This is a genomic window from Wenyingzhuangia sp. IMCC45574, from assembly GCF_054182685.1.
Window position 1 is genome coordinate 804871 of sequence record NZ_CM135169.1, and the last position, 57671, is coordinate 862541.

A 57671-nucleotide genomic window follows, 5' to 3' on the forward strand; every position below is an offset into this window, starting at 1 on the left:
CCTGTTTAACATATGATTTGTTATAATAAACTCTTGTAAGATTCACAAAAAGTTGCCCCATATACAGTCTTATCATCTCGTGAAAATTAATGGTTCGGTTAGAATATTCTGAATGAATTTTCTTGAAAATTTTAACCACATTGTTTAATTCATCATAATTAAGCAAAACATGAGGTTCTGCAAACGTCATTTTAAAAAAAGGATAAGCTTCAAATTTCTGATGATCAAAACCTAACAAAAAATATTTCTTTGTAAAAAAGAGCACATAACCATCTGTATCATCTGATAATTCCCATCTGTGTATCTGCCCTGGAGGAATGATAAAAAATGCACCAGTTCTAACATCATACTCTTTGGCATCAATATAATGTTTTCCTTGTCCGGAGGTAATAATTAATATTAAATAAAAGTCATGCGAATGAGGTTTTTCTAAAAAACAATTCTCACAAAGATGATCCTTAAATTGTCGAATATAAAAATTGGCCTCAAAGTCTTGAATACAGTTTTTATAGTCTATAAAATTTGAAATTTTAAAAACAGGTAACGATACATTATTCATAATATACTGAGAGTTTTATTATTTTTTAAATTTCCATTTCATACCGCTTTAAAATTACACATCATAGTAAGTTAAAAACATCATTAAACCCCGAATTTAAACTGCTTTATATCAGTTATTAAGCAACACATTACAAAGGCTAAAAAGTACAGCAAGATGTTAAAAAAGTGTAACGATTAAATCAGTTTAGTATTGTACTATTGCCATCCACTTTTAAAACAACTAGCCTTATGAATAAAAAGCACCCTTTACCACCATTTACTGAGGAAACTGCAAAAATTAAGATTCAAAAAGCAGAAGATGCTTGGAACAGCAAAAACCCCGAGGTTGTTTCTATGGCATATACTCCAGACAGTGAATGGAGAAATAGAAACCTATTTATTAATGGAAGAGAAGAAATTGTTACGTTTCTAAAGAACAAATGGAGTACAGAAATAAATTATAAATTAAAAAAAGAGTACTGGGCACATACAGCTAACAGAATAGCGGTTCGTTTTGAGTATGAATATCAGAATAACGAAGGTAAATGGTATAGAGCCTACGGTAATGAAAACTGGGAGTTTGATGACAATGGATTGATGAAGAAAAGATATGCGAGTATTAATGATTTAGAAATTACAGAAAATCAAAGAAAAATTTTCTAGTAGCAAGCTCAACCAAATACAATAGCTAATACCTACACAAAACTCATTGTTATAATTGTGTAGGTATTTGTCTTTTTTGTGCACCCCCTAAAACTAAAGTGCCAACTAATATTGCAGTATACAACCTAAAACGACTACTGCATATATGAACCTAAGACTAAAATCAACCCTATTATCTCTTATTTTGTTTCTTTTTTTTACCACCATTGGAGAATTAAGTACAGGAGATGGTAGTAGGAACAAAAAAAATCTGACCGAATACGAAAAGTTAATGGGACTTGGAGAACCACAAGCACATGTTCCTGGTCCAATAGAAGTCTTTAAACATGCTTTTAAAGAACTTAGAAATCCTTTTTATGACAATGGACCTAACGATAAAGGAATTGGAATTCAAATCTTTTATTCAGTCTCTAGAGTTGCTGTTGGTTTTTTTATTGCAATGCTATTTGGAATCCCTCTTGGTTTTTTAATAGGAATGTCTCCTGTGCTCTACAAAGCACTGGACCCTTTTATACAAATACTAAAACCTGTTTCTCCATTGGCATGGATGCCTTTGGCATTATTTGTTATAAAAGACTCAATTCTATCTTCCATTTTTGTCATTTTCATCTGTTCTGTATGGCCTATGTTAATCAACACCGCTTTTGGTGTGTTATCTGTAAAAAAAGACTGGATAAACGTTGGTAAAACTCTAGAAATGAACCCAGTTATATCTGCTTTTAAAATTATTTTACCCGCTGCCCTACCCACAATTTTTACTGGAATGAGAATTTCCATGGGAATCTCTTGGCTAGTAATTGTTGCTGCAGAAATGCTGGTAGGAGGTACTGGAATAGGATATTATGTTTGGAACGAATGGAACAACTTAAACTTAACGAGTGTAATTTTTTCTATCCTAATGATTGGAGCTTTTGGAATGTTTCTAGACAATCTAATTTCTTTTATATCTAAATACTTTAACTATAAAGAATAACAAGCTTATGAGTTTTCTATCAGTAAAAAATTTAAGTAAAACCTTTTCTATTAATAAAGGAAAAGAAGAGTTAACCGTTTTTGAGAATATTAACTTCACCATAAACAGAGGTGAATACATTAGTATTATTGGTCATTCTGGTTGTGGAAAATCTACTGTTTTAAACGCTTTGGCTGGTTTAGATATTGATTTTGGAGGCGAAATCGTAATGCGGGGTAGTCCTGTTTTAGGTCCTAGTTTGCAACGTGGAGTTATTTTTCAAAACCACAGCTTGCTACCATGGCTTACCGCGCTAGATAATATTAAAATGGCTATTAAATGTAAATACAGAGACCTAACTGATAAAGAAGTAAAAAACCGTGCCTTGCATTTTTTAGATATGGTAGGATTAAAAGATGCAAAAGATAAAAAACCGAGTGAACTCTCTGGAGGAATGAAACAACGCGTTGGTATTGCAAGAGCTTTTTCTATAGAACCTGCTTTACTATTAATGGACGAGCCGTTTGGAGCTTTGGACGCTTTAACCAGAGGAAAACTTCAAGATCAACTAGTAGATATATGCGAACGAACCAAACAAACCACTTTTATGATTACGCATGACATTGATGAAGCAATACTTCTTTCTGATAAAATTTTACTAATGTCCGACGGTCCTTCTGCAAGAGTTGCTGAATGTATTCTGGTTGACATTCCTAAACCTAGAAATAGAGCCACCATAGTACAAGATCCCAATTATTATAAAATAAGAAACTACTTAGTTGATTTTCTTGTTAAAAAATCGGAACAAATCAAACATCAAATTCAACAAGGAATTCTATCCGACAAAGAATTTCCTGTAGAAATAAACCCTGAAAACCTTTAACCTTTTAAAAAACACTATTCATTATGATGTCAAAAGAAACCATGTCTAGTTTAATACTAGATGCAAAATCAACAAAAGGAACTACCTGGGAATTACTTTCAGAACTTACAAAACTGGACCCTGTTTGTATTGCCGCAGCATGCTTAGGAAATGCTACATTAAGCAAAGAAGAAGCAGATATTGTTACAGAAACACTGGAGCTTAACGAAGAAGTAAGGGATGCGTTAATGGTATTTCCTACTAAAGGTCCTGGACAAGTAATCCCAAGCGATCCTTTAATTTATAGATTTTACGAAATAGCTTATGTATATGGTACGAGTATTAAAGAAGTGGTTCATGAAAAATTTGGAGATGGAATTATGAGTGCTATTGATTTTACACTAAACGTAGATAAAATAGAAGACCCTAAAGGAGATAGAGTTCAAGTTACCATGACTGGAAAATTCTTACCCTATAAAAAATGGTAACAAAATTAAAACTAACACTTAAAACTAAAAGTTATGTCTGTAAATAGTTTAGATAATCCATATAGCGATAAGTCAGACTTATCACATGGAGCTAGCTGTAGTTGTAAATCTTGCAGCAGCGAAAACAAAGTAGAAAGCTCTTCTTTACCACAAACAGAGGAAGCAATGGTCAATCGATTTGTAGAAACATCCATTGTAAAATCTATGTTTGGTGGAAACGACTTAAAAAGAAGACAGTTTATTAAAATTGTTGGAGAAAACACTTTTAAAGCCGCATTACTCTCTGCATTACCGATGGGATTAATACAAGCCTGTGCAAATGACAAAAAGAAAGAAGTTACCAATGGAGGAGGTTCAGCCAAGTCTGCTTCCAAATTAGAAAAAAGTACACTAAACATAGGATTTGTTCCTATTACTTGTGCAACTCCTATTATTATGTCTAAACCTATGGGGTTTTACGAAAAATATGGATTGGACGTAAATGTGGTAAAAACTGCTGGATGGGCTGTTGCTAGAGATAAAAGTCTTAACAAAGAGTACGATGCTTCTCACATGCTTACTCCTATGCCTTTAGCCATGACCTTGGGTGCTGGGTCTGTACAGTCTCCATATATAATGCCAGCAGTAGAAAACATTAATGGACAAGCAATCTGTTTGCATTTAAAGCACAAAGACAAAAGAGATCCTAAAATGTGGAAAGGTTTTAAATTTGGAGTTCCTTTTGAATATTCTATGCATAATTTCTTATTAAGGTATTATGTTGCAGAACATGGATTGGATCCTGATAAAGACATTCAAATTAGAGTGGTACCACCACCAGAGATGGTCGCAAATTTAAAAGCCGGAAATTTAGATGGTTACTTATCTCCAGATCCATTTAACCAAAGAGCCGTTTACGAAAATGTAGGTTTCTTACACATGTTAACCAAAGACATATGGCAGGGTCATCCTTGTTGTGCATTTGCGTGTAGCGAAGAATTTGCTACCAAACACCCAAACACCTATTCAGCATTATTTAGTGCCATCATTGATGCTACAAACTACTCATCTAAATTAGAAAACAGAGATGCCATATCCGAAGCAATCTCGCCTAAAAATTACCTTAACCAACCGCCGTCAGTTGTTAAACAAGTCCTAACTGGAACCTATGCCGATGGTTTAGGAAATGTCCTAAAAGTACCCGATAGAATTGACTTTGATCCATTCCCTTGGCACTCTATGGGAGTTTGGATTCTAACACAAATGAAACGTTGGGGTTATGTAAAAAAAGACATCGATTACAAAAAAATTGCAGAGCAAGTTTACTTAGCTACAGATTGTGCTAGTAAATTAAAAGAACACGGTTTTGAAGCTCCTGGAACTACTTATAAAAAGCATTATATAATGGGGAAAGAATTTGACCCTAGCAAACCAGAAGAGTACGTTAACAGCTTTAGTATCAAAAGATAAGATCTAACAATAAAAAAGGAATCTAAATAATTTAGATTCCTTTTTTATATACTTTAAAAAAACAAAAACTACTCTTTAATTCTTTCTTGGTAAGTACCTTTTGCAGTTTCTATCTTAATTTTATCTCCTTCGTTAATAAACAATGGAACGTTTACAGAAGCACCTGTCTCTACAGTTGCAGGCTTAGTAGCGTTGGTTGCTGTGTTTCCTTTAACTCCTGGCTCTGTGTAAGTAACTTCTAAAATTACAGATTGAGGCATTTCTACAGCCAAAGGCAATTCATCTTCTGCACGTACAATTACAGTAACCACTTCTCCTTCTTTTAACAAGTCTGGAGCATCTAAAGTTTCTTTCTCTAAAGTAATTTGATTGTAGTCAACTGTATTCATAAAGTTAAAAGTATCTCCTTCTGCATATAAATACTGATACTTTCTAGTCTCTACTCTTACCTCTTCTATTTTGTGTCCTGCAGAAAAAGTGTTATCAATAACTTTCCCCGAAGTTAAACTCTTTAATTTAGTTCTTACAAAAGCAGGTCCTTTACCTGGTTTTACATGTTGGAACTCTATAACTTTATAAGTATCACTGTTATAAACAATACACAATCCATTTCTAATATCCGATGTAGTTGCCATCTATAATTTTCTTTTTAGTTGTTAAAATATCCTTTCATAATCCCTCTTTGAGAACTCTGTATAAATCTAATGATATCGTCTCTCTCTTTAGTAGCCTCCATTTCAGCTTCAATAATTCTAATTGCTTGGCTATTGTTATGCTTGCTTTGGAATAAGATTCTGTATATGTTTTGAATTTCATGAATTTTTTCAGCTTCAAAACCTCTTCTTCTTAATCCAACTGAATTTACTCCAACATAAGATAAAGGCTCTCTTGCAGCCTTTACGAATGGAGGAACATCCTTTCTTACCAAAGAACCTCCAGTTACAAACGCATGATCTCCCACAGAACAAAACTGGTGGATTGCAGTCATCCCTGCTAAAATCACACTGTTCCCAATATTTGTATGCCCAGCTAAGGTACTTCCGTTAGAAAAAATACAATTGTCTCCCACAATACAGTCATGAGCAATATGACAATAAGCCATAATTAAACAATTATTACCTACTACTGTTTTCATTCGGTCTGTTGTCCCTCTGTTAATGGTAACACACTCCCTTATTGTTACATTATCACCAATAATAGTTGCAGTATCCTCTCCGTTATATTTTAAATCTTGCGGCATAGCAGAAATTACTGCTCCAGGGAAAATTTTACAGTTTTCTCCAATTACAGCACCTTCCATAATAGTCACATTAGATCCAATCCATGTACCAGAACCAATGGTTACATTGTTGTGAATGGTTGTAAATGGCTCTATAACTACATTACGAGCAATTTTAGCCCCTGGATGGATATATGCTAATGGTTGATTCATATTTGTTTATTTTTTCTTGGCTATTTGTGCCATTAGTTCAGCTTCTACTACTACTCTTCCGTTGGCATATCCAACAGATTTCATATGACAGATTCCTCTACGGATTGGGGTAATTAATTCCGCTTTAAATATAAGGGTATCTCCTGGTAACACTTTTTGTTTAAACTTAACATTATCCATTTTCATGAAATATGTTAAATAATTATCTGGATCTGGAACAGTGCTTAAAACCAAAACACCTCCACACTGAGCCATTGCTTCAATTTGTAAAACTCCAGGCATTACTGGTGCATCTGGGAAATGTCCTACAAAAAAAGGTTCGTTCATAGATACATTTTTCATCCCAACCACATGTGAATCCGACAATTCCAAAATTCTATCAATCAATAAAAATGGAGGTCTGTGTGGCAACAACTTCATAATGGCATGAATATCCATTAATGGTGGTTGATTCAAATCGTAATTAGGAACGCTGTTGCGTTTCTCTTGTTTTATAATATTAGCCAAACGTTTACCAAACAAAGTATTTACTTTGTGACCTGGTTTGTTTGCTATTACTTTTCCTCTAATTCTTGTTCCTACCAATGCTAAATCACCAATAACATCTAACAACTTATGTCTTGCAGCTTCATTAGCCCAACGCAACTCTAAATTATCTAAAATACCATTTGGAGTTGCTTTTATGTCGTCTTTTCCAAAAGCTTCTTTTAATTTAGACAATGTTGATTCGGAAATTTCTTTATCTACATAAACAATCGCATTATTTAAATCACCTCCTTTAATTAGGTTGTGCTCTAATAACATTTCTAATTCATGTAAAAAACTAAACGTTCTAGCGGCAGAAATCTCTTCTTTAAAATCAGAAATATTATCTAGTGTTGCATTTTGAGTACCTAAAATCTGAGTCCCAAAATCAACCATTGTAGTAATTTCATACTTATCAGAAGGCATTAAAATAATTTCACTTCCTGTCTCTTCGTCTTTAAATGATACTACATCTTTTACAATGTATTCATCTACTTCTGCTTCTTGCTCAACAATTCCTGCAGACTCTAATGCTTCTATAAAATATTTAGAAGAACCATCCATAATTGGTGGCTCAGAAGCATTAATTTCTATTACTAAGTTATCTATTTGTAAACCAACAGCTGCTGCTAAAACATGCTCCGAAGTATTGATACTCACACCCATTTTTTCTAGGTTAGTACCTCTTTCTGTAGTTGTAACATATTCTACCTTAGCTTCAATGCTTGGCTTTCCTTCTAAATCTACACGAACAAATGTATATCCATTATTCTCTGGAGCTGGTTTAAACACCATCGTTACATCCTGACCTGTATGTAAACCTACACCTGTTAATGTAACCTCGTTTTGGATTGTTTTTTGTTTTAGCATTACTTATACTTTTTAAAGCTTATTTATTCTCTAACTCTTTTATAATTGTTGGCAACTTTTTAAAATAAACATACGATTTATTATACTCTGCATAGTCCATAGCAGGAATACCTCTTAATACAGCTCCATCTTTGGTATTCTTAGCGACTCCGGTTTTAGCAGAAATCTTTACATTATTTCCTATTTTAATATGTCCTGAAACCCCAACTTGTCCAGCTATCTGACAATTTTCACCTACTGAACTAGAACCAGCTATCCCCGACTGTGAAGCCATTACTGTATTTTTTCCTACAGTAACATTGTGGGCTATCTGATTTAAATTATCAATCTTAACTCCTCTTTCAATAACAGTAGATCCCATTGTAGCTCTATCTATAGTTGAATTGGCTCCTATGTCTACGTTATCTTTTATAATAACATTTCCTATTTGAGGTATGGTCTTGTACTCTCCTGTTTCGGTTGGAGCAAACCCAAATCCATCAGATCCAATTACTGCACCTGCATGAATTTTACAATTGTACCCTATTTCGCAGTCTGCATATATCTTTACTCCTGCATATAAAGTTGTATTGTCTTTAATTGTTACATTGTCTCCAACATAACAGTTAGGGTATATTTTTACATTGTTTCCAATAGTAACATTTGCACCAAGATATGCAAAAGCTCCTATATATGGATCTTCTCCTATTGTAGCAGTATCAGCAATACTTACAGGAGATTCTATTCCCGATTTTTGATTTTTGTACTCGTTGTAAAACTCTAAAACTTGAGTAAAAGCTTGATAAGCATCGTTTACTTTTATAAGAGTTGCGCTTATTTCTTTAGCAGGTTCAAAATCTTTATTTACAATTACAATAGATGCATTGGTCGTATATATAAAGTTTGTGTACTTTGGATTTGACAAAAAAGTCATTGATCCTTTTTCCCCTTCTTCAATTTTTGATAAAGTAGATACCGTTGCAGCTTCATCTCCTACGATTTCACCTCCTAAGATTTCTGCTATCTGAGTTGCTTTAAATTCCATCACTGGCAAAAGTAAAAAATTATATTCTATTTAAGAGTTTTTGACACCTTTTGGATAACAAACAAAGTATTTTATTACTGGTTTTGTCAACGCTTGGATATTTAATTGATCTGAAGCAGTTACTATATCTACAATATCTCCATTCTTATAATACAAATAAATCTTCTTTTCCTCGTCGCTATATGCTTGATTTTGAACAGAGTCCTGAATATAAAAGTAGTCCATATCTTCTTTTGTCCATCCGTTCGATGTCATTTTTTCTTTTATTGCTAAAACTTCAGTATCAGAAAAAGGTTTATTTCCCATTTTTACTTTTAGCAACTTTCTATTGATAATCATCTCTGATAATCGTGATAATATCTCATCTTCGTGACTGATCCAGTCTTTTATGGCCGATAACATGTCATAATCGTCTAATCTAGAAAATGTTTTTAGTGTTTCTAAATCAAAATTTTCATCTATATCTCTGTACAAAAAGAATTTTAATGCTTTACTAGATGGCAACTCTACTCCTTTACTGGCTAAGTGCTTTGCTCTTGCTAGTAAATTTACCAACACTTTTTCTGCAACCACACTGGTTTTGTGCAAATATACCTGCCAGTACATAAGTCTTCTACCCACAATAAATTTCTCTACAGAATAAATTCCTTTTTCCTCAACAACTAATATATCATCTACTACGTTTAACATATCAATTAAACGTTCGGAACTAATATTACCTTCTGCAACTCCAGAATAAAAACTATCTCTTTTTAAATAGTCCATTCTATCAATATCCAATTGACTTGAAACCAACTGATTTAAAAATTTACGAGAATATTTTCCTTCAAAAATAGAAATAGCTAAATCTAACTGCCCCTTAAACTCTTTGTTTAGCTCTTTCATAAATAACAACGATATCGTCTCATGACTTACACCGTCTACAATACTATGCTCTAAAGCATGTGAATAAGGTCCATGTCCAATATCATGCAATAAAATAGCAATACAAACAGCATTGTTTTCTTGTTCGCTAATTTCTACCCCCTTATTTTTTAAAACTCGCAACGCTTTTTGCATTAAATGCATACACCCTACCGCATGATGAAAACGTGTATGGTGCGCTCCTGGATACACCAAGTGCGACAAGCCCATTTGGGTAATCCTTCTTAAACGCTGAAAGTAAGGATGTTCCATTAAATCAAAAATTAATTTATTTGGAATTGTAATAAACCCGTATATTGGATCGTTTATAATTTTAACTTTATTGCTTGGGCTTTTCAATTTTTATATTTTTAAGGTAACACAAATATAAAAATCTAATTGCTTAATATACAGTAATTGCTAGATTCTTACACTTTATGAAACATATAGAAATTCTTTGGGTTGACGACGAAATTAACCTGCTTAAACCACACATAATTTTCCTTGAAAAAAAGAACTATAAAGTAACTCCTTGCAGCAACGGTGCAGATGCTATAGACTTGGTACAGGAACACAATTTTGATGTGATCTTTTTAGACGAAAATATGCCAGGGCTTAGTGGTTTGGAAACTCTAACAGAGATTAAAAACTTAGTTTCTAATGTTCCTATTATTATGATTACCAAAAGTGAAGAGGAATATTTAATGGAAGAAGCCATTGGTTCTAAAATTGCAGATTATCTAATTAAGCCTGTAAACCCAAATCAAATATTATTGAGTTTAAAAAAGAATTTAGATCACAGTCGTTTGGTTAACGAGAGAGCAACTATAAACTACCAACAAGAATTTAGAAACATCTCTATGGAGTTAGCCTCTGTAAATTCTTACGAAGAATGGATAGATATCTACAAAAAACTAATCCGCTGGGAGTTAGAGTTAGAAAACATAGACAACTCTGGACTTTTAGAAATCCTAAAAAGCCAAAAACAAGAGGCCAATCAAATTTTCTTTAAGTTCATTAAAAAGAATTATCAAGACTGGTTTTACGACAAAGAAGCTCCAATCTTATCACATCAATTATTTAAAGAAGTTATTTTACCTGAAGTAGAAAACAACGACAAAACATTGGTTATAGTCGTTGACAACTTAAGGTACGATCAATATTACATGATAGAAAAGAACATTAATAACTACTATAAAAAAGAAACCGAAACTCCATTTTACAGTATTTTACCTACCGCTACGCATTATGCAAGAAATGCTATTTTTTCTGGAATGACTCCTTTAGAAATGTCTCAAAAACACAAAGATATTTGGAAAAATGAAAATGATGAAGGTGGTAAAAACATGCACGAAGAGGAGTTTTTAAAAAGACAATTACAAAAACTTAGAAAAGACCTTCCTTTCTCTTACCATAAAATTGGGAATCAGAAAGCGGGTAAAGAGTTGTTGCAAAACTACAAGCAGATAAAAGACAATAAATTTAACGTGGTAGTTTATAATTTTATAGACATTTTATCCCATGCCAAAACAGACACCAAAGTAATAAAAGAGTTAGCTTCTAACGATAAATCTTACAGAGATTTAACAGAGACTTGGTTCTTAAATTCTACCATGTTAGAGTTGATTAAAAAGGCACAGAGAGACAATATTAAATTAATTATAACTACAGACCACGGTACTACTAACTGTACTAAATACACACAAGTAATAGGAACCAAAGCAATGGCTTCTAACTTAAGATACAAAACAGGTAGAAGTATTACCTATCAAGAAAAAGATGTGTATGCAGAACACGATCCAAAGAGTATTTTTTTACCACAGGAGAATATTAACAGCTCTTTTATCTTTGCAAAAGACAACCTCTTCTTTGTGTACCCTAACAATCAAAACCATTATACGCATTACTACAAAGACACCTACCAACACGGTGGAGTTTCTTTAGAAGAAATGATTATTCCTTGTGTAACTTTTAGCCCAAAAAACTAAGATGGAAAAACCTAAAATTTTAACAAGCAGCACCAAAATAAGATTTCAGGATTGCGATCCTTTTAACCATTTAAACAACGGTCGTTATATCGATTATTTCATCAATCAACGTGAGGACCAAGTACTAAATGCTTACGGAATTGATATTTTTAAAATGATTCGTGAAGAAAAAATTGGTTGGGTGGTTTCTAGTACGCAAATTGCCTATATCCTCCCTGTTTTTACCATGGAAGAAATTGCTTTTGAGTCTCAGACTATTGAATTCTCTAAAAAGCATTTAAAAGTAGAAATGCGCATGTTTAACAAGCAAAAGAACCAACTAAAATCTATTGCTTGGATGACTTTTGTACATGTAGACATTAAAAAAGGCACAACCATTCAACACAGCCCAGACTTAATGAAGCTATTTAATGAAATTGTTTTACCCCTAGATGAAAAATCGTTTGATGAACGTGAGTTAAAAATTAGAACACTTAAGAAAACTTCTTAAGGTTTTTATCTTTTAACATAGGAACAAAGGCACACTCTTCTATAATCTGCTTATCAAACTCTTTGGCAGATTTACGTGTAATAAGTGTCATCATTTGCTGTTCGTTCCCCACAGGAATTACCATTCTACCTCCTACTTTTAACTGAGCTAATAATGCTCTTGGAATTTCAGGTGCTCCACAAGTAACAATAATCTTATCAAAAGGGGCAAATTCTGGCAGTCCTTTGTAACCATCACCAAAATAAGCGTACTTAGGCCTATAACCTAACAGCGGTAATAACTTAGACGTTTTTTTATACAGTTCCTGCTGTCTCTCTATAGTATAGACTTGAGCCCCTAAGTATACCAATACACTTGTCTGATATCCGGAACCTGTACCTATTTCCAATACCTTTTCTCCTTTTTGAATCTCTAATAACTGAGACTGAAATCCTACCGTATAAGGTTGAGAGATGGTTTGCTCAGCAGCAATAGGAAACGCTACATCCTGGTATGCATACTCCTCAAAACTAGCATCCATGTACAAATGTCTTGGAATTTCTTTTATAGCGTTCAATACATTGGCATCTGTTACTCCTTTTGTTTCTAAATGGGCTGCCAAATGCTTTCTAAGTCCTTGATGTTTAAATGTGTCTTTCATAATGCGATTCCTCACAAATATAAAAAACAAAAAGCCCCAGAAAACTTATTTTCTAGGGCTCCTATTAAAATTTATAAACAATTACTTCTGACGTTTTCTCAATTCAGCTGTAATGTCTTTTAAAGTAAATCCTTTTGCCTGTAATAACATTAAGTAATGGAACAACAAATCTCCTGCTTCGTATAAAAACAACTCGTCGTTATTATCCATAGCTTCAATAACCGTTTCTACAGCCTCTTCTCCTACTTTCTGCGCTACTTTGTTAATTCCTTTTGCAAACAAACTAGCTACATACGATTTTTGAACATCTTTGTTTTTTACTCGTTCTGCAATTACATTTTCTAACGTAGTTAAAAAACCAAAATTCTCTGTATTCTCCTCTGCCCAACATGTACCAGTACCTTTATGACAAGTAGGTCCCATAGGCTTTGTTTGGATTAACAAAGTATCTTTATCACAATCATTTTTAATAGACACCAACTCTAAAAAGTTTCCACTCTCTTCACCTTTTGTCCACAAACGCTGCTTAGAACGACTAAAAAAGGTAACCTTATTAACCGCCAATGTTTTATCAAAAGCTTCTTGATTCATATATCCTAGCATTAACACATTCTTTGTCTCTGCATCTTGTATAATTGCTGGTACTAAACCATTCTCATCAAATTTTATTTCCATTTTTTTAGTATTGAGTACTGAGTATCTAGTATTAAGTAATTTTGCTTTGTCCTTAGTACTTTCTACTAGCTACTATTAAAATTATATCCTAACGGGAATTCCTTCCTTTTTTAATTCTTGCTTTAAATCTGGTATCTCAATTTCTTGAAAGTGAAATACACTTGCTGCTAAAGCTGCATCAGATTTTCCATGCTTAAAGGTATCTATAAAATGCTGCACATTTCCTGCACCACCACTCGCAATAATTGGAATATTTAACTCTTCGGACAATCTAGCCAAAGCCTCATTCGCAAATCCATCTTTAGTTCCATCGTTGTTCATAGAGGTAAATAAGATCTCTCCCGCTCCACGTTGCTCTACTTCTTTTGCCCAATCGAATAAATTTAACTCCGTTGGCACTTTACCTCCTACTAAGTGTACAATCCATTCACCATCTATCTTTTTAGCATCTATAGCGACTACCACACACTGGCTTCCAAATTTCTGAGCCAATTCGTTTACCAACTCTGGTCTTTTTACTGCAGATGAGTTTATAGAAACTTTATCTGCTCCATTTTGCAATAAAATATCCACATCAGAAACAGATGATATTCCTCCTCCTACAGTAAATGGAATATTTACCTGAGCAGCTACATCGCGAACCAAGTTTACCAAAGTTCTTCTACGTTCTTCTGTTGCAGAAATGTCTAAAAACACCAATTCGTCTGCTCCTGTATTCGCATATTTCTTTGCCAACTCTACAGGATCTCCTGCATCTCGTAAATCTACAAAGTTGACTCCTTTTACTGTTCTTCCATTTTTAATGTCCAAACAAGGAACGATTCTTTTAGTAAGCATTTCATGCTAGTATTTAGTATTCAGTACTGAGTACAAAGTTAAACTTTGACTACAGACATCGTACAATTAATAATTTTCTTTACTTAATACTTTGTACTTATTACTAACTACTCTGTATTATATACTCTTCTAATTGTTTTAAGCTAATCTTGTTCTCGTAGATTGCTTTTCCAACAATGGTACCTTCACATCCTAGTGCTGCTAATTTAGGCAACTCTTCAAACGTAGAAATACCGCCACTTGCAATTAATTTTACATTAGAACACTCTTTTAAAATCTTTTCGTACAAATCAAAAGAAGGACCTTGCAACATTCCGTCTTTGGCAATATCCGTACAAATTACATACTGTACACCTTCTGTTTGATATCCTTGTATAAAAGGGATTAAATCTTCATCCGATTCTTCTAACCACCCACTAACTGCAATTTTCTCGTTGTTAGCATCGGCTCCTAGAATAATTTTATCTGCTCCAAATTTACCAATCCAACTTTTAAAAGTAGTAGCATCTTTAACAGCAATACTTCCTCCTGTAATTTGGTTGGCACCAGATTCAAATGCAATTCTTAAATCATCATCTGTTTTTAAACCTCCTCCAAAATCAATTTTTAAAGATGTTTTGGTTGCAATCTCTTCTAAAACCTTATGGTTTACAATATGTTTAGATTTTGCACCATCTAAATCTACCAAGTGTAAATGTTCAATTCCGTGTGCCTCAAACTGCTTGGCAATCTCTAACGGATTTTCGTTGTATACTTTCTTAGTATCGTAATCTCCTTTTGATAATCGAACACATTGTCCGTCTATAATATCTATGGCTGGTATAATTCTCATTTTATTAAATAGTATTAAGTACTGAGTACAAAGTATTAAGTCTTCTCTTCAGCACACTTTGAATTAGAGAACTGAACGGAGTATTAAGTTTTAGCTTAAACTCTTCTGAAGTGCATAATTCATCTTCTTTATTTCAGCACACAAATTTAAAATTTCTTCTACTTCTTTTCCTTTTATAAATCCTAATCTAATGGTTAACAAAATTTGAGTTTCTAATTCACTAGTAGATCCGTTAGCAATACTCAAAAAATGTATAAATTCTTTCTTAGAATTTCTCCCTGCTCCCTCTGATATATTTGAAGGAATGGAAACACTACACCTTTTAATTTGAGCAATAAGTCCAAATTTTTCATTATCTGGCAATAACTTCATCAGTAGATATACTTTTTCTAATAACTCCATTGATTTATTCCAAATTTTTAAATTTTGATACTTATTCATAAACTCAGTACTTTATACTTTGTACTAACTACTCTAAAATTACATATTGAGAAAGTTATTCAAAATCTTTTCCCCATCCTTACTACTCTTCTCTGGGTGGAACTGCAATCCGTAAAAATTATCTTTTTGCAAAGCAGTAGAATATTGTACTCCGTATTCTGTAGTTGCAATCGTTTCTTTTACTAGTGGAGCATAGTAACTGTGTACTAAATACATATAGGCTCCTTCTTGTACATCGTTAAAGATTTTAGATCCCAATCCTGTAATTTGATTCCATCCTATTTGCGGCACTTTTACAATGTTCTCAAAACGAATCACATCTACATTAAAAATCCCTAATCCTTGGGTATTTCCTTCTTCGGTAGATTTACACATTAATTGCATTCCCAAACAAATTCCTAGTACAGGTTGTGTTAAGGTCGGAATTAAGGCATCCAATCCAGTATCGCGTAACATTTTCATGGCACTACTAGCCTCTCCCACTCCTGGAAAAATTACTTTATCTGCCGTTTTTATGGTTTCTACGTCGTTGGTTAATAACGCTTCGTACCCCAATCGCTCTATGGCAAATCGGATAGACTGTATATTTCCGGCTCCGTAGTTTATAATTGCTATTTTCATCTTAAATTGCTTTAGGCTCTAAGCTTTAGGCAATAGGCTAGCATAAAGCCTACAGCATGTAGCTTATAGCAGTCTGCTAAAGCAGACCTTTTGTACTTGGTAAAAACATTTTATTTGCATCACGCTTTACAGCCATTTTCATAGCTTTTGCAAAGGCTTTAAAAATTCCTTCTATCTTATGATGCTCGTTATCTCCTTCTGCTTTTATGTTTAAATTACATTTTGCTCCGTCTGTAAACGACTTAAATAAATGTAAAAACATTTCAGTTGGCATGTCTCCAATCATTTCACGTTTAAAATCTGCTTCCCAAACCAACCAAGGTCTTCCTCCAAAGTCAACAGCTGCTTGTGCCAAGCAATCGTCCATTGGCAAACAGAATCCGTAACGTTCTATTCCTAATTTATTACCTAATGCTTTGTGGAACAACTCCCCTAAAGCAATCATGGTATCTTCTATGGTATGATGCTCATCTACTTCTAAATCTCCATCTACCTTTACTGTTAAATCCATTGCTCCATGACGACCAATTTGATCTAACATGTGGTCAAAGAATTTAACTCCTGTATCTATATTATTTTTACCAGAACCGTCTAAGTTTAATTGAATGTAAATCTTAGTTTCGTTGGTGTTTCTCGTAATTTCAGACACTCTATCTTCTAACCTTAAAAACTCATAAATAGCTTTCCAGTCTGTAGAAGTTAACGCAATACAATCGTGAATGGCTTTTTGGTCAGCTTCTGTTTCATCTGCTCCTAATGTAGGATCTTCTGACAAAAAGATTCCTTTGGCTCCAAGATTTTTAGCCAACTCCATATCGGTAATTCTATCACCTAATACAAAAGAGTTTTCTAAATCGTACTTTTCCTTGTCAAAATACTCCGTTAACAAGCCTGTTCTAGGTTTTCTTGTTGGAGCATTTTCATGTGGAAAAGTTTTATCTATATGAACTGCTGCAAATTCAACACCTTCATTTTTAAAAGCTTCGATTACTTTGTTCTGAGCAGGCCAAAACGTATCCTCTGGAAAAGAATCTGTTCCTAACCCATCTTGGTTGGTTACCATCACCAACTCATAATCTAACTCCTCCGCTATTCTTGATAAATAACGGAATACCTTAGGATAAAACTCTAACTTTTCTAAGCTATCTAATTGATAATCTACAGGAGGTTCTATACATAACGTTCCGTCTCTGTCTATAAATAGTACTTTCTTCATATTCTATTTGCTTTAGGCTGTAGGCTTTAAGCTTTAGGCCTTTCTATAACATATTATTTAAAGCATATTGCCTATGGCATATAGCTTACAGCGAAAGCATAGCTTTTACTAACGCTTTATTCTCCGCTCTTGTTCCTACTGTCAATCGCAATGTGTTTTCGCACAACAACTGGGTAGTTCTATTTCTAATTACAATTCCTTTCTCTATCAATTGATCGTAACGCTTGTTCGCATTATCTACCTTTACCAATAAAAAATTCGCATCGCTTGGATAGATTTTTTCTACATAAGAAACTTGTTGCAAATGCTCCTCTAACGCATCTCTTTCTTCTAAAATTGCTTCAATCTCCTCTTGCACATCATCGTAAGCCAATAAACGTTCTAAAGCTTTTTGTTGCGTTAATTCGTTTACATTGTATGGAGGCTTAATTTTATTTAACACAGCAATCAACTCTTTAGATGCATAACACACTCCTAAACGAATTCCTGCCATTCCATATGCCTTAGACAAAGTCTGACTTACCATTAAATTTGGATATTTTTCCAAACGAGTTACCCAACTAGGCTCCGAAGCAAAATCGATATAAGCCTCGTCTATCAATACCAAACCATTAAAACTCTCTACCAATGTTTTAACATGAGCATAGTCGAATAAGTTTCCTGATGGGTTGTTAGGAGAACATAAAAACAAAATTTTAGTATGCTCGTCAACCGCTTCTAAAATAGCCGGTACATTGGGCTGAAAGTTAGTTGTTAATGGCACTTCTACAATTTCTACATTGTTTAAATCTGCAGAAACCTTATACATTCCATACGAAGGTGGCAATGTGATAATTTTATCTTGTTTAGGCTCACAAAAAGCTCTAAAAATCAAATCAATCACCTCATCAGAACCATTCCCCAATAATATATTTTCTTGTGCAACACCTTTGATTTTAGCCAATTCTGATTTGACTGTTTTTTGCAAAGGATCTGGATAACGATTTACTCCATTCTCAAACGGATTCTCGTTCGCATCTAAGAAAACCATATCATCTGTAGCTCCTGTAAACTCATCTCTTGCAGAAGAGTAAGCTTTCATTTTAGCTACATTTTCTCTTATTATATTGTTTAAATCAAAACTCATTTCTTTTACCGTATGGGTATCTGGTATTAAGTATCAGGTATTGTTACATAAGGTTTTAATACTTGCTACCTACTACTAGACACTATATTATATAAATATAACAGCTGTTGTTATTACCCCTAAAACGAAGGCTACGGCATTTGGTATCAACAAGAAATAATCTTTACGACCATATCCATACAATACCCAAATAAATCCGTTTAACGCTGTAAACAAAGGCTGTATTACTATTTTACTCTCACCTTTTAGGTTAGAAATTAGTACTTCTATTAATGAAACAAACATGATGATTGCTAAAGGTGTACCTATATAACCTAATGTTTTCTGATGTTCCTCTAAATAAACCTGTATCTTGTTTGACATTATATTTTAGTATTGAGTAGTTAGTACTGTGTATTAAGTTAGCACCACTACTTTATCTCATTCTAATATTTCCTAATATAAAGCACTAAGTTAGCACTGTTACGTTCATCTCTGTACTTAATACTAATTACTCTATGCTCTTAAGACTTTCCAATCTCAACGTTACTGCATTTTTATGTGCATCTAAGCCTTCTGCTGCTGCCATTAACTCTATTGCAGGTCCAATGCTTTGGATTCCCTCTGCAGATATTTTCTGATAGGTAATTTTCTTGGTGAACGCATCTAAATTTACCCCACTGTACATTCTTGCATATCCATTGGTTGGTAAGGTATGATTGGTTCCCGAAGCATAATCTCCGGCACTTTCTGGAGTTAAAGGTCCAATAAATACAGATCCTGCGTTGATGATATTGTCTATATAAATAGCCTCATCCACTACATTTAAAATTAAATGCTCTGGTGCATATTCATTAATCAACTCGTTCTGAGCTGCAATTTCTTCTATTAAAATAGCACTTGAATTTTCAATCGCTTCAATAGCAATATCTCTTCTTGGCAGCTCGTCTAATTGCTTTTCTAATTCTACTTGTACCTCGTCAATTAATTTTTGTGATTCTGTCACCAAAATTACCTGACTGTCTGCTCCGTGCTCTGCTTGCGATAATAAATCAGCTACCACAAAACTTGCATCTGCATGCTTGTCTGCCACTACCATTACCTCGCTTGGTCCGGCAGGCATATCAATTGCCAACCCTTGACTTAATGCGTATTGCTTGGCCGCAGTTACATACTGGTTTCCTGGTCCAAAAATCTTGTACACATTGGGTACTGTTTCGGTTCCGTAGGTCATTGCAGCAATGGCCTGAATTCCTCCTAATTTGTATATTTCTGTAACACCAACCAACTGAGCGGCAAATAAAATTGCGGGATGAATACTTCCATCTTTAGCAGGTGGTGTACACAGTACAATTTTAGAAGACCCTGCAATTTTTGCGGGTACTCCTAACATTAAAATGGTAGAAAACAAAGGTGCAGACCCACCCGGAATATACAAACCAACTCTTTCAATCGGTTTCATTTCTTGCCAACAGTCTACTCCATTCATGGTAGAAATTACTTTCTTCTCTATTTTTTGAGAAGCGTGAAATTTTTCTACATTTTCCTTTGCTAATACAATTGCCTCCTTTAAATCTTCATCTACCAAAGAAATTGCTTTTTCTATTTCTCCTTCAGAAACTTTTAAATCAGACAAAACTACTCCATCAAACTTTTCTGTAAATGCCTTTAAAGCCTGATCTTTCTTTTCTTTAACTTCATCAAAAACACCTTTAACAGTAGCCCCTAAAGTATCTGCTTCTTTAGCAGGTCTTTTGGTAATTTCTGCCCAAGTGCTCTTTGCTGGATTTATGTATGTTTTCATTTTTTTGGCTTTAAGCTATACGCTATATGCATTAGGCACGCTTATGGCCTATTGCTTATGGCTTACAGCAATATTAAAGAACCATCTTCTCTATCTCGGTTGTTAAGATTCCTTCTGCTCCTAACGCTTTTAATTCATCAATAATATCCCAAAATTTGTTTTTAGGAATTACGGTATGTATAGAACTCCATCCTTCTTGTGCCAATGGTAAAACCGTTGGAGATTTCATTCCCGGAATTACTTTAATAATATCCGCTACTTTATCATTCGGTGCGTTTAACAACACATATCTGTTGGCACGTCCTTTTAAAATAGACTGAATTCTAAACTGTAAGGTATCTAACAAAGATTGCTTGTCTGCATCTAATGATGGAGAGCTTGTTAACACCGCTTCTGACCAAAACATTACTTCTGCCTCTTTTAATCCGTTGGCAAACAAAGTACCACCAGAACTTACAATGTCACAAATACCGTCTGCCAATCCAATGTTTGGAGCTATTTCTACAGATCCTGCAATTTTATGATACGATGCTTTAATACCTTTTTCTGTTAAATACTTTTCTAAAGTATTTGTGTAAGTAGTTGCAATACGCTTTCCCTGAAAATATTCAATCCCAGTATATTCCACTCCTTTAGGCACTGCTAAAGAAACCTTACACTTAGAAAACCCTAAACGCTCTACAATTGGTAAATCCTCTCCTTTTTCTATTAAAGTGTTTTCACCTAAAATAGCTATATCTACCACTCCATCGCGTAAATACTGAGGAATATCGCCATTTCTTAAATAAAAAACCTCCAAAGGAAAGTTTCTTGCTGTTGCTTTTAACTGTGCGTTACGATGATCAATAGCAATTCCACATTCTTTTAATAATTTTAAAGAATCCTCGTTTAATCTTCCAGATTTTTGAATGGCAATTTTTAATGTGCTCATTGTGTATTTAGTTTGATAAATTTTAAAATAAAAAACCCGCTTGAGATAGCTCAAACGGGTTTGAAATATATGTTTTACATTACAACATAATCCTTCCAACTCGCTTAAGCGCAGTACTGGATATGGTGATGATGTAATTTTATTGTGTTCATACTTCAAATTTCCTTGCGCAAATATAAGAATTCAATACGATTAAAAAAGCATTTGAAATAAAGAAAATTTCAGTAGTTAAAAATTAATCTTTTTCTAACATTGATATTCTTAAAAATCGTAAAATTGAAGATAAAATATTACACAAAATGGAATCATTAAAAATCGCAGGAAACAAAGAATGGTGTCAGTTTAAACAATTAGGAATACCTGCTATTAGAGCCAGAGTAGATTCTGGTGCCAAAACCTCGTCTATACAAGCTAACAATATAAGTACCTACAAAAAAAACAAAGAAAACTGGGTTCGTTTTGAAGTACAGCCACTAAACGAAAACCGAAGCATTTCTATTGAATGTGAAGCTAAAATTATTGGAACTAGAATTATTAAAAGTTCTACCGGAGTACCAGAAAAACGCTATGTAATTTCTTCTTCTGTTACCATGGATGGAGAAACTTGGGATATTGAATTGACCTTGGCGGATAGAAATTCTATGGAATTTAAAATGCTACTGGGTAGAGAGGCCATGGAAAACCGTATGTTGGTAAACCCAGCCAAGGAATTTTTGTTTGGAGCCATTTCTGACGAAGAAATTGAAACCAAATACGAGCCTTTTATCTTAAAAAAATCTGGATTAAAAATTGCGGTACTCGCAAGCAATCCAGAATTATACTCTAACAAACGTTTGATGGAAGCAGGTCGTTTAAGAGGACACGAAATGGTCTTTTTAAATGTACAGCAATGCTACATGAAACTAGATACAGAGACTCCAGAAATTCGTTACCGTGGAGGAAATGTGCTGAATGATTTTGATGCGGTAATTCCTAGAATTAAGACCAGCATGACCTTTTACGGTTGTGCCCTGCTAAGAACTTTTAAATCTTTAAATGTTTTTTGTTTAAACGAAGCAGAGTCTATTAGTTCTTCTAGAGACAAACTATATTCTTCTCAATTGTTTTCTAAAAACGGCATACAAATTCCTACTACAGGTTTTGCAAAATCGCCATTAGACACCAAAGATTTAATTAATATGGTTGGCGGAGCTCCTTTAATTATTAAGCTTTTAGAGAGTACACAAGGAAAAGGAGTGGTTTTGGCAGAGACTAGCAAAGCAGCCGAGTCTGTTATTAATGCTTTTAAGAGTTTAAATGCCAATATTTTGGTACAAGAGTTTATTAGAGAGGCCAACGGAAAAGACTTGCGTTGTTTTGTGGTAGACGGAAAAGTAGTAGCTGCGATTGAAAGAACGGCTGCCAAAGGAGAGTTTAGATCTAACCTACACCAAGGAGGTTCTGCTTCTATTGTTAAAATTACTCCAGAGGAGAAAAAACTAGCCATAAAATCTGCTAAAATATTAAACCTACCTGTAGCCGGAGTAGATCTAATCCGTTCTAACAAAGGACCTTTGCTGCTAGAAGTTAACTCTTCTCCGGGATTAGAAGGAATTGAAACAGCCACTGGTAAAGATGTGGCTGGTAGTATTATTATGGCTATAGAGAAACGTTTAAAATACAGTAGCTCTAATTGATAAAAATCAATATATTTATATTCCAATAACCATAACTAAAAGTCGCGGTTATCACCACGATTAAGGGGGATAACCACAGGTTTTTAGCAGATATAACAAGTTGTGTGTAATTTATTAAGCAACCTAACTAAAAACAAACTGAATGGGAATATTTGAGAATCTATTTGGAAGTAAAAAACTAAAAACGACTGACTCTGATTTTGGAGAAATTGAGAGTTTTAGTACGAGAGGAAATGATGTTGGTTGGCAAGTGAATAAAAGATTTTTGAATTGTGATATTGAAATTTTAATCGCAGGAAATAAAGATGGAATATCTGAAAACCAAAAGCGGATTTTACTCAATGCGCTGAATAACGAAACGGAAATACAATCTGAATCGGAAAAAGCACTTAAAGAACAATTTGAAAATGCAGAAATGGAATTCATGTCGATTGAAAAACACTTTGAACTGAAAGGAATATCAGTACGTGATGAAGGATTTGAAATGGCGTTCCAAGAAAAAGAAGGACAAAACTACTTTTTCAATGTTCATTTTGAGAATAATAAACAAGTTGGTGTTTCAATAGATGGGTAATTTGGACGTAAAACATTATTTAGGAATTTATACAATCCGAATGCAAATGCAAGACGAAGGAATTACCAATCCTTCTGACGACATAAAATTATTAACTAAAACTATCGTGGAGAAATTATCTCAATTACCTCTTACCGAAAAAATTGAATTAGAGAATGGGAAAATGACCGATTCAAAAGGGAACGTAATTGTTATTTTTCCAAGAAATTGAACGAATAAAAACTACACACAACAATGGTAACCGTTGCACAAGTCCCAAAAAACAAGAAAACAACTACACTATAGAGCCCTTTTAAGGGCTTTGTGTTTTTTAACTAGTTACTAAAAACTAATTTCTACAAGGCCTTAGGCAAACTAAAAACAAGTTTGGAGACAACATAAATGTAAAAAAAGAAGCTGCCAAGGCTTTGGCTTTACTTTGGGCTCTTTTTTCTATAAATTTCAGGTATTTCTTTACACTATAAGCCCCCATTAATTCAACCTCGTACTCTCACGAAACTTCGGGAGAGCACCAGAAAAGAGATCAATTTTGGGCTTTGTTTTAACATTCAGTTCACTACCTTTAAACTAGGTTGGTCACGGCTGCTAAAATTCAAACTTATTAAACCCATTGCACTTAATACTCACTAAATGAATAACCCCAAAAAAAATCATAAGACAGTAACATATAACAATCAATCTGATATTGACTTAAAACTAAAAAAGAACAATCCTACTAAAAAATTATATAGAAGTACTAATGACAGTATTTTCGGAGGAGTTTGCTCTGGTTTAGCTGATTATTTTGGTAAATCTGTAATTATTATTCGTTTTGTTTTTTTCATCTTTTCCTTATTTCTCTTAATTGGATTAATTATGTATGTGGGACTATGGATTGGAATGTCAAATAAAAAAAAAATGAACTCTGAATTAAATATTGATTCTAATCCGAATAAATTCAATTCTATTTTGAAATTTTTTAAAAACCTTCTTTTGCTAATCATATTTATAACCCTAGGTTTTTCCATTGGTTTTGCTGCAGGAGGGTTATTAGGTTCAATAGGCAATGGAGGAGCTTCTAATTTTAGTGGTGCTGTAATAGGAACGATTCTTGGAGTTATTATTTGGATAAATATTGTTAGTAAAAAAAAGAACTAGTATAACACCTACAACCATTGTACAAGTCCGCCAAAAGCACAAAAACAACTATACCATAGCCCATTTTTAAGGGCTTTGTTCCCAACATTAAGTTCACTACATTTAAACTAAGTTGGTCACGGCCGATAGTTTCGCTGCTACTCTACCAAAAATCCAATTTATTAAACACGTTGGCTGTAATTACAAACCTAAATTCTAAATGAAATTATTTGATCTAAAAAAAATATTTAATAAATCTAAATTCAATGAAATGGATGATTTATCAAAAGAAGAAGGTCGAGTAGTTTTTAAAAAAATAATTTCTGAAATACATAAAGAATTAAAGCAGTATGGTTTTAAAAAACAAAGTCCGAACACAAGTTATAGAATTGTAAATAATGTTTATCAATCATTTTATTTCCAAAAAAGTCAATATGGTAATTCGTTTACAATAAATACATGTATCAGACCAATATCTTGGCATAGACCTGAAAGCTATTATTTATTATCATCGCGAAGAGTTGGTGACCATGAGTCTAACCGAGATAAATGGTATAAAATAAACTCAAATTATATTGAAAACTGTATAACTATAGCTGAAACAATAAAAGAAAAAGTCATACCTGTATTTGAAAAATTAAATTCAACTCTACAAATAACTGAAAATGAAGATTTCATTAAGAATAACAAAATTTATGATTTGAGTGTTGAGTTAAGTAGCGTAATCGAGGAAAATCTAACTGAAAGAAGTTTAAAGTTACTCAATGTGAAAATTCAAGAACTAAACGAAATCAAATCTATTGAATGGGCGAAAAAGGATTTAGCATATTTTGAAAAAATTAGAAACTTGATTTTGTCTAAAGAATGGAAAAGTGTGAACGAAATTTTAGAGAAAAATAAGTTAGATTTTTTTGAAATAAATAAGAAAGTAAAAACTACAGCCAATAAATAATAAGTTCGATTATCGGCTTTGTTCCTAACATTCAGTTCACTACTTTTAAACTAAATTGGTCATGGCCGATAGTTTCGCTGCTACTCTACCAAAAATCCAATTTATTAAACACGTTGGGGTTAATTAAAATCATGAGATATAAATTTATCACTTTAGGACTTTCTATACTATTTTGGACTCATTTAACAGCTCAAAAAAATGAATCATTTAATACTAATATTCATGATAGTTACAATATAATATTTGGAGTCCCTTTAAAAATCACTAAAAATTATACTTTTTACAACAAGAATAATACTGAGTATCAAAAATCAATTATTACTTATTCTAAAAAATTAGATACAATTTCTGAAAAGAGATATAAAAATGGTGAATTTAACGCGGAGTTAGTATTCATTTATAATAAAAACAGAAATTTAATTTACAGGTCTTTTAAAAATAAAAACTCAATATCTGGATGGAGATATAAATCTACAAAGTATAAATATGATAATACTGGAAGAATTGAGACCAGAACCATGGACCAAAACAGGAATTTAATTGATTTAGAAATTATCGAAAATGACTCATTAAAGAACAAAACTTTATCAAAATTATATAACTCTAAAAATCAGCTTGTAGGCTATGAAACTACAGACTACTTTTATACCGAAAACAAGAAAGTTTGGAAAGTTTACAATGGAACTGGCAAAATGATAAATCAATCAACTACCCAAATAATAAAAAACAAAATTTCCGAAAAATCTATTACTAATAAATATAATGACTTTGGAGATTGCATACTTTATCCCAGAAATTGGAATGAAAATGATAACGTTTTCTATCAAGTAGAATATAAATATGATAAATTAGGAAATTGGGTAGAAAAAAAGACCTTCACATTGAACAAAATAAACGGAGAATTAAAAAACAGAAAAATCTATAAAAAGTTCAAAAGAAAGATAAAATATAGGAAATAAACTAACCCCACCACAGGTGCCTGTTGCACAAGGTTTTAATTTGTAAAGTTAAATATGAAGTTTTATCTTTATATATGCAAGGCCATAAGACATATCATATAAAAAAGAACAGAGTGAACGAAAACTATAAGAATTAATGAAAAAAAGAATATTAATTTCAGCAGTGTGTTTTTGCTTTATAAATGTTTTTAGCCAAAATCAGAAAGATCAGGTTACCAATAAAGAGACTATTCTCGATAGTCAGAAAACAACTAGTTACTTTGTAGGTTACGGATTAGGTGAAATGGCATTTAATAAATTCCAAAACTTTAGCGGAGAAATTGGAATAAGGTTTAAAAACCAACATATACTAAGATTCGTTTATAATAATATAAAAGCCACAGAAGAACATTTATCCAGTAACTTTGCTAACGCAGTTGATGGAAATAATGTACGTGGTTTGATTAAAAGCTATGACTTGATTTACAACATTCCCATTGTAAAGGGATTTAGTTTAGGTGCTCTTGGAGGTTATGCAAATGATTATTACGAACACACAAGACTAAACGAATCCGTTGAAAATTTTTCACCTACTCTTGGTTTTAGTCTTGGCTATAGAGCAACTACTCTCTTTAAAATAAAAGGGCTTTACTCTTATTTTGAAATTCCATTTAGATTCTACCTTAATCCGCTAGAAGAAACTAAACTAGGCAACGCTACTGTTACCCGACATTTTTTTGTAAATAATATTTGGTTCTTTATAGGTATTGAATTCTAATGGAACAAAATATATCTGGTACTGTGGCTTTGAAAGTTTTACATTCCTAGTTTTCACGCAGATTAAAATCATATCGGTTTGATGGTGAAACACCCTAAAATCTCTCCCATACCCCTTTACCTACACGACCCCTAACCAAAAACATCGTTTTTTACCAAAATTCACTTTTTTCTTACCAAAACAAAGGCTCTCTTTCGGTATACCTTTACACTATAATTAAAACCGAAAAAAAACAGAAAAAATGGAAAATAATAATTCACTTACACAAGCAAGAGCACTTACGTTACCATCACGTAAAGAAATGTTACAAAGACACCCATCTGTTACAAAATTCTGGAACGATAACAGAAAGTTATTAGAAGAAGCATGGGCAGAATGGGAAATAGAAAACAAGGATACTTTACTAGTTCCAGACGAAACTTTATTAGATCCTCGTTTAAGACAAGCCATTAACGATGCATGGGAAAACCCAGAGAAAGAAAATGCTGTAGCAGATTTATGGAAAGAAGTAATCCCAGGTGTTTATACCATACAGTTTTTTGATGTTGAGCGTTTGGCAGATTTCCGTAATTATTTAGAAGCAGTAGCGAATTCACAAATTCCTGCACGTCCTCCATATGGAATCCAATTAAACCGTCATGGTTTTATGATTGACGAACGCTCAGAAGGGTATTTAGCAGCTCCTAATTTTCAGGCATTCTATAACGACATCATGAATCGTTACATGAGACCAATTGCTCGTTTGTTATTAGGAACGTACGGATACGACAACCAGACATTTGGTTTTTCTATTCAGTACAACCCAGATAAAGACAAAGATTTAAAACCACATACAGATGCTTCTGCTGCTACCTTAAACATCAACATCAATTTACCCGATGAGAAATTTACAGGTTCTCAGGTAGATTTTTATGACAAAGACTCAGGAAAAACGGTACAGACTGTTTTTGAACCAGGTAAAGCAATGATTCATAGTGGTACGGTTCCACACGCTACACACCCTATTACTAGCGGTCAACGTAGCAATTTAGTTGTTTGGTTGTACGGAGATCGTATGCAAGTACCTAGAGGAGGAAATAGTAGCTATGGTAATTTTGGTGGTTCAGCATCTACCGAGGATGCTCCAGAAACAATTACAGCTCGTCAACGTTGGAGTTTGCCAGAGGGAGCTAAAGATGAGTTTGCTCCGTTCTAAAAATAATTTTATACACCAATCCTAACCTGTTTTTGTAAATAATTCCAGACTTACAAAAACAGGTTGTTTTTTTATTAGTACTTCCTTTTCTTTAACATTAAAACACTCATCCGTTTACGCTTTTTTCTTTTCATAGACTTTCCTATTTTTATAGAAAACCCGTTTGCTACTAAATGAAAAATAAACTACTAAAATTTATCTTTATACTCCTAATTTGTACACAAATAGTCTCACTTATTGTATTGGCCTTGGATGAAAGTCATCAATTAACAGAAAACATAGCATACCGATTTCAATATTTGGTAATAGCTTATTTTTTGATTCCAGCATTTATAGTTTCTGGAATCATTGAGTTTACCATAGTTTATTCATTACTAAAAAAAGCTCCAACCTTCCTCTTTCTGAAAATCATTATTGTAGTTGGCTTAAGTATTTTAGTTTCCAAAGATGGAACAATTGATGAGCAAAATCTTAGTATTTATATCATATGCTTTGAATCTTTTTCAATTATAATCCTATTATATATATTTTTCAGGGTGCTTAATCCGATAAAAATAAAAACATTCACTTTTGCCACATCACTAGTACTCATGATAAATAGCTGTGGAATACCACCTAGTGAGGGTTCTATTGAATATATGAATGAACCATTTTTAACCATATTCGAACAATCCGCATACACACCTACTAATGATATTATCTATCAATTCTATCATGAATATGGTTTTACAGATAAAGTAATTCACCTAAACACGATTATACAACACGATTCTATCATTAAACTAAAACATTCTCTTCCTTTTCAAAAAACTATACTTAGACAATTTTCAAAAATAGATGATGAGAAATATTTAAATGACACCCCTATAAATCTAGAGTGGATATACACTCCCTTTTCAGACATCTCTATTTGTGCTAAAAGCTATAAAAAAGAAAACTCGGACTTTATAGTGAATCACGTTAAAGGTAGTTATGAAATTGAGAAAAAAAATAACTTTACAATACTCAAAGTTTTTGATAATGAAACAAAACGAGAGTTTATAGAAGCTATTCAGACGTATTAGTACTTTATCCAACTAAAACCCCCTTGATAAAATGTTTCAACAAATAACACGAATTCTTACAATATTCATTTGCTTTATGTCTATAGCTCAAACCAGTCCTCTTAAGGTGAATCCGCAAACAAATTCAGCACCAAAAACAAACAATAACCAAACAGAAAATCAGTTAGTTGGTAAATGGTATTATGCTTCTAGAGACAGTGATAAAAAATCGAAAACTCAAAATCTAGTAGAAGGAAAATTTCTACAATTAGAAGCTAATCATCATTTTAACTCAGATGCTTTTACCCACCTAAAAGATGGTAACTGGAGTTTTAACCTAAAAACACAAATACTTTCTCTTAAGACTCAAAAGCATAGTTCTAATTGGTTGGTAAAAAAAGTAAATGAATTTGGTATGATATTAATTCATGCTGAATCCAATGAGAAATGGACTTTTTTTGCTGCTGATGAATAAATTCCCAGATTGTAAACGTTAAAATCTCAAAAAAATGACCAAAGAAATAGAAACACTACTACAAGCTCTTAACGAAACACCAAGAATTCTAAAAGAACTTATTTCAGAAATTGAACCAGAGCTTTATAAAAAAGAAATCGTAAAAGGAAAATGGTCTATACACGAAAACGCAACTCATGTAGCTGTTGGAGATATCTATGGTTTTCAAAAGCGTTTACACGATTTTAAAGAACTGGAACAACCTGTTTTTAAACCTTTATCCGGAGAAAGTTTTCCTAAAACGTTTTTTATAGATCTTGACTTAGAAAAAACTATAGCAGACTTCTTTACTATCAGACAACAAACCATAGAACTAGCAAAGGAATTCAACCCAAAAGATTGGCATAAAAAAGCCATTCACCCAGAATACAAAACCTACACTCCCTACATTATGCTAAGGCATTTACTAATGCACGATCACAGTCACTTGTACAAAATAGAAGACATGGGCTTTGGAATTGGGCATGTAAAATAAGTTAAGAAGAAGCGTATTTTTTTTCCACCATTAACCATCCTTTCTAAACCCGCTTATTAATAAAAATCATGAATTTAGACAAACGAAAAATTTTAACGCCTAACAGTGGTTACGAGAGACAAGTAGAATTGTTACGTTTTTTTGAAGGTAACATAGCACTAACACAAGAAGAACGTGACATCTTAAATAAATGCCCAACCGAATCTTATGAAGAGATAGGCCTAATTGGTTGTATTCTAAAAGAAAACTCTTTTATTAACTATGCTAGGCTGCTAATTGCAAGTTTGCATCAATATAATTTTGACCTGGTTGATCGCGCAACAGCCATATTAAACCGTTCGGATAAAGAAATTAAACTTTTAACGGAACAGCTATCTGTAAGGTTTCTGCAAAAATCTAAAGAGCTCTCAGCATACGAAAACAAAGTTTATTCTATCCTTTTTGAGATGTTGTAAGACCTAGAAAAAAAAGAACCTTTTTACATTCTTACAAATTAACACCTACTCTTTTTTATTGTTTTTATCAGATCTATTATTGTGGTTTCACAATAGTTATGCACTATACTAAAATAGCTAAAGTTACTTCCCTCCTTACCTCTTTCTTGATGTTTTATGTATATTTACTATGTGTTACACCTTTTTTAATATCGTATTTTCGTAACCAATTAACAATCAAACTGGAGTAAAAAAATAGTTACTTCACCCTAAAAAAAATGATTCCAGAACAAGACCAAAAATTTAAGGAAGTACTTTCTAAAATAGAGGGACCAATTAACGAACAACTATTTTTTAATAAGTTTATAGAACTGTTTCCTGAAGCTTGGAAAAAGCATAAAATAACCTATTCTAAATTTAAGAGAAGTAAACAATTTGGTCAAACAATTCCCCTCCCTAAACCCGAAGTTTCGTTACGAAAGGAAATTAGAATTTGGTTACACAAACAATAAAAACCAAAATAGTTAACTTTTTAACCTTCATACAGAAATCCCTCCTTCTGAATCATCTATTTTACTCCATTTCATGAACCCAATAGAATTTCTTATACAGCAAATCAATCACAACGATTTATGGGAAAAAGAGCTAACTCTGGAAAGAAACGAATATTTAAAAGTTCAAGGAACTGTAGACACCAATTTATACTGGATAGTTAATGGAAGTTTACGAATTTTTGTAATTGACGAATTTGAAGAACACACCATTCGTTTTGGTTACAAAAACAACCTTGTAGCTGCGTTAGATTCTTTCTTAAACGAAGAGCCATCAGACTTTTACATTCAAGCTCTAAAAAAAACGACTGTTAAAACCATTTCTAAAGAAAGCTACACTCGGTTAATTCAGGCTACAGACGAAATTAAAAAAGTTTGGCTGCAATTATTAGAGAGCTTTGTTTTACAACAAATGGAACGAGAACGAGACATCCTTACTTCTTCTCCACTAGAAAGATACAAACGTGTTTTAAAGAGAAGTCCACAATTGTTTCAGGAAATTCCGGACAAGTACATTGCCTCTTATTTACGAATGACTCCAGAAACACTTTCTAGAATTAAAAAATCTTAATTTCAATCAATTTTTATAATTCTTAAATAACTGAAATTTGTAAAAAAATATACGATGGCAATAATTACAGCAGATTTTATTCAGGAATTATTAGAATTAACCAAAGAAAACATCAATACAGCAGAAAATTTTAGACATCTTTCTACAACGACATTAAACTGGAAAGAGAACCCTAATAGTTGGAGTGTTCTAGAATGTATCGCACATTTAAATCGCTATGGAGATTTCTACATTCCAGAGATTACAAGTAAAATTAAAACAGCAAAACATCCCAATACAAAGGAGTTTAAAAGTAATTGGTTAGGGGCTTATTTTAGCAAATCGGTATCTTACAACGAACCGCTAAACAAAATGAAAACTTTTAAGGCAATGGATCCTGCTAACTCTGCATTAGATACAGACACCATAGCTATTTTTATAAACCACCAACATCAAATAATAGACTTGTTAAACAAAGCCCAACATATAAGTTTAGACAAAACCAAAACAGCTATTTCTATTTCTAAATGGATAAAATTACGTTTGGGAGATACCTTTAGAGTCGTTATTTACCATAATGAGAGACATATAAAACAAGCTGAAAAAGTACTTTCTTACATTAACAATTAGTTAAACTAAAATATTAGAATTTCCTTACTGCAAATAGTAATTTAGTTGTTCTCACTGTTAAGAATCGACTCTACTATGTATTCTTAACTGTTACTTTAATTGCTATCTATGAAAGAAATATTATCCCACAAAAAAAGATTTAGTAGAAAACAAAAAAACAGCTTTTTGCTATTAATTGAAGCTAAGTTACAAGAGTTAGGTTACCAAACAGAAACACACAAGTTTAAAGGTTTTCCTACATCTATTAATTTAGAAACAAAACATAGTAATCCAGAATATATTTTCATTGCACACTATGACACTGGAACAATTATTCCTTTTTGGATGCATTGGTTAATGAAATTGTTTGGGATTAATAGGCAACTTCTTATGTTATTAGCACTTATAGTATTACCTCTTTTTTCAGGTCTTTTCTCCGTAGGGTATCAAAAAACAGCAGATATAATATCTACTTTTTTTTTAGTTACAATGGCTTCTATATTCTTTCCTAATAAAAATAATTTTGACGACAATACGAGTGGAGTATTATCAATATTAAAAACTGCAGAACTACTTAAAAACAGAGGAGTTAATAATGTGAAATTTATTTTTGTAGATAACGAGGAACTTGGACTTATAGGTTCTAGTGCCCATAAAAAACATTTAAGTAAAAATGGCTTAATCCCCAAGAATTGTAAAATAATCTCTGTAGACTGTGTGGGTGGCAGCGGAACTATTCCACTAATAATACAAAATGGAAAGTCTAATTATGCATCATTATTTGAAAATGCTATTAAAGAAGAGTTTGGTACCTGTAAAGTATCCAAGATGTTACTCCCTGCATCGGATAACTTTCCATTTAGAAAGTATGGAGCTATTAATATTAGTTTTGTAGAAGAAACAATTATCCCAAATGGATTTTACATAAAAAACATACACTCTGCCAAGGATAATGAAATTGATATTAATAAAATCAACAAACTCAGCTATGTTCTTAGTCAAGTAGTTCAATAGATATATCATGAAACACATATACTACATAAGTGGCTTAGGAGCAGATGAGAGAGTTTTTAAATTCCTTTCCTTAAAAAACGTAACAGAAAAACATATCTTTTGGATTCCTCCTTTACAAAACGAATCTATTCATAATTACGCACTCCGTCTAAGCAGGCAAATTGACACAAGTAAGCCGATAATTCTTATAGGTGTTTCTTTTGGAGGTGTAATAGCACAAGAAATTGCCCAACACATTGTCACAGAAAAAGTTATTATTATTTCTAGCGTAAAGTCTTACAAAGAGCTTCCTTTTTCTTTAAAGTTTGTTAGAGCCACACAATTACACAAGTGTTTACCATTAAAACTATTACAATGGTTAAACTTAAAAACTGCAAATTATTACTTTGGAATTGAAACCAAACAAGAAGCTATACTTTTAAAAGCGATTATTAAAGACAGTGACGATACATTTACTTTATGGGCCACCGATGCAATAATAAATTGGCAAGGAAATTATAGCACGCCTAATCTTACCCATATTCACGGAACTAAGGATAAAATTTTTCCCAAAAGAAAAATATCCAATGTTGAATGGGTAAAAAATGGCGGGCATTTTATGATTGTAAACAAAGCAAACGAAATAACTAACAAGATAAATTTGGTTCTTTAGTATGATAAAAGCCAATTGCTTTCTTATTAAATTTACCTAATTACAGGTAACGCTTAACAACTAAAATAAATCAAATGGAAAATCAAATTGCTGAAGAAGAAAAAATTAACAACGAAATTTACGACTATGCTGCCAACCTTATGATTCAGGTTGAAAAAAATAGTTCTGAAGTAATTGCCTCTTTAATTGATGTTAAAGGGTTAGATGAACAAAGTGCTTCTAAAGTAGTGCTAGACTTGGAGCAACACATTAAAATAGCAAAAAAAGAAGCGGCTAATAAAGACATGCTATATGGTGCATTGTGGTGTATAGGAGGAACTATTGCAACCATGGCAGACATCGGTTTTATATTTTGGGGAGCAATTGTATTTGGAGGAATTCAGTTTTTTAAAGGACTTGTTAACTCTGTAATAAAATAGTAAAATCATGATTCAGAAAGAACGATTAGATGTTTGCTTAATTTGTCAGAATAGAAAGGTAAACTTTGACATTGGACTCACTTGTGGTATTACAAACACAAGCCTGAATTTGAAAACAATTGCGATGACTTTTTAAAAGACGAAGAAGAAGCACAAAGAAAATTACAACAAAAGTTAGATGCAGCAGGTAATGCACGATCTCAGAACGGTTCTTTAAACCCCAAAAGCAATATTAGAGGAGGAATTACACTAACTGTTATTGGAGTTCCACTCTTTTTATTTGTATCTATTTGGATTGGAGGCCTGTCCATTATCACTGGAATTTCTTTTATATACAGAGGAAACGAACAGAAAAAGATTTTAAAAGAGAACGAAAAACTTAAAAATAAAGTGTCTAATATGAATTCTTAAAAAAAGCACCTTCTTAACCTAGAAGGTGCTTTTTTATAGCTTGGTAAACTACTAAACCTTAAGACGTATACGTTTGCCTAACAAATTGGTAGCCAACGTTACAAAAACTACAATTGTAATAGAGCTCAAAGGCATTAGAATAGCTGCTATTAATGGAGTTAATTGTCCCGAAATAGCAAAGTAAAGTCCAATTATATTGTACAGAATAGATAACACAAAACTAATCTTTACCACTCCCAAACTTTGTTTGCACAATTTGATAAACTTAGGAAGTAATGCTAGTTTTTTTGCATCTATTATGGCATCACTTGCCGGAGAAAAAACATTTACATCTTCTGCAACCGCAATACCAACTTCTGCTTGTAACAAAGCCCCAGCATCGTTTAAACCATCGCCTACCATTAATACAGACTTTCCATGCTCTTGGGTTCGTTTTATAGTATCTAATTTATCGTGAGGAGATTGATTAAAATAAAATTGTGTCGCTTTAGGCAAATTTTCTTGCAATAAAAACAACTCTGCATCATTATCTCCAGACAAAACATTTATAGCATGATTTTCTCCTAGCTGATGTAGCATTTTAAAAATATTAGTTCTATAACTATTGCTAAATTTAAAATAGCCCTTTATGGTATTATTTATAGCAACATACACCCTACTCTCAGTTTCATTATTTTTAGCTCCAATATATACTGCCGATCCAAGTTTGATTGTATCTCCTTTGTAAATAGCTTGCAAACCTTTTCCTTCTATTTCTTTAAATGACTCTAAAGCGAACCTATCCCCTTTTAATTCTTGATATAAAGTTCTGCTTAAAGGGTGGTTTGAATTTTTCACCAATGATCTCACCAACGCTTCTTCTTTAGGAATTAGTGCTTGTCCCACAAAGGCAAACTCCTGTTTTTCTCTTGTAGTTAAAGTTCCTGTTTTATCAAAAAACAAACTTTCTACTTGTGCCAATCTTTCTATTACAGTACTGTCTTTTAAATAAAAACGTTGTTTTCCTAATACTCTCAATACATTTCCTAGCGCAAAAGGAGCAGATAATGCCAAAGCACAAGGACATGCAACTATTAAAATAGACGAAACTACATTTATAATCTGAGTACGGTCTACCACCAACCAACCTATGGCAGCAACCAATGTAACTATCAATAATCCTATGGTAAAGTACTGACTAATAGTATCTGTAACATGAGTTAGTTTGGATGTTTTTGTATAAGAATTCTGACTCCACAACTTGGTTAAATAACTCTGATCTACTGTTTTGGTGACTTCCATAGTAATTCCCTCTCCTTGTTGCTTTCCCCCTGCAAATATCTTGTCACCAGAGTCTTTAGAAATCAACCTAGACTCTCCGGTTACAAAACTATAGTCTAATACTGGTTTTCCTTTTAAAACAATTCCATCCGTAGGTACAATTTCCTGATTCCTAACAAACAAAACGTCTCCTACCTTTAATTCATTTACAGGAACTACTATTTCTTCATCATTTTTAATAGTAGTCACCGCTATTGGAAAATAGGATTTAAAATCACGTTCAAAAGACAAGAAATCATAGGTTTTTTTCTGAAAAAACTTCCCTAGTAATAAAAAGAAAATCAGTCCTGTTAAACTATCAAAATACCCCTGACCTGTAGCTGTAAAATATTCATAACAACTTCTTACAAAAAGTACCACAATCCCTATGCTAATAGGGACATCAATATTTAAGATTTTCTTTTTTAAACCTTTGTACGCAGAAATTAAATACTCATTCCCTGCATAACATACAATTGGAATAGAGAACAAAAACATTAATAAAGAAAAAACAGGCTTGTATTGCTCTAACCAAATATCTGGCTTTCCAAAATACTCTGGAAACGACAAAAACATGGTATTTCCAAAGGCAAAACCAGCAATGGCTAATTTATAAATGGCCTTTTTACTCTTTTTTTGTGTTTTCTCCCCGTCTTCTAAACTAATGTAAGGATCGTAACCAATCATGACTAACAGCTCTACAATCTGTTGTAAAGTTGATGTGTCTTTATAGGTAATCTGAACGGTTTTCTTGGAAAAATGCACTCGTGAATTTACAATAGCACTATTTAACTTTTGCAAGTTTTCTAACACCCAAACACAAGAACTACAATGAATAATAGGAATATACAGAGTTACAATCTCTATGTCTTCTTCTTTAAAGTCTAATAATTTTTCTACCACCTTAGGGTTCGATAAGAAATTATACTTTCCTTCAATCCTATTGGGGGTAGCTCCAGGAGTATCTTCTAACGAATAAAAATCCGTTAAATCGTTCTCGCTAAATATTTGATAAACTGTTTTACATCCATTACAGCAAAACTCCTTATCATCAAATAACACGATTTCTTCAGCAGCCTCGTCTCCACAGTGGTAACATGTAGCCATTTATAGTAGTTAGTAGTTGTTGTTAGTACAAATTTCTATAAAAAAAAAGGAGGATTCTATGACGATTATCATACTCCCTACGTGGTCTTTTTTTTGTAATTTTGATATCGGTTGAATCCCCAAAAAAATTAAAAGCCATAACTATGGAGACTAGATGTGAACAATGCCTTGTTAAACAATTTAATAATCTAAATGCTTTAACAAAAGACGAGTTAATGTGTATCTCGGACTCAAAAGATGTTCATGTTTTCAAAAAAGGGGAAATTATTTTTCAAGAAGGAAAATTTACCTCTGGAGTTTATTGTATTAAAGACGGTGTCTGTAAGCTCTCTCAGTTAAACGCAAACGGTAAAGAACAAATTGTAAAATTCTCTAAAAAAGGAGATTTAATTGGGTACCATTCTGCTATAACTAGTGAATCTAATCCTATTACTGTGACTGCATTAAACGATGTTTCTGCTTGTTTTATTCCACAAGAATTGATTAAAAAGCCTCTAGAAGAAAACCCTAAGTTTTCTAACGAAATGTTTAAAACAGTTTGTAAAGATTTAAAAGAAGCCAATAATACACTTACCAATATTTCTACCAATACGGTACACCAACGTATGGCCGATTTAATTCTTTTCTTAAAAGAAACCTATGGGGTAACAGAAACCAATACCATTAAAATTCAGTTAAGTAGAAAAGAAATTGCAAGCTCTGTTGGTACTGCCACAGAATCTGCAATTCGTATTCTATCTACCTTTAAAAAAGATGGTCTTATAGACTTAGTTGGTAAGTCTATTACCATTTTAGACGAAGTAGAATTGCAAAGAAGAGCTACAGGATTTTAGTAAAAGGTAAATTCTACCGCTCAGTTCCATAATTTGTGTATTTTTGCCACGCTAAAGAAATACACAAAAATGAGTATCCAAAACCATTTAGAAATTGCTGTTAAAAAGGCATGTAACGAAATTTTTAATATTGAAATCCCTTCTGTAGAATTCCAAGCCACTCGCAAGGAGTTTGAAGGAGATATTACTGTAGTGGTTTTTGCCCTACTAAAATTTGTAAAAGGGAACCCTGTACAAATTGGAACTCAAATTGGAGAATACTTAACAGAAAATGTAGACCTAGTTACCAATTTTAACATGGTAAAAGGTTTCTTAAACATCTCTATCAACCCTAACTTTTTTGTAGACAGTTTTTACAACATCTATGAAACTGAAAACTATGGAATTGTTAGTCCTAAAGAAGGAGACAAAGCCGTAATGGTAGAATACTCTTCTCCAAACACCAACAAACCTTTACACTTAGGGCACGTTCGTAACAACTTATTAGGTTTTTCTGTTGCCGAAATTATTGCTGGAGCAGGAAAAAAAGTATACAAAACCCAAATTATTAACGACCGTGGTATTCATATTTGTAAAAGTATGTTGGCATGGCAAAAGTTTGGAAATGGAGAAACTCCTGAGTCTACCAATTTAAAAGGTGACAAATTAGTAGGTAACTACTATGTTGCTTTTGACAAAGCTTACAAAGAAGAAATCAACACTTTAATTGCCCAAGGTAAAACAGAAGAAGAAGCTAAGAAACAAGCTCCTATTTTATTAGAAGCTCAAGATATGTTACGCAAGTGGGAAGCTGGTGACGAAGAAGTAGTAAACCTTTGGAAAACAATGAACCAGTGGGTGTATGATGGATTTGCAATATCGTACAAAAACTTAGGGGTTGATTTTCACAAAAATTACTACGAAAGCGAAACTTATTTATTAGGTAAAGACTGTGTAAAAGAAGGATTAGAAAAAGGGATTTTCTACCAAAAAGAAGATGGTTCTGTTTGGATTGACTTAACAGATGAAGGTCTAGATGAAAAATTGGTATTAAGAGGTGATGGAACATCTGTATACATTACTCAGGATATAGGTACAGCCATTCAACGTTTTCAAGAATTTGACATTAACGGATTAACGTACACAGTAGGTAACGAACAAGATTATCATTTTAAAGTGTTGTTCTTAATTCTAAAAAAATTAGGATACGCTTGGGCAGCTAATATGTATCACTTGTCTTATGGAATGGTAGATTTACCATCTGGTAAAATGAAATCTAGAGAAGGTACAGTTGTAGATGCAGATGATTTGATGAAGGAAATGGTAGATACTGCCAGAGAAATTTCTCAAGAATTAGGAAAGTTAGAAGGATATTCTGACGAACAAAAAGAGGAGTTGTACAAAATAATAGGAATGGGGGCCTTAAAATACTACATTTTAAAAGTCGACCCTAAAAAACGTATTTTATTCGACCCTAAAGAATCTATTGATTTTAACGGAAATACAGGACCTTTTATTCAATACACCTATGCTCGTATTCAGTCTATCTTAAGAAAAGCTGATTTTGACTTCTCTGAGAAGCAAAGCATTGAAATTTCGGAAAAGGAATTGGCTGTAATTAAGACTTTACAACAATACGCAGACACAGTGCAACAAGCTGCAAAAAACCATAGCCCTGCTTTGGTAGCTAACTATACATACGATTTGGTAAAAGAGTACAATTCTTTTTACCAAAGCTCTTATATATTAGGTTGCGAAGATGAAGCTGTTAAAATATTTAGAACGCAATTGTCTAAACAAGTTGGAGAAACTATTAAATCTGCTTTTAACTTATTAGGTATAGACGTTCCTGAAAGAATGTAACAGCAACTGTCTACTTCCTATTGATTATTAACAAATCTTTGAATCTTTCAATTATTTAATACTTGAATAAAACAATCTACATATCACTCCTAAAAGCAATACTTAAAATTTGTATTGCTGGAGTGTTTATTGGCTTATTACATCAATACGATTGGATTGTTGCACTTATATTATTTGCCAAAGTAATACACTCTATGTATAGCCTTGGGTTTAAAGGTGGAAACAAATATTGGATTGTTCCTATTGGAATGTTTTTTACAGGAATCCTAGGTATTGCAGCAGAATACTGGGGTACCGAAAATGCCTACTGGGAATATCATGATGTAAATACTAATTTACCATTATGGTTACCATTTGCTTGGATGTTGGCTTTTAGTTACATCTATAAATTAGAAAAAGAGCTTTTTTCTGCTTTACCAAATCCTACCTTAGGCTCTAAAGCAATTATTACATTTCTATTGGCATTGGTTTTTCCAGCCTTTGGAGAAGTTATTACTATTAACCTAGGAGTTTGGACTTACTCTTGGCCTTATCAATTTTTAGGAGTGCCTCTGTACGCTCTAATCTGCCTAGTAGTACTACATATGTTTGTAAATGGTGTAATTTATCTACTTGCTAAACGTTTTAAATTTAACGACCCCGTATTTAATTCCTAATAGAGAGTCTCTTCAATATAGACAATCTTAACAGAATTCTCTTATCACAAATAGTATCTCTATTTTAACCAAACCTTATACATTTACAGAGGTTTGACCCTTATTTTCACCCATACAACAACCCTTATTTTAAGCCATCTGTTCGTTAATTTGTAATTATAATTAAATTGGGGTTGTACCCAAAAAACGAACGCTGTACTTAAATGAAAACAAACGTAATTGCTCTAATCCTAGGAACTCTTTTTAGTTTAAACACTTTTGCTCAACAAAAGAAACCAAACGTATTACTAATCTATACAGATGACCATAGATATTCTGGAATACATGCTTTAGCTGGTGAAGGCGTAAAAACACCTAATATTGACAAACTAGCAAACGAAGGATATATATTCGACAACACCTATTTAATGGGTGCTTATACGGGTGCTACTTGTATGCCTAGTAGGGCTCAATTATTAACCGGGAGAAATCTTTTTCAATTAAACGGTTTAGGACATACCATTCCTAAAGAGCATGTAGCTATTGGAGAAGCTTTTCAAAACGCAGGGTACCATTCTCATATTGTAGGAAAATGGCATCAAGACAATCAATCTTTAGGACGAATTTTTAACAGTGGTGGTTCTATGATGAGTAGAGGAATCTATTTAACAGATCATTACAGAATGCCTTTGTGGAAGTGGAGAAAAGATGGAAACTATAAAAAGAAAGATGCTTTTATTTATACTTACGATGAAAAAGGAAATAGAACTACAAGAAAAGTTGCTAAAGGAGAAAAAAGAGGACCTTTAAAAACTGAAAAAGATGGTCCACACACTTCTGAGATTTTTGGGGATGAAGCAGTAGATTTTGTTTTAAAACAAGAAGGAAACAAACCCTTTTTTATGTATTTGGCTTTTCACGCACCTCACGATCCTAGGCAAGCACCTAAGAAATACAAAAAAATGTATCCAGAGAAAAAGATAAAGCTAACTCCCTCTTACCTTCCTCAACATCCTTTTGACAATGGACATTTATACTTAAGAGATGAACAGCTGGCTCCTTGGCCAAGAACAGAAGCAGTAGCAAAAAAAGAACTATCGGACTACTATGCCATTATTAGTCATGTAGACAGTCAAATAGGTAGAGTTATTGCGTCTTTAAAGAAAACAGGTCAATACGAAAACACTATTATTGTTTTATCTGGTGATAGTGGTTTAGCAGTTGGAAATCATGGATTAATGGGGAAACAAAATGTATATGATGAAGATGGAATTCATGTACCTTTAATTATTTCTGGAAAAGTAAAAGGAAATGGAAAACGATTTAACGCTTTAAGTTACATACACGATATCTACCCTACTATTTGTGACATGGCAAATATTAAAAAGCCGACTTCTGTTACAGGTAAGAGTTTAAAGCCTGTAATTGATGGTAAAAAACAACAAGTTAGAGAATATACATACCATGCTTACAGACAGCATCAAAGGGCTTATAGAAAGGGAGATTACAAATTAATAGAATTTGTACAAGCTCCTGATTATGATAGAAAAAACAAAATTTCAATTACTTCGGGTAGTAAAGTAACCCTATTATTTAACTATAAAAAAGATCCATGGGAAACCACTAACCTAGCCTTTTTACCAGAATATAAAGAGGTCCTTGCGCAAATGAAAAAGGAAATGCGTAAAAAAGCAATAGAACTCAACGATTATAAAGAACATAATGGCTATACAGAAGATTTTTGGGATTATTATTAAATGATACTAATAAAAAAATCTATCATGCTTAAAGCTTTTTAATTATGAATAAAATAATTACTTCCTTTTTATACGCCATCATATCTCTAGTAACTTTAAGTACACTGGGGCAAACCTACTATGGAAAATACAAAGAACTTCCTCTAAACCAAACTAAGCCCTCTGGCTGGCTAAAACAAGTTTTAGTGAAACAAGCCCAGGGTTTAGGAGGAAACCCTACCGTATCTGGCTATCCTTTTAACACTCGCATGTGGACTACAGACATTCAAATTCCAGAAGGTCATGCAGGTAGTGAGGATTGGCCTTACGAACAAACAGCATATTTTTTAGACGGAACTTATAGATGTGGTCTATTAATTAACAATAAGAAACTAATAGACTTTGCAAACAAAGACTTTAATTACACTTTAAACAAAGTCCCTGCAACAGGGATATTAGGACAAGTTATGTGTAACGACTGGAGTCGTGTAGTCTATTTTAGAGGATTAATGGCCAGGTATGAGATTACCAAAGACAACTCTATTCTTCAGAAATTAACAAACCACTTTTTAAAAACTCCCCGTTTATTTAATAGTGGTAGAGCTTTATTTAGCATTGAATCTATTTTATGGTTGTATGATAAAACTGGGGACAAGAGATTGTTACATTTAGCTATCAACAGTTTTCATAATAGTAAAAACACAACCGAAGGAGGTGAGTATAGTAAAACGAGTCTAAACAAGAACTTACCATCTAAACTGCTAGATCAAATGTTATCGGATAAAATCCCACATGGTCATGGAGTTAGCAATATGGAACAAGTAAAAATTCCAGCACTACTCTATATGTACACTGGTAAGGAGAGGTATTTAAAAGCATCTATCCATCAATTTAATAAAATTGTAAAGCATCATATGTTGGTAGACGGTTGCCCAAGTTCTGTAGAGCATTTAGAAGGTAAAGCAGTAGATTTAGCTCACGAAACTTGTGACATCGTCGATTTATCTTGGAGTGCTGGTTATTTATTAATGGCAACCAATAATGGACACTGGGGAGACCTACTAGAACGCTGTATATTTAATGCTGGTTTTGGAGCTATGGATAAAGAATTTAAAGCACATCAGTATTACTCTGCTCCTAACCAACCTGTAGCAGCTGAAGAAACAAGCCAGTTTAACGCTAAATTAAATTGGGGAAGTATGGCTTTAGGTCGTATGTGTTACCGCACAGGACATGATACTGAGTGTTCTACAGGTAATATCCAAAGAATGTTTCCTGTTTACGCAAGTAGGATGTGGCTAAAAAAAGCTGATGACTCAGGAATTATCGCGGCATTGTATGGAAGTTCTGATTTTAATTTTACCAGTAAAGGAAATTCAATAAAGGTTCATCAAAAAACCCAATACCCTTTTAATGAAAAAATAAAATTTCATTTTGAAATGGATAAAACAAATCGTTTTTCTTTTACCATGCGTATACCTAAATGGTGTAGCAACCCTAAAGTATACATCAATAACAAAAAAGTTAAAGACATTAAAATCCACAAAGGCATGCTAACTTTAGAGCGTAAATTCAAAAACAAAGACGCTATAAAACTGGTATTGCCTATGGAAAATAAAATTACTTCATGGGGAGAAAACAATACCGGATTTGCTATTGAAAGAGGTCCTTTGGTGTATGCATTACCCGTTAAAAACAAAACCATTACATTTCCTTATATAGGAGATCCAAAACTAAGAGATTTCCCAAATAGGCTTATGTACCCTACATCTACTTGGAATTACGCTCTAGATATTAAAAACAATAGCGAAATTCAGTTTACTTCTAACAATAGTAAAACCAATTATCCGTGGAGTGTAAAAAATAGTCCTGTTAAAATGAAAGTACCAGTTAAGCAAGTATTAAACTGGCATCTTAACGGAACCAAGCATCTAAAAATATTTCCAAAAAAACTAGAATTAAGTAACAAACGTGAATTTATAGAATTGATACCACTTGGTAGTACTTACCTAAGAATGACTTTATTTCCTATAGCAAATTAAAAATGAATAAAATATTCTTAAAACTATGTATATTGTCTACACTAACAAGTCTATTATCATTAGCTCAAAACAAACAGCCTAACATCTTATTCGTAATTGCAGATGACATGTCTCATACTAGTATTTATGGACATAAATTTGTAAACACTCCTAATTTTGATAAAATAGGGCAACAAGGACTGGTATTTAACAACATGTTTACTCCTAGTAGTAAATGTGCTCCTTCTAGAGCTGTAATCCTAACAGGTCGTAATCCTTGGCAATTAGAAGCTGCAGCCAACCACCAACCTATTTGGCCTGAAAAATTTAAGAGCTTTATTGAGGTACTTACAGATAATGGATATTTTTCGGGATTCACTGGAAAAGGTTGGAATCCTGGAATTCATCCTGCAGGAAGGAATTTAACTGGTAAAGAGTACAACAAAAAAAAGATTGACAAAAAGCCTTTAAAAGGTGTAGCATTATACGATTACACCGAGAATTTTAAAGACTTCATTAAAGATAGACCTAAAAATAAACCTTTCTTTTTCTGGTACGGATGTAAAGAACCCCACAGAGGTTATGAGTACAAAAGTGGTGTCCGATTAGGGAAAAAAATAGAAGACTTAAAGTTTCAACCTTCATTTTGGCCAGCAAACGAACGTGTTAAAAACGACATTTTAGATTATGCTGTAGAAGTTGAATATTTTGATCAGCATTTAGGGAATATTCTAAAGCATTTAGAAAAAGTAGGGGAATTAGAAAACACTATTATTATTGCTACTTCGGATAATTCTATGCCTTTTCCTAGGTACAAAGGACATCCGCATGAATTTTCTACCAGAATTCCATTTGTAGTAAGTTGGTCAGGAAAAATTAAAAACCCTGGAAGAAGTTGTTCTGAATTTGCTAGCTTTATTGACATTGCTCCTACTCTTTTGGAGGTTTCTGGTCTTGAGCAAATCAATTCTGGAATGCCCCAAATTCAAGGTAAAAGTTTAACCGATTTCTTTAACAATAATGTAAAAGGTAGAAATACAGTTCTTACAGGTAGGGAAAGAAACGATATGGTTAGACCTAATGGCTGGGGTTACCCTGTTAGAAGTTATCATAAAGGAGATTATGTGTATATGCATAATTTTGAACCTAATAGATGGCCCTGTGGAGAAGAAAAAACAGGTTACAGAGATACTGACTATAGTCCTACCAAAGCTGAAATCATGGAACTAGACAAAAGTAACTTGTTCCATCAATTAAATTTTGGAAAAAGACCTAAAGAAGAACTTTACAATATTAAAAAAGATCCTTTTTGCATGAACAATTTGGCAGCAGATGAAAAACTATCGAAACTAAGGAAGAAAATGAAAACTGCTCTCTTTAAGGAGTTAAAAAAACAAGGAGATCCTAGAATGTTTGGCAAGGGAGCTATATTTAATAAAGCTAGACCTAAAAGAATTGCTCAATACAACGAATTGGTAGCTAAAACGGAAGCTAGAAAGTTAAAAAAGAAGAAAAAATAAATCATTTATGAAATTTACAATTTACACATTATTGCTACTATTCTTTATAACTAGCAATTCTAATGCTCAGTCCAATAAAATCACCCCTATAACAGCAACAAAAGGGAAACTTCTTTTTTCTGATGATTTTAACAGAAAAGAAATAGGTAATCAATGGGAAATAAAGGAAAAATTCAATGGAGCTTTTACTATTGAAAAGGGAACTTTGGTTAGCAAAGAATTAAAGCATGCTGGGCATGGTTCTGTTACACGAGCTCATTTTAATTTTTCAGATGTAATTATAGAATTCGACTTTAAATTTAAAGGAGGCAAACGTTTTAATATGGTAATGGACGATAGCAAATGTAAAACGGTTTGGGCAGGTCATATTTCTAGAGTTTCATTCACCAAAAACAGTTTTTATGTTCAAGATGACAAAACTGGAACCATGAACTTAGAGGTTAGAAAAAAAAGAAAACAAAATCCTAATAGTAATAAACTCAAAAAACTAATTAATAGTAAAAAATCTATTGTTAAACATGCTTTTAAAGATGGTGAATGGTATCATGTTAAAATCATTAAAAAAGGGGACATTTTACAATGTAACGTTAACAATTATATAGCTCAAATACAATCAGAAGGTATCTCCCACCCTAAGCTTAATAAGTTTGGCCCAACCATAACTGGAGCTGCTATTCTTTTTGATAATTTTAAAATATGGGAGACACATTAAATATAGAGTTCCATATTATCAATTATTCAAAACAGGGTGCAATAGCATCCTGTTTTTTATAAAAATCTCTTAACAATATCCATCTTTTTGTTAAATTAAAAAATTACAGTTATCTCACCACAGAAGCATACTTTATTACAAAATAAATAAAATAGCAGCTATAAAATTAACATATCACCACAAAAACAACCTATAAAAAACAAAAACATCAAAAAAACACATTACCAAATGGTTACTAAACACCTAGAATAAGCCCACGAGCTCTATGGATTTTAGTTTTGAATTCATACATTTGTAAGCATTGGAATTTATTTTACTATAAAAAAAATATACACATGAAATACGACGTTATTGTTATAGGAAGTGGACCTGGAGGATATGTTACTGCTATTAGAGCTTCACAATTAGGATTTAAAACCGCTGTTGTTGAAAAAGAATCTTTAGGAGGTATCTGTTTAAACTGGGGTTGTATTCCTACAAAAGCTTTATTAAAAAGTGCTCAGGTATACGACTACTTAAAGCATGTAGATGACTATGGTTTAAAAGCTGAAGCTATCGATAAAGATTTTGAAGCAGTAATTAAACGTTCTCGTGGAGTTGCAGAAGGAATGAGCAAAGGTGTTCAATTCTTAATGAAAAAGAACAAGATTGATGTTATCATGGGTACTGGTAAAATTAAGCCAGGAAAAAAAGTAGACGTTACCGATGCTGATGGTAAAGTTACTGAATATGATGCTGATCACATTATTATTGCAACAGGTGCTCGTTCTAGAGAATTGCCTAATTTACCACAAGACGGTAAAAAAGTAATTGGATACAGACAAGCAATGACATTACCAGAACAACCAAAGAAAATGATTGTTGTTGGTTCTGGAGCTATTGGAGTTGAGTTTGCTCACTTTTATAACTCTATGGGTACAGAGGTTACAATTGTAGAATTTATGCCTAATGTAGTTCCTGTAGAAGACGAAGATGTTTCTAAAGCTTTTGGAAACTCTTTAAAGAAGTCTGGGATTAAGGTAATGTTAAACTCTGCTGTAGAATCTGTAGATACTTCAGGAGACGGAGTTGTTGCAACTGTTAAGACTAAAAAAGGAGAAGAAAAATTAGAAGCAGACATTCTTTTATCTGCTGTAGGTATTAAAACAAACATTGAAAACATTGGATTAGAAGATGTTGGAATTGTTGTAGATAGAGATAAGATTATTGTAAACGATTACTACCAAACTAACATTCCTGGTTATTACGCTATTGGAGATGTTGTTCCTGGACAAGCTTTAGCACACGTTGCTTCCGCAGAAGGAATTACTTGTGTAGAAAAAATCGCAGGATTACATACAGAAACAATAGACTATGGAAACATTCCTGGATGTACTTATGCATCTCCAGAAATTGCTTCTGTTGGTTTAACTGAAAAAGCTGCAAAAGAGGCTGGATACGAAATTAAAGTAGGAAAATTCCCTTTCTCTGCTTCTGGTAAAGCTTCTGCTGCAGGAAACAAAGAAGGATTCGTGAAAGTAATTTTTGACGCTAAATACGGAGAGTGGTTAGGATGTCATATGATTGGTGCTGGTGTTACTGATATGATTGCTGAAGCTGTATTAGGTAGAAAATTAGAAACTACTGGTCATGAAGTTTTAAAAACTGTTCACCCACACCCTACAATGTCTGAAGCGGTAATGGAAGCAGTTGCTGCTGCATACGATGAAGTGATTCACCTATAAGAGAATCTATATAAAATACATAAAAAAAGAGGAAACTTTAAAGTTTCCTCTTTTTTTATGCCTATAATCAAACTTTAGCACAATTTTTGAGTCTAACTTTGGCACTAACTACTACAACTATTATGAAAAAAAAGCCATTATTTCTTTCGATTTTAGCAATGACTCTTGTGTCCTTTGCCATTATAAATCAAAACGATTTTTTTAAAAAAGTTGAACAAAATCTAGAAAGCTATACAGAAAATCATCCTGAAAAAATTTTTATTCATACCGATAAGCCTTACTACGCTACAGACGAAGACCTTTGGTTTACCACCTATTTGGTAAACGGTATTTCATTGCAAAAAACCTTAAAAAGTAGGGTTGTACACGTAGAATTAATGGATCAAAAAGACAGTATTGTTGCCAGAAAAAAACTATACGTACATCACACAAGCGTTGCTGGAGATTTTAAAATAAAAAAAAGCTTTAAACCAGGTAAATATACATTAAGAGCTTACACTAAATACATGAGAAATCATGGAAGTGATTATTATTTTCAAAAAGAAATACCAGTATATCAATTAGACAAGAAAGACAGCTTGTCTAATCAAGAAACTTCCAAAGAAAAGTTAACTACAACTCCTAAAGCTAACCAACCTACAAAAAAGGTTAAAGAGAGTAAACCTGAAATTAAATTTTATCCAGAAGGTGGTTACTTAGTAGCAAACACTCAAAACAAAGTTGCTTTTGAAGTTTCTGACGGTACACATGAAATTAATTTAGAAGCTACAGTTAAAGACAAAGAAGGAAACGAAATTCTGACAATCAAAACCCTTAAAATGGGAATTGGTAGTTTTTTATTCATTCCAGAACAGGGAAAAGAATACTATGCAAGTATCAAATTAAACGGTAAGGAAGAAAAATACCCATTACCTAAAGCTTTAGATAGTGGATACACATTAAACATTACCAATTATGGAAAATATCTAATTGCCAATATTAATGCTACTGTAGAGAACGGATTACAAGGAGTTCATTTAGTAGCTCATGAAAGAGGAAAATTACTACACAAACATTACGAGGAAACAAATAAATCAAATCACATTATTAAAATACCTACAACAAACCTTAGTGATGGTATTGTTAATTTCACCTTATTTGACAACGAAGGAAGACCCGTTGCAGAGCGTTTAGTTTATGTAGACAATCCGAATAACAATCTAAAAATAAACATAAACAAATCCTCTGAGGTAACGAATAGTCGTAAAAAAGTAACCTTACAATTTGATGTTACCGATAAAACAGGAACAAGCACACCTACAAGCTTATCTTTAGCGGTTAGAGATTTAAAAGCTTTTCCATACAACAACAAATCTGGAAATATAAAATCTTGGTTGCTTCTAAATTCAGACTTAAAAGGAGCTATTCATAAAGCAGGGTACTTTTTTGAAAAAGAAAACGATGCCAAAACAAGATACTTGCTAGACTTAGTTATGATGACCAAAGGATGGAGACGTTTTTCGTGGCAAGAAATTATTAATAAGCAAGATAGCATACCAACTTATAAACCTGAAACAGGATTGTATATTTCTGGTACTACAAAAAATTTAAAAAGACCTTATACAGAAAAATCTTGTCCAACAAATATTGTGTTTTATGGTACTACTGAAATGCAAGAACAACAATCTGACTCTTTAGGTAAATTTAAATATGGTCCTTTTCGTTTCTTTGACTCTATTCCGGTTATTATTCAAGCTAGGTTAGATCGTTTTGGATCTACAAGACGTAAATCTAGAAATGTGGTTATTTTAGTAGATAAAGATCGTCCGGACACTATTCAAAAAAGCAATGTCTTTTTTAATAAGAAAAACAACATAACCTCAGACAAAGAAAGACAGATTGAAACCTTTGTAAAGGTTACACAATACATAAAAGAAGAAAAATTTAAATACGATCAAGAAATTGAACGTTTAGATCAAATTACCTTAATAGCAAGAAAGAAAACCGAATTAGAAAAGAGACAAGATGAAATGAATAGTCTTACCGACTATGGAGCACCAATGAGTAGTGCTAATCGTATGGATGTCTTAACAGATGTATTAGAAGCAGGAACTTATACTGCATTAGATTTAGTAAGTCAAATGAACGGTGTTAGCGTTTTTTCTGATACTATATATCTAAGAAGAAACAACAACCCTGCTAGAGTAATGTTAGATGGTTTAGAAGTAGACGGAAGCTTTTTACAGAGTATTAATGGAGATGAAATTTCTTTTATAGATATATTACAAGGAGCAGATGCAGCTACCTTTATGAATGCTGGTAATGGAGTTATTGCTTTATACTCTAGTACTGGAAATGTTGGAAGTAGAAGTGTAAAAAGAAAACCTGGAATTATAGATTTCCATGCAAGAGGATTCTATACCGCTAGAAAATTTTATAAGCCTGACCATGTGAATGGCTTTGAAGATATGAATAAGGCTGATTTAAGAACTACTCTCCACTGGGAGCCTATTGTAAGAGTAACCAGCAAAGGAACCGCTGAAGTAAGTTTCTTTACAAGTGACTTAAAGAGTGATTATCTAATTGAAATCCAAGGTATTTCTGATACTGGAGTTCCTATACAAGCTACTTCTACTTTTGTAGTAGAGTAAATTAACTTATAATGAGTTTATCTAAAAGCCCTGTATGAAAATCATACAGGGCTTCTTTTTATAATTTTTGTATAAATTTAAAATGACTCGTCCCAAAAAGCTATATAAAAGCTTCGGAACAATATTTGTTACCAATAGTAAAAACACTAGTATGAAAAAATTACTACTTCTAATTATTATACTTTTTAGCTCTCAACAATCAACAGGACAAAAGTGTCTTGATGTAAAATTTAAACTGAGAGGTTATTTTTATGCAGGAACTAGTAAAATAGATACTACTGCATATGGAGGTTTTTATCAAGATAATAACGCTCCTAAAAAACTAATTCCTGCCATATCTAAAATATCCAATGCTAAGAAATTTCAAATATTGGCAAAGCCAAATCTTAAAAAACAATTTTCTAAGGGTATAGAAGGTTTTAAAATATATATAATTAACAAAACAGATTCTATCATAACACTTCCAGCACAAGATAGTAGACTCTATTTAAAGAGACAGGTATTTTATAAAAACAAATGGCAGGATATAGAATATTTACCCAGTAGCTGGTGTGGAAATAGCTATCACAGGGTCTTTATAAAACCAAAGGAATACTGGGACTTCACAGCACCCTGTTTAATAGGTAAGATCAAAGGAAAATTTAGATTTAAATTAGACACGAATAATACTTCAATTTATTCTAATGAATTTGAAGGAAGTTTTAACAAAAAGCAACTAACAAAAGAACAAGGACATAAGCCAATTAGCATAATGGATCCTTACAACAATTAAAAAAAGGCTTTTGAATAAAATTCAAAAGCCTTTTTTACTTATTAATCATTAGAGATTCTAACTCTATTATTTCTGCAATTTCTTCGTTTCTTCAGCAATACGTTTCTTAGACTTACCACTTAATCTTAACTTCTGGTAGTAGAACTCTGGCTTTAAGTATACGTGATTCTTTTTCATATCAGAATCATTTACATCTTGACTTAAATCACAGTCGAAACGTGTTAATACTGCGTGGTTTGTATTCCATCCATTTACAGCAGTAAAATGACTGATACCCCAAGTAATTCCTCTTCCATTTTCTGTATCTGTAAAAGCATCTGGAATAAAAGGACCTCCGGCATTTGGTGGATATTCAATAATAGAAGCTACTTTAAAGTTAACTCCATCTTCCGCATACTGAATTGTATTATGCTCATTACCATCTCTAATTACAATAGAAGCAATTCCCTTTTTAAATGGGAACATAGTTGTCTCATGCCCTGAACTAGAGATAGGGTTTAATGGATGTTTTTTAAATGGACCTAATGGATTATCACCAATAGCTAAACCATGCATTCTAACTAAATTTGGCTGTCCGTTAGCATCTGACTTGTAATATATATAGATCTTTCCATTGTGTACTAATGGATATGGATCGTGAATTGAATACTGATCCCACTCTCCTGGCTTACCGTTTGGAATTACTACTTTATTATGATGTGTCCAAGGACCATCAGGTGAGTCAGCATAAGAAACTGCCACAGGACAATCATCTCCTCTTTTCCCACTTGCTTCCATAAACCCTTGGTAGTACAAGTAGTATTTTCCCTTCCATTCCAAAATATCGGTTGTTGTTACAGAACGCCAACCTGCATTTGGTTTTTCTGGTCTTGTAATAGCAACACCTTGCTCTTCCCAAGTAAATCCATCTTTAGAAGTAGCATACCATATTTCACATAAATCCCAATCTGCCGTAGGAATTTCATCTGTTGCCAAATGTGCATTTCTACCTCCTACTGGTGGAGTCTTAGTATGTCTGTAAGTATACCAAACATAGTACTTCCCATTCTTATAGATTACTTTAGAAGGATCTCTACGAGAAATGGTTCCGTCATGATTACTATAATCAAACCCTTTTAATTCGGTATATTTAAACTGTGTATACAGCTCATTTAATTGAGGTGTAGCTGCATATTTATCATAACTTCTATTCATAGAAGCACTAAGCTTTCTATTTGTAGGTTTTTCGTCTGGTAATTTAAAAGGAAATGCTTCCGTTTTCTTTTGTGCAGAAGCCCCTAAAGTCATCAAACTTAAAACCGCTATGCTCGTTAACCTAGCAAAGTAAGTCTTCATCATTTTTATTTATTTTTAATTATTGATTTGTGTTACTAACAAATTACATCAAAAAATAAAAAAAGGGGAAACACGTATCCCCTTTTATTTATACCATATGATTATTTAATTGTTCAAAACAACTGTTTTGTTAACTAGACTTAAACTATACTAGTCTACAGTGGCCTTACTCCCCCACCAATCTGCATTTGGCTTAAAGTTCTCATTTAAAACCTTTAATCGTTGTTTTTCTAAATTCTGCAACTTTTGGGTAGCTACTTTACGTAAATATTCTTCTTCTTTAGCCGCACTATACAACGGATCTTTCTCTGGATAATTTGCATTTACATTATCTAGGTACTCAAACAACATCTTGTCTAGTTTTGCTACAATTTCTGGATTCTCTTTAGATAAATTAGACTGCTCTCCCAAATCCTTGGCAAGGTTGTACAACTCTTTTCTACCATCTTCGTAATAATGAATAAGTTTCCAATCTCCCAAACGAATAACAGAAGATGGTTCCCCTCCTTGATTACCATAGTGAGGATAATGCCAAATAAGAGGTCTATCTTCTAGCGTTTTTCCTTCTAGTACTGACTTTAAACTTACACCATCTTTGTGTTCACTTGGTCTTAATTTTGCCCCCACTAAATCTAACAAAGTAGGGTAAAAATCTACTCCCGAAGCAGGAACATTGGTTTCTTTTATTTGATTTTTCATCCAAGGAACTTTAATAAAATACGGTTCTCTAATTCCTCCTTCATATTGGTACCCTTTACCTGCCCTTAATGGCAAGTTAGACGTTGAAAAAGAATCTCCCGCTGCAACTCCTCCATTATCCGATGTAAACACTACAATGGTATTCTCATCCAATCCTAAATCTTTTAAACCTTTAAGTACCACACCAACTGCATCGTCCATACTCTCTACCAACCCACCATAAATAGGATTGTCTTGCGTATGTCTTATTGGTAAGAAAGCTCCCATTTTATAAGATGATTCTGCCACTCCATTTTTAACAGCCTTTTCTCTATACTTACTCCACTTTTCTTGTGTTGTTTGTATAGGTCCATGCACTGCATAAAAAGATAAATATGCAAAAAACTTTTCCTCCTTATGTTGTTTCATAAAAGCAACCGTCTCATTCGCCAAATGCATGCTTAAATTTGTACCATCCTTAGGATTCTTTAAATTAGGATTCTTAAAAGGAGCATAATAACCTCCTCTTGGTCCTCCTGCTTCAAACCCTCCTATATTTATATCAAATCCGTGATCTTCTGGCCAAGAACCTTTGTCTCCAATGTGCCATTTACCCGCAAAAAAAGTTTTATAGCCTTCTTCTTTTAAAGCTTCTGGCAAAGTAGTTACTTTAGCATCTAAAGCATGTTTGTATGCAGCTGGAAACAACTTAGAAAAACGTTTCTTTTCTCTCCATTTTTCTCCAGACCTAGCACCAATCCAATCTGTAATTCCGTGCCTTGCAGGGAAAGTCCCTGTCATAATACTTGCTCTAGACGGACTACATACCTGACAAGCGGCATAACCATCGTTAAAAGCTGTTCCTTCTTTGGCTATTCTATCAATATTAGGAGTTTCATAAAAACTATTGTTTCTGTAACTTAAATCGTTGTAACCATAATCATCTGCCAGAATAAATAAGATATTCTTATGTACTTGTTTTTCTTCTTTTTTAGACGTCTTTTTTGCTTCACAAGAAACAAACATAGCAGTTGATGCAATAACTGTAGTAACTGCTAACATTTTTTTAATTAACATAGAGTCTTGGTTTTGGTTTATTTTTTATTTCCACTGAATTGGAATGGCAATATTACCATTAACATTCTTATCATAAACAGCCACATAAATCATTATAGGTTGTCCATTTTCATTGGTTAATACAAAAGGTCGCTCCACACGTTTAGGTTTCCAAATTGTACCGTCTGAAAGTACAAATTCTTTTTTCATAAACACACTTCTTTCATCTTCTTCCCAATCTTTTCCATTTATAGAACTAAATAGTGCCAAATCGTTTTTTCCCATTACATGACAAACCATATAATATTTTTTAATGATTTTATCGTACCACATACATGCATCCTCCGTTTGGGCTTTTGCGTATACTGGTTTTGGATTGAATTCAAAAGGTCCTTCAGGATGTTTTGCATCTCCAACTAACTGAATTCTAAAAGGTCTATCATGTGCTAGATCATCCCCTTTCATAATCATTTTATACGCTCCATCTTTGTAAATTACCGCAGGATTTACTGCAATTTTCTTAAAGTTCTTATTGTCTGGTTTTACAACTACATTTTCAGCACGTACAAAAGGTCCTTTAGGATGATCCGCTACAGCAACTCCTATACATTGGCTATCTCTTACAGCCATTCTATTGGCATCAAACCATGCTTCGTCAGGATAGCTATTTACCCCCTCTTTAAAAGGATAAGTTTTTCTAATATCATTTGCAATGTAATACAAACAAATTTTACCATTTGCAACCACAGCATAAGGGTTGTGTGAATTGTTCACATCCCAACCTCCTTCTTTTTTAGCTTCTAAAACTACGTTTACAAATTTAAAAGGCCCTTTGGGACTATCCGAAATTCCGTGAGCAATTTCGCAATGAGTCATCCAACCTTTATGTTCATACTTTTTTTTCCATCTAGAATAATATGCATGATATTTTCCTTCCCATTTTACTACAGAAAGTCCCCATACATAATACCCCGGCTCAACAACAACTTGTTCTTGAGTTTGATGATTGAAAAAACTTTCTACCACCGATGTTGCTAATGGTTGAAAAGAAATGTTTTTGTAATTGCTTATTTCAGTTGTTTTTGATGCTGTTTCTTTACAAGAAAAGAGAACAATAAAAGTGGCTAAAAGGAATAGTTGCCTAAATAATTTCATGATTGTATCTAATGTAGTTTTAACTATCTCAAAAGTAAATTAGATTGCCATCAGAAAACAATAACACTTAGATTATTATAAATCACAAATGATTTTTAAAAAAAAGTTCAGCATTACATATGTGTTTTTTATGCAATGCTGAACTAAAAGTAGAATAGATTATTGAATTGGATTGTAATACAATTCCAATATTTTAAGTCTAAATAATAGGTTATATTTTACACGTAATAACTCAGTCTCACTGTTTTGGTACTGAATTTTACTTTGTGTATAATCTAATAAATTACTTTGTCCAACATCAAAACGCGTTTGTTGGTATTCAAAAGCTAATTTTTGTGCTTCAACCGTTTTTTGATTGGCTAAATATGTTTTGTAAGTAGCCTTTGCGTTTAAGTAAGATTGATATACTTCTTGAGTTACTTTTTGTTTGGTTTGTTCCAATTGATTCTCTCTTCTTAAAACATTTATTTTACTTCTTTTAACACCGTTTTTGGTTCTATTTTGATTAAAAATTGGAATGCTTAAACTTAACCCAACCGTTAAACCTGAGTTATCTCTTAAACTACTTAAGTACTGATCAAATGAACTAGTTGCAGCCTCTCTTGTTTCAAAATTCACAAATCCAGAAAGGTTTGGCAAATAATCTCCTTTAGCTATTTTAACACCTTCTTTAGCAACATCTACATTTGCTTTAGTTAGCATAATCTCATTTCTAGAAGAAATGACTTTTTCTAAGATCTTCTCTACTGGTGTTTGTAAAATTTCAATATCAATTAAGTCAATATCTTCTTTCTTAACTACAATGTTTTCTGTAAGATTAATATTTAACAATCTATTTAATCCCAGTTTGGAAATGGCATAACTATTTTCTGCTTGCACCATTCGTTGTAAATCTGCTGCTGCAGTAGCTTGCAATTGCAATACCTCTCCTTCTGGTAAATTCCCCGACTTAACCAGTTCTGAAGATCTATTTAGTTGTTCTAATGTTAGTTTGTATTGATTTTTAAGAATTTGGATATTCTCTTTTTGTAACAAAACATCTAAATAACTACTTGCAACATTAATCCTTATATCATCTTTTAATTTATCAATATTTAACTGACTCGCCAGTTCTTGCAATTTAGATTGATGAAGTGTATTGTAATTCTTTAATCCATTATAAATTGGCACTACCGATCTTAATCTATAAGATGAATTTCTTATAAATCCATCTGTTTGAGCGTTATTACCAGAAACCAAGTTTTGACTTAAACCTCTATTCCAATTACTATTCACTGCTCCTGATAAATTTGGCAAGAAATTCCCCTTAGCATTACTCGTTGCTATTTTAGCTTCTTCTAAACCTAATTCTTGTTGCTTTACATCAATATTATGGTCTATAGCATATTGAATACAGTCTTGTAAAGTCCATGTTTTTGAAGCTGTTT

General features: G+C 32.9%; 58 protein-coding genes (2 of these 58 only partly in view). 36 read left to right on the forward strand and 22 right to left on the reverse strand.

Annotated features, from left to right (window positions below; genetic code table 11):
* Positions 1 to 559, reverse strand: partial view of an AraC family transcriptional regulator gene (locus ACXHHC_RS03490; protein WP_458228266.1) — the 5' portion only. 353 nt of this gene lie to the left of the window's left edge; only the first 559 of its 912 coding nucleotides appear in the window; the start codon lies at positions 557 to 559; its stop codon lies beyond the left edge, outside the window.
* 230 nt (positions 560 to 789) lie between these two features.
* Here ACXHHC_RS03490 and ACXHHC_RS03495 point away from each other — a divergent pair, with 230 nt between their 5' ends.
* From ACXHHC_RS03495 to ACXHHC_RS03515, 5 genes are all read left to right on the forward strand, one after another.
* Positions 790 to 1203, forward strand: coding sequence for a DUF1348 family protein (locus tag ACXHHC_RS03495; protein WP_458228267.1), 414 nt, complete (start codon positions 790 to 792; stop codon positions 1201 to 1203).
* A 145-nt stretch (positions 1204 to 1348) separates the two neighbouring features.
* A complete protein-coding gene (gene ntrB / locus ACXHHC_RS03500) occupies positions 1349 to 2176 on the forward strand; it encodes a nitrate ABC transporter permease (RefSeq protein ID WP_458228268.1) in 828 nt (275 codons plus the stop codon).
* Positions 2177 to 2183: 7 nt separating this feature from the next.
* Complete coding sequence (locus ACXHHC_RS03505; RefSeq protein ID WP_458228269.1) at positions 2184 to 3038, forward strand: ABC transporter ATP-binding protein; 855 nt, start codon at positions 2184 to 2186, stop codon at positions 3036 to 3038.
* Positions 3039 to 3061: 23 nt separating this feature from the next.
* Positions 3062 to 3505, forward strand: coding sequence for a cyanase (cynS, locus tag ACXHHC_RS03510; RefSeq protein ID WP_458228270.1), 444 nt, complete (start codon positions 3062 to 3064; stop codon positions 3503 to 3505).
* A 33-nt stretch (positions 3506 to 3538) separates the two neighbouring features.
* The gene (locus tag ACXHHC_RS03515) at positions 3539 to 4954 is read left to right on the forward strand and encodes a CmpA/NrtA family ABC transporter substrate-binding protein (protein WP_458228271.1); all 1416 of its coding nucleotides are present in this window, start codon (positions 3539 to 3541) and stop codon (positions 4952 to 4954) included.
* Between the two features lie 68 nt (positions 4955 to 5022).
* Here ACXHHC_RS03515 and efp read toward each other — a convergent pair whose 3' ends face one another.
* Genes efp through ACXHHC_RS03540 form a run of 5 tightly spaced genes read right to left on the reverse strand, consistent with a single transcriptional unit; the run spans position 5023 to position 10068 of the window.
* Entirely contained in the window at positions 5023 to 5589 is a 567-nt protein-coding gene (efp, locus tag ACXHHC_RS03520) for an elongation factor P (RefSeq protein WP_458228272.1), read from the reverse strand.
* Between the two features lie 14 nt (positions 5590 to 5603).
* Positions 5604 to 6386, reverse strand: a complete 783-nt coding sequence (gene lpxA / locus ACXHHC_RS03525) for an acyl-ACP--UDP-N-acetylglucosamine O-acyltransferase (RefSeq protein ID WP_458228273.1) — start codon at positions 6384 to 6386, stop codon at positions 5604 to 5606.
* Between the two features lie 6 nt (positions 6387 to 6392).
* Positions 6393 to 7781 carry a bifunctional UDP-3-O-[3-hydroxymyristoyl] N-acetylglucosamine deacetylase/3-hydroxyacyl-ACP dehydratase gene (locus ACXHHC_RS03530; RefSeq protein WP_458228274.1) on the reverse strand — a complete coding sequence of 463 codons (1389 nt, stop codon included), beginning with the start codon at positions 7779 to 7781 and terminating at the stop codon, positions 6393 to 6395.
* Positions 7782 to 7800: 19 nt separating this feature from the next.
* Complete coding sequence (gene lpxD, locus ACXHHC_RS03535; protein WP_458228275.1) at positions 7801 to 8805, reverse strand: UDP-3-O-(3-hydroxymyristoyl)glucosamine N-acyltransferase; 1005 nt, start codon at positions 8803 to 8805, stop codon at positions 7801 to 7803.
* Between the two features lie 30 nt (positions 8806 to 8835).
* Complete coding sequence (locus ACXHHC_RS03540; protein ID WP_458228276.1) at positions 8836 to 10068, reverse strand: HD domain-containing protein; 1233 nt, start codon at positions 10066 to 10068, stop codon at positions 8836 to 8838.
* A gap of 77 nt (positions 10069 to 10145) precedes the next feature.
* Between ACXHHC_RS03540 and porX the strand changes: the two genes are divergently transcribed.
* Both porX and ACXHHC_RS03550 read left to right on the forward strand, forming a co-directional pair.
* On the forward strand, positions 10146 to 11696 hold the full coding sequence (gene porX / locus ACXHHC_RS03545; protein WP_458228277.1) for a T9SS response regulator signal transducer PorX: 1551 nt from the start codon (positions 10146 to 10148) through the stop codon (positions 11694 to 11696).
* Position 11697: 1 nt separating this feature from the next.
* Positions 11698 to 12186: an acyl-CoA thioesterase gene (locus tag ACXHHC_RS03550; RefSeq protein ID WP_458228278.1), complete on the forward strand. Its 489-nt coding sequence runs from the start codon at positions 11698 to 11700 to the stop codon at positions 12184 to 12186.
* Here ACXHHC_RS03550 and ACXHHC_RS03555 read toward each other — a convergent pair.
* The 11 genes from ACXHHC_RS03555 to hisG form a co-directional block, all read right to left on the reverse strand.
* Positions 12170 to 12826 carry a protein-L-isoaspartate(D-aspartate) O-methyltransferase gene (locus tag ACXHHC_RS03555; protein ID WP_458228279.1) on the reverse strand — a complete coding sequence of 219 codons (657 nt, stop codon included), beginning with the start codon at positions 12824 to 12826 and terminating at the stop codon, positions 12170 to 12172. The two genes, ACXHHC_RS03550 and ACXHHC_RS03555, sit on opposite strands and share 17 nt — an antisense overlap.
* A gap of 81 nt (positions 12827 to 12907) precedes the next feature.
* Positions 12908 to 13501: a bifunctional phosphoribosyl-AMP cyclohydrolase/phosphoribosyl-ATP diphosphatase HisIE gene (gene hisIE, locus ACXHHC_RS03560; RefSeq protein ID WP_458228280.1), complete on the reverse strand. Its 594-nt coding sequence runs from the start codon at positions 13499 to 13501 to the stop codon at positions 12908 to 12910.
* Between the two features lie 81 nt (positions 13502 to 13582).
* Positions 13583 to 14338: an imidazole glycerol phosphate synthase subunit HisF gene (gene hisF, locus ACXHHC_RS03565; protein WP_458228281.1), complete on the reverse strand. Its 756-nt coding sequence runs from the start codon at positions 14336 to 14338 to the stop codon at positions 13583 to 13585.
* A 103-nt stretch (positions 14339 to 14441) separates the two neighbouring features.
* Positions 14442 to 15170 (reverse strand): 1-(5-phosphoribosyl)-5-[(5-phosphoribosylamino)methylideneamino]imidazole-4-carboxamide isomerase, encoded by a 729-nt coding sequence (gene hisA / locus ACXHHC_RS03570; protein WP_458228282.1) that lies wholly within the window; start codon positions 15168 to 15170, stop codon positions 14442 to 14444.
* Between the two features lie 90 nt (positions 15171 to 15260).
* Positions 15261 to 15611 carry a four helix bundle protein gene (locus ACXHHC_RS03575; RefSeq protein WP_458228283.1) on the reverse strand — a complete coding sequence of 117 codons (351 nt, stop codon included), beginning with the start codon at positions 15609 to 15611 and terminating at the stop codon, positions 15261 to 15263.
* Between the two features lie 39 nt (positions 15612 to 15650).
* On the reverse strand, positions 15651 to 16232 hold the full coding sequence (gene hisH, locus ACXHHC_RS03580) for an imidazole glycerol phosphate synthase subunit HisH (RefSeq protein WP_458228284.1): 582 nt from the start codon (positions 16230 to 16232) through the stop codon (positions 15651 to 15653).
* A gap of 76 nt (positions 16233 to 16308) precedes the next feature.
* Positions 16309 to 17448, reverse strand: a complete 1140-nt coding sequence (gene hisB / locus ACXHHC_RS03585) for a bifunctional histidinol-phosphatase/imidazoleglycerol-phosphate dehydratase HisB (RefSeq protein WP_458228285.1) — start codon at positions 17446 to 17448, stop codon at positions 16309 to 16311.
* Positions 17449 to 17533: 85 nt separating this feature from the next.
* Positions 17534 to 18574: a histidinol-phosphate transaminase gene (hisC, locus tag ACXHHC_RS03590; protein WP_458228286.1), complete on the reverse strand. Its 1041-nt coding sequence runs from the start codon at positions 18572 to 18574 to the stop codon at positions 17534 to 17536.
* Positions 18575 to 18661: 87 nt separating this feature from the next.
* Positions 18662 to 18937 (reverse strand): SemiSWEET family transporter, encoded by a 276-nt coding sequence (locus ACXHHC_RS03595; RefSeq protein WP_458228287.1) that lies wholly within the window; start codon positions 18935 to 18937, stop codon positions 18662 to 18664.
* Between the two features lie 127 nt (positions 18938 to 19064).
* Positions 19065 to 20357 (reverse strand): histidinol dehydrogenase, encoded by a 1293-nt coding sequence (hisD, locus tag ACXHHC_RS03600; RefSeq protein WP_458228288.1) that lies wholly within the window; start codon positions 20355 to 20357, stop codon positions 19065 to 19067.
* A gap of 73 nt (positions 20358 to 20430) precedes the next feature.
* On the reverse strand, positions 20431 to 21288 hold the full coding sequence (gene hisG, locus ACXHHC_RS03605) for an ATP phosphoribosyltransferase (protein ID WP_458228289.1): 858 nt from the start codon (positions 21286 to 21288) through the stop codon (positions 20431 to 20433).
* A gap of 299 nt (positions 21289 to 21587) precedes the next feature.
* On the opposite strand from hisG, the gene rimK reads away from it, so the two are divergent.
* The 19 genes from rimK to ACXHHC_RS03700 all read left to right on the forward strand — a co-directional run bounded on the left by rimK (position 21588) and on the right by ACXHHC_RS03700 (position 35189).
* Positions 21588 to 22964 carry a 30S ribosomal protein S6--L-glutamate ligase gene (gene rimK, locus ACXHHC_RS03610; RefSeq protein ID WP_458228290.1) on the forward strand — a complete coding sequence of 459 codons (1377 nt, stop codon included), beginning with the start codon at positions 21588 to 21590 and terminating at the stop codon, positions 22962 to 22964.
* A 142-nt stretch (positions 22965 to 23106) separates the two neighbouring features.
* On the forward strand, positions 23107 to 23538 hold the full coding sequence (locus ACXHHC_RS03615) for a hypothetical protein (RefSeq protein ID WP_458228291.1): 432 nt from the start codon (positions 23107 to 23109) through the stop codon (positions 23536 to 23538).
* Between the two features lies 1 nt (position 23539).
* Complete coding sequence (locus ACXHHC_RS03620; protein ID WP_458228292.1) at positions 23540 to 23749, forward strand: hypothetical protein; 210 nt, start codon at positions 23540 to 23542, stop codon at positions 23747 to 23749.
* 419 nt (positions 23750 to 24168) lie between these two features.
* Positions 24169 to 24675, forward strand: coding sequence for a PspC domain-containing protein (locus ACXHHC_RS03625; RefSeq protein WP_458228293.1), 507 nt, complete (start codon positions 24169 to 24171; stop codon positions 24673 to 24675).
* A gap of 199 nt (positions 24676 to 24874) precedes the next feature.
* Positions 24875 to 25606 carry a DUF4304 domain-containing protein gene (locus ACXHHC_RS03630; RefSeq protein WP_458228294.1) on the forward strand — a complete coding sequence of 244 codons (732 nt, stop codon included), beginning with the start codon at positions 24875 to 24877 and terminating at the stop codon, positions 25604 to 25606.
* A 131-nt stretch (positions 25607 to 25737) separates the two neighbouring features.
* Entirely contained in the window at positions 25738 to 26565 is an 828-nt protein-coding gene (locus ACXHHC_RS03635) for a hypothetical protein (protein WP_458228295.1), read from the forward strand.
* Positions 26566 to 26701: 136 nt separating this feature from the next.
* Entirely contained in the window at positions 26702 to 27322 is a 621-nt protein-coding gene (locus ACXHHC_RS03640) for a hypothetical protein (protein ID WP_458228296.1), read from the forward strand.
* Positions 27323 to 27563: 241 nt separating this feature from the next.
* Positions 27564 to 28517 carry a 2OG-Fe(II) oxygenase gene (locus tag ACXHHC_RS03645; protein WP_458228297.1) on the forward strand — a complete coding sequence of 318 codons (954 nt, stop codon included), beginning with the start codon at positions 27564 to 27566 and terminating at the stop codon, positions 28515 to 28517.
* Positions 28518 to 28690: 173 nt separating this feature from the next.
* A complete protein-coding gene (locus tag ACXHHC_RS03650) occupies positions 28691 to 29581 on the forward strand; it encodes a hypothetical protein (RefSeq protein ID WP_458228298.1) in 891 nt (296 codons plus the stop codon).
* Positions 29582 to 29657: 76 nt separating this feature from the next.
* Entirely contained in the window at positions 29658 to 30035 is a 378-nt protein-coding gene (locus ACXHHC_RS03655; protein ID WP_458228299.1) for a hypothetical protein, read from the forward strand.
* A gap of 34 nt (positions 30036 to 30069) precedes the next feature.
* Positions 30070 to 30549 carry a DinB family protein gene (locus tag ACXHHC_RS03660; protein WP_458228300.1) on the forward strand — a complete coding sequence of 160 codons (480 nt, stop codon included), beginning with the start codon at positions 30070 to 30072 and terminating at the stop codon, positions 30547 to 30549.
* Positions 30550 to 30617: 68 nt separating this feature from the next.
* A complete protein-coding gene (locus tag ACXHHC_RS03665) occupies positions 30618 to 31004 on the forward strand; it encodes a hypothetical protein (protein ID WP_458228301.1) in 387 nt (128 codons plus the stop codon).
* 257 nt (positions 31005 to 31261) lie between these two features.
* Complete coding sequence (locus ACXHHC_RS03670; protein ID WP_458228302.1) at positions 31262 to 31495, forward strand: hypothetical protein; 234 nt, start codon at positions 31262 to 31264, stop codon at positions 31493 to 31495.
* A gap of 73 nt (positions 31496 to 31568) precedes the next feature.
* On the forward strand, positions 31569 to 32105 hold the full coding sequence (locus ACXHHC_RS03675; RefSeq protein WP_458228303.1) for a Crp/Fnr family transcriptional regulator: 537 nt from the start codon (positions 31569 to 31571) through the stop codon (positions 32103 to 32105).
* A gap of 54 nt (positions 32106 to 32159) precedes the next feature.
* Positions 32160 to 32714 carry a DinB family protein gene (locus ACXHHC_RS03680; RefSeq protein ID WP_458228304.1) on the forward strand — a complete coding sequence of 185 codons (555 nt, stop codon included), beginning with the start codon at positions 32160 to 32162 and terminating at the stop codon, positions 32712 to 32714.
* Between the two features lie 108 nt (positions 32715 to 32822).
* Positions 32823 to 33707: a M28 family peptidase gene (locus ACXHHC_RS03685; RefSeq protein WP_458228305.1), complete on the forward strand. Its 885-nt coding sequence runs from the start codon at positions 32823 to 32825 to the stop codon at positions 33705 to 33707.
* A 7-nt stretch (positions 33708 to 33714) separates the two neighbouring features.
* On the forward strand, positions 33715 to 34359 hold the full coding sequence (locus tag ACXHHC_RS03690; protein ID WP_458228306.1) for an alpha/beta hydrolase: 645 nt from the start codon (positions 33715 to 33717) through the stop codon (positions 34357 to 34359).
* Between the two features lie 74 nt (positions 34360 to 34433).
* Positions 34434 to 34778 carry a hypothetical protein gene (locus ACXHHC_RS03695; RefSeq protein ID WP_458228307.1) on the forward strand — a complete coding sequence of 115 codons (345 nt, stop codon included), beginning with the start codon at positions 34434 to 34436 and terminating at the stop codon, positions 34776 to 34778.
* Positions 34779 to 34859: 81 nt separating this feature from the next.
* A complete protein-coding gene (locus ACXHHC_RS03700) occupies positions 34860 to 35189 on the forward strand; it encodes a hypothetical protein (RefSeq protein ID WP_458228308.1) in 330 nt (109 codons plus the stop codon).
* Positions 35190 to 35240: 51 nt separating this feature from the next.
* On the opposite strand, the gene ACXHHC_RS03705 is transcribed toward ACXHHC_RS03700, so the two are convergent.
* Entirely contained in the window at positions 35241 to 37595 is a 2355-nt protein-coding gene (locus tag ACXHHC_RS03705) for a heavy metal translocating P-type ATPase (protein WP_458228309.1), read from the reverse strand.
* A gap of 143 nt (positions 37596 to 37738) precedes the next feature.
* Between ACXHHC_RS03705 and ACXHHC_RS03710 the strand changes: the two genes are divergently transcribed.
* The 10 genes from ACXHHC_RS03710 (at position 37739) to ACXHHC_RS03755 (ending at position 52020) form a co-directional block, all read left to right on the forward strand.
* Positions 37739 to 38428, forward strand: a complete 690-nt coding sequence (locus tag ACXHHC_RS03710; RefSeq protein WP_458228310.1) for a Crp/Fnr family transcriptional regulator — start codon at positions 37739 to 37741, stop codon at positions 38426 to 38428.
* Between the two features lie 69 nt (positions 38429 to 38497).
* Complete coding sequence (gene argS, locus ACXHHC_RS03715) at positions 38498 to 40270, forward strand: arginine--tRNA ligase (RefSeq protein WP_458228311.1); 1773 nt, start codon at positions 38498 to 38500, stop codon at positions 40268 to 40270.
* Positions 40271 to 40332: 62 nt separating this feature from the next.
* On the forward strand, positions 40333 to 40926 hold the full coding sequence (locus tag ACXHHC_RS03720; protein WP_458228312.1) for a hypothetical protein: 594 nt from the start codon (positions 40333 to 40335) through the stop codon (positions 40924 to 40926).
* Positions 40927 to 41129: 203 nt separating this feature from the next.
* Positions 41130 to 42662 (forward strand): sulfatase-like hydrolase/transferase, encoded by a 1533-nt coding sequence (locus tag ACXHHC_RS03725; RefSeq protein ID WP_458228313.1) that lies wholly within the window; start codon positions 41130 to 41132, stop codon positions 42660 to 42662.
* A 44-nt stretch (positions 42663 to 42706) separates the two neighbouring features.
* A complete protein-coding gene (locus tag ACXHHC_RS03730; RefSeq protein ID WP_458228314.1) occupies positions 42707 to 44683 on the forward strand; it encodes a beta-L-arabinofuranosidase domain-containing protein in 1977 nt (658 codons plus the stop codon).
* 2 nt (positions 44684 to 44685) lie between these two features.
* On the forward strand, positions 44686 to 46182 hold the full coding sequence (locus ACXHHC_RS03735; RefSeq protein ID WP_458228315.1) for a sulfatase family protein: 1497 nt from the start codon (positions 44686 to 44688) through the stop codon (positions 46180 to 46182).
* Positions 46183 to 46189: 7 nt separating this feature from the next.
* The gene (locus ACXHHC_RS03740; protein ID WP_458228316.1) at positions 46190 to 46894 is read left to right on the forward strand and encodes a family 16 glycoside hydrolase; all 705 of its coding nucleotides are present in this window, start codon (positions 46190 to 46192) and stop codon (positions 46892 to 46894) included.
* Between the two features lie 335 nt (positions 46895 to 47229).
* On the forward strand, positions 47230 to 48618 hold the full coding sequence (gene lpdA / locus ACXHHC_RS03745) for a dihydrolipoyl dehydrogenase (RefSeq protein ID WP_458228317.1): 1389 nt from the start codon (positions 47230 to 47232) through the stop codon (positions 48616 to 48618).
* 122 nt (positions 48619 to 48740) lie between these two features.
* A complete protein-coding gene (locus ACXHHC_RS03750) occupies positions 48741 to 51248 on the forward strand; it encodes a hypothetical protein (RefSeq protein WP_458228318.1) in 2508 nt (835 codons plus the stop codon).
* A gap of 151 nt (positions 51249 to 51399) precedes the next feature.
* A complete protein-coding gene (locus ACXHHC_RS03755; RefSeq protein ID WP_458228319.1) occupies positions 51400 to 52020 on the forward strand; it encodes a hypothetical protein in 621 nt (206 codons plus the stop codon).
* A 66-nt stretch (positions 52021 to 52086) separates the two neighbouring features.
* Here ACXHHC_RS03755 and ACXHHC_RS03760 read toward each other — a convergent pair whose 3' ends face one another.
* The 4 genes from ACXHHC_RS03760 to ACXHHC_RS03775 form a co-directional block, all read right to left on the reverse strand.
* Positions 52087 to 53358 (reverse strand): glycoside hydrolase family 117 protein, encoded by a 1272-nt coding sequence (locus ACXHHC_RS03760; protein WP_458228320.1) that lies wholly within the window; start codon positions 53356 to 53358, stop codon positions 52087 to 52089.
* A gap of 147 nt (positions 53359 to 53505) precedes the next feature.
* Positions 53506 to 55110: a sulfatase gene (locus tag ACXHHC_RS03765; protein ID WP_458228321.1), complete on the reverse strand. Its 1605-nt coding sequence runs from the start codon at positions 55108 to 55110 to the stop codon at positions 53506 to 53508.
* Positions 55111 to 55134: 24 nt separating this feature from the next.
* Positions 55135 to 56244, reverse strand: a complete 1110-nt coding sequence (locus ACXHHC_RS03770) for a glycoside hydrolase family protein (RefSeq protein WP_458228322.1) — start codon at positions 56242 to 56244, stop codon at positions 55135 to 55137.
* Positions 56245 to 56403: 159 nt separating this feature from the next.
* Positions 56404 to 57671: the 3' portion of a TolC family protein gene (locus tag ACXHHC_RS03775; protein WP_458228323.1), read on the reverse strand. 67 nt of this gene lie beyond the right edge of the window; 1268 of the gene's 1335 nt are visible here — the last part of the coding sequence; the start codon falls outside the window, past its right edge; its stop codon occupies positions 56404 to 56406.

What these genes read in the sequence shown, in the direction of transcription:
- ACXHHC_RS03495 (WP_458228267.1), top strand. Translation starts at nt 790, where the DNA reads ATGAATAAAAAGCACCCTTTACCACCATTTACTGAGGAAACTGCAAAA.
- ntrB (WP_458228268.1), top strand. Translation starts at nt 1,349, where the DNA reads ATGAACCTAAGACTAAAATCAACCCTATTATCTCTTATTTTGTTTCTT.
- ACXHHC_RS03505 (WP_458228269.1), top strand. Translation starts at nt 2,184, where the DNA reads ATGAGTTTTCTATCAGTAAAAAATTTAAGTAAAACCTTTTCTATTAAT.
- cynS (WP_458228270.1), top strand. Translation starts at nt 3,062, where the DNA reads ATGATGTCAAAAGAAACCATGTCTAGTTTAATACTAGATGCAAAATCA.
- ACXHHC_RS03515 (WP_458228271.1), top strand. Translation starts at nt 3,539, where the DNA reads ATGTCTGTAAATAGTTTAGATAATCCATATAGCGATAAGTCAGACTTA.
- efp (WP_458228272.1), bottom strand. Translation starts at nt 5,589, where the DNA reads ATGGCAACTACATCGGATATTAGAAATGGATTGTGTATTGTTTATAAC.
- lpxA (WP_458228273.1), bottom strand. Translation starts at nt 6,386, where the DNA reads ATGAATCAACCATTAGCATATATCCATCCAGGGGCTAAAATTGCTCGT.
- ACXHHC_RS03530 (WP_458228274.1), bottom strand. Translation starts at nt 7,781, where the DNA reads ATGCTAAAACAAAAAACAATCCAAAACGAGGTTACATTAACAGGTGTA.
- lpxD (WP_458228275.1), bottom strand. Translation starts at nt 8,805, where the DNA reads ATGGAATTTAAAGCAACTCAGATAGCAGAAATCTTAGGAGGTGAAATC.
- porX (WP_458228277.1), top strand. Translation starts at nt 10,146, where the DNA reads ATGAAACATATAGAAATTCTTTGGGTTGACGACGAAATTAACCTGCTT.
- ACXHHC_RS03550 (WP_458228278.1), top strand. Translation starts at nt 11,698, where the DNA reads ATGGAAAAACCTAAAATTTTAACAAGCAGCACCAAAATAAGATTTCAG.
- ACXHHC_RS03555 (WP_458228279.1), bottom strand. Translation starts at nt 12,826, where the DNA reads ATGAAAGACACATTTAAACATCAAGGACTTAGAAAGCATTTGGCAGCC.
- hisIE (WP_458228280.1), bottom strand. Translation starts at nt 13,501, where the DNA reads ATGGAAATAAAATTTGATGAGAATGGTTTAGTACCAGCAATTATACAA.
- hisF (WP_458228281.1), bottom strand. Translation starts at nt 14,338, where the DNA reads ATGCTTACTAAAAGAATCGTTCCTTGTTTGGACATTAAAAATGGAAGA.
- hisA (WP_458228282.1), bottom strand. Translation starts at nt 15,170, where the DNA reads ATGAGAATTATACCAGCCATAGATATTATAGACGGACAATGTGTTCGA.
- ACXHHC_RS03575 (WP_458228283.1), bottom strand. Translation starts at nt 15,611, where the DNA reads ATGAATAAGTATCAAAATTTAAAAATTTGGAATAAATCAATGGAGTTA.
- hisH (WP_458228284.1), bottom strand. Translation starts at nt 16,232, where the DNA reads ATGAAAATAGCAATTATAAACTACGGAGCCGGAAATATACAGTCTATC.
- hisB (WP_458228285.1), bottom strand. Translation starts at nt 17,448, where the DNA reads ATGAAGAAAGTACTATTTATAGACAGAGACGGAACGTTATGTATAGAA.
- hisC (WP_458228286.1), bottom strand. Translation starts at nt 18,574, where the DNA reads ATGAGTTTTGATTTAAACAATATAATAAGAGAAAATGTAGCTAAAATG.
- ACXHHC_RS03595 (WP_458228287.1), bottom strand. Translation starts at nt 18,937, where the DNA reads ATGTCAAACAAGATACAGGTTTATTTAGAGGAACATCAGAAAACATTA.
- hisD (WP_458228288.1), bottom strand. Translation starts at nt 20,357, where the DNA reads ATGAAAACATACATAAATCCAGCAAAGAGCACTTGGGCAGAAATTACC.
- hisG (WP_458228289.1), bottom strand. Translation starts at nt 21,288, where the DNA reads ATGAGCACATTAAAAATTGCCATTCAAAAATCTGGAAGATTAAACGAG.
- rimK (WP_458228290.1), top strand. Translation starts at nt 21,588, where the DNA reads ATGGAATCATTAAAAATCGCAGGAAACAAAGAATGGTGTCAGTTTAAA.
- ACXHHC_RS03615 (WP_458228291.1), top strand. Translation starts at nt 23,107, where the DNA reads ATGGGAATATTTGAGAATCTATTTGGAAGTAAAAAACTAAAAACGACT.
- ACXHHC_RS03625 (WP_458228293.1), top strand. Translation starts at nt 24,169, where the DNA reads ATGAATAACCCCAAAAAAAATCATAAGACAGTAACATATAACAATCAA.
- ACXHHC_RS03630 (WP_458228294.1), top strand. Translation starts at nt 24,875, where the DNA reads ATGAAATTATTTGATCTAAAAAAAATATTTAATAAATCTAAATTCAAT.
- ACXHHC_RS03635 (WP_458228295.1), top strand. Translation starts at nt 25,738, where the DNA reads ATGAGATATAAATTTATCACTTTAGGACTTTCTATACTATTTTGGACT.
- ACXHHC_RS03640 (WP_458228296.1), top strand. Translation starts at nt 26,702, where the DNA reads ATGAAAAAAAGAATATTAATTTCAGCAGTGTGTTTTTGCTTTATAAAT.
- ACXHHC_RS03645 (WP_458228297.1), top strand. Translation starts at nt 27,564, where the DNA reads ATGGAAAATAATAATTCACTTACACAAGCAAGAGCACTTACGTTACCA.
- ACXHHC_RS03650 (WP_458228298.1), top strand. Translation starts at nt 28,691, where the DNA reads ATGAAAAATAAACTACTAAAATTTATCTTTATACTCCTAATTTGTACA.
- ACXHHC_RS03655 (WP_458228299.1), top strand. Translation starts at nt 29,658, where the DNA reads ATGTCTATAGCTCAAACCAGTCCTCTTAAGGTGAATCCGCAAACAAAT.
- ACXHHC_RS03660 (WP_458228300.1), top strand. Translation starts at nt 30,070, where the DNA reads ATGACCAAAGAAATAGAAACACTACTACAAGCTCTTAACGAAACACCA.
- ACXHHC_RS03665 (WP_458228301.1), top strand. Translation starts at nt 30,618, where the DNA reads ATGAATTTAGACAAACGAAAAATTTTAACGCCTAACAGTGGTTACGAG.
- ACXHHC_RS03670 (WP_458228302.1), top strand. Translation starts at nt 31,262, where the DNA reads ATGATTCCAGAACAAGACCAAAAATTTAAGGAAGTACTTTCTAAAATA.
- ACXHHC_RS03675 (WP_458228303.1), top strand. Translation starts at nt 31,569, where the DNA reads ATGAACCCAATAGAATTTCTTATACAGCAAATCAATCACAACGATTTA.
- ACXHHC_RS03680 (WP_458228304.1), top strand. Translation starts at nt 32,160, where the DNA reads ATGGCAATAATTACAGCAGATTTTATTCAGGAATTATTAGAATTAACC.
- ACXHHC_RS03685 (WP_458228305.1), top strand. Translation starts at nt 32,823, where the DNA reads ATGAAAGAAATATTATCCCACAAAAAAAGATTTAGTAGAAAACAAAAA.
- ACXHHC_RS03690 (WP_458228306.1), top strand. Translation starts at nt 33,715, where the DNA reads ATGAAACACATATACTACATAAGTGGCTTAGGAGCAGATGAGAGAGTT.
- ACXHHC_RS03695 (WP_458228307.1), top strand. Translation starts at nt 34,434, where the DNA reads ATGGAAAATCAAATTGCTGAAGAAGAAAAAATTAACAACGAAATTTAC.
- ACXHHC_RS03705 (WP_458228309.1), bottom strand. Translation starts at nt 37,595, where the DNA reads ATGGCTACATGTTACCACTGTGGAGACGAGGCTGCTGAAGAAATCGTG.
- ACXHHC_RS03710 (WP_458228310.1), top strand. Translation starts at nt 37,739, where the DNA reads ATGGAGACTAGATGTGAACAATGCCTTGTTAAACAATTTAATAATCTA.
- argS (WP_458228311.1), top strand. Translation starts at nt 38,498, where the DNA reads ATGAGTATCCAAAACCATTTAGAAATTGCTGTTAAAAAGGCATGTAAC.
- ACXHHC_RS03725 (WP_458228313.1), top strand. Translation starts at nt 41,130, where the DNA reads ATGAAAACAAACGTAATTGCTCTAATCCTAGGAACTCTTTTTAGTTTA.
- ACXHHC_RS03730 (WP_458228314.1), top strand. Translation starts at nt 42,707, where the DNA reads ATGAATAAAATAATTACTTCCTTTTTATACGCCATCATATCTCTAGTA.
- ACXHHC_RS03735 (WP_458228315.1), top strand. Translation starts at nt 44,686, where the DNA reads ATGAATAAAATATTCTTAAAACTATGTATATTGTCTACACTAACAAGT.
- ACXHHC_RS03740 (WP_458228316.1), top strand. Translation starts at nt 46,190, where the DNA reads ATGAAATTTACAATTTACACATTATTGCTACTATTCTTTATAACTAGC.
- lpdA (WP_458228317.1), top strand. Translation starts at nt 47,230, where the DNA reads ATGAAATACGACGTTATTGTTATAGGAAGTGGACCTGGAGGATATGTT.
- ACXHHC_RS03750 (WP_458228318.1), top strand. Translation starts at nt 48,741, where the DNA reads ATGAAAAAAAAGCCATTATTTCTTTCGATTTTAGCAATGACTCTTGTG.
- ACXHHC_RS03755 (WP_458228319.1), top strand. Translation starts at nt 51,400, where the DNA reads ATGAAAAAATTACTACTTCTAATTATTATACTTTTTAGCTCTCAACAA.
- ACXHHC_RS03760 (WP_458228320.1), bottom strand. Translation starts at nt 53,358, where the DNA reads ATGATGAAGACTTACTTTGCTAGGTTAACGAGCATAGCGGTTTTAAGT.
- ACXHHC_RS03765 (WP_458228321.1), bottom strand. Translation starts at nt 55,110, where the DNA reads ATGTTAATTAAAAAAATGTTAGCAGTTACTACAGTTATTGCATCAACT.
- ACXHHC_RS03770 (WP_458228322.1), bottom strand. Translation starts at nt 56,244, where the DNA reads ATGAAATTATTTAGGCAACTATTCCTTTTAGCCACTTTTATTGTTCTC.